Genomic DNA, 57,671 nt, shown 5'->3' with positions numbered 1-57,671 from the left:
CTCTTTGCTTTTGTCCACCTGATATTTCTGTAGACTTATTATGAAGTTTATCTCCTAACCCTACTTTTTCTAAAGCTTTTATAGCTCTTTCTCTTCTGACTTTAGGTGAAACTCCTGCATAAATCATAGGAAGCTCAACATTTTCTAATACTGTCATTCTAGGAAGTAAATTAAATGCTTGAAATACAAAGCCAATTTCTTTATTTCTTATAAATGCTAACTCATCATCTTTAAGCATAGAAATGTTTTTACCATTTAAGTAATACTCACCTTCACTCATTTTATCAAGGCATCCTAATATATTCATAAGGGTTGATTTACCTGAACCTGATGCTCCCATTATAGATGTAAACTCTCCCTTTGTAATTTTTAAATCTACTCCTTTTAATGCTTTAAAGGTTACTGATCCAGTCTCATATATCTTTACTATATTTTTAATTTCAACAACATTTACATCACTCAATTTAATATCCTCCTACTTTACTACAGTTCCGTCTTTAATTGTATCTGTAGGATTAAGGATTACCTTAGCACCAGTTGTTACTCCCTCTACTTGAACTTCAGTATCAGACTGAATTCCCTTAGTAACTTCCTTCTCTACCGCCTTATTATCTTCAACTATATAAATAACACTCTTTCCTGTTTTATCTGTTTTAAGACTTTCTGTTGGTACCTTAATTACATCTTTTGCTTCATTTAATAATATATCTACATCTGCTTCAAATCCTATTTTAAGTTCTGGATTTACATCCGTTATATTAATATCAACACTAAGATTAGCCTCTCCACTTGTAGAAGTTTTTGCAACTTCAGCTGTAGGAGATATATAAGAAACCTTACCCTTATACTCTTTTCCATTATTTTTAATTACTGCATCTTGACCAATAGTTACTTTAGCTGCATCATATCTACTTAGAGATAAAGTAACTTTTAAATTTGCTACATTCTGAACTGTTACAGCCGCTTGTTGTATATTTCCTATAGCTCCTTCTGCCACATTTACTACTGTTACTACTCCATCTATATCAGCTGTTATACTACTTACTCCTTTAGATAAATTGCTGTTTGCATTATCTAAAGTTAGTTTAGCAGAGCTTATACTATTATCTGCTTGTTGAAGCTTTGTATCTGATATTGGTGCTAATGCTGCTTTTTTCTGTTCTTGAGTAGCCTTATCTTGATTTAAAATTTGTAATGAATCTATTTCAAATGGATCATCCTTAATTTTTTCTATTTTAGCATTTATCTCTTTAATATTTTTATCATATTCAGCTATCTTATTTTTAATATCATTATTTTGATTTACTAAATCCTGCTTTTGAAGTAAAGCATTATTATATTGTATTTCTGCTTGTTTTACTTGAGTATTTAAATCTTGTTGATCATAAGTTACTAATACATCACCTTTTTTAACTGTATCTCCAACTTTAACATTTACTTTTGTTACTTTTGCTTGTGCACCATAATAATCTTTAACTTCTTGCGATTTAACTAAAGCTGTACTAGATAAATATACCTGCAAGTCTCCTTGCATAACTTCTGATGTTTTAACTGTACTTCCTTGATTTCTAGCTCTATTTATTCTATTTAAACCAAATACTCCTCCAACAACTACTACAGCTATGATTATTGCTATTACTTTCTTTTTCATTTATGTAACCCCCATAGTTTTACTTTATGTAATTATCTTATATAGTAAGTATAAACTAATATTAAATAAGTTATTATCTATGTATAAAATAAGTATTAAATTTTTCTAAAGTTAATTTTTTACATTTAAATAAGATGTATAAATTATAACAATTCATACATCTTATTTACTACAAAATTAAATTCTCTACAACAATATTTTTTTCTTTTTTTATGTCTATAAACTTATCTTCACATAATAAAAGAGGTTCGGAGATATTGTTTATATCAATTTGAATTATTTTACCTACATTGCCATCACTCAATAAAACATTTTCTCCCATATAGTAATTAATTATATGTTTTAAAAAAATATCACAATACTCATAGTTTAACTTTCTTAAGCCCTCTTCTTTTATTATTTCTAAAGCCTCTAATGCACCCTTTTTCTTCTTATAACCTCTATTAGAATTAACAACATCAAATACATCAGCTATAGCTATTATTTTTGAAAAAATATGTATTTTATCACCTTTAATTCCTAATGGATATCCTGATCCATCTTCTCTTTCATGATGCATTAATACACCATAACTTACAGAACTATCAAGAAAAGAAATTTCCTTTATATGATTATATGTTATTGTAGGATGTTTTTCTATTTCTTTAATCTCATCTTTTCTTAATTTGTCTTTTTTATTTAATATTTGGGGATTTATTTGAGTTTTTCCAAAGTCATGTAATATAGCTGAATAGGTTAATAGATTTATTTTTATTTCATCTAATCCAATCCATTTACCCAAAACAGCGCTTAATGCCGCAACATTTACGCTATGTCTATATATTGCATCATCTCCGCTTCCTTTTATTACAATATTTTTAATTACTGAGCTTGTTGATTTTAATTCTTCTTGAATTTTTTTAGCAAACTTTCTAACTTCTTCAATTCCATTGCTTTGTATGCTATATATACCTTCAAATATGTCTTTCATATTATCAGTTAACTTTTGAAAGCTTTCTTCAATTTCTTCTATAGATTTTTCTTTTTCCAAAAACATATTTTCATATAGCTGTGATTTATCATCGTAAATTTCTATTTTATCTAAAATATATTGATTTTTTAGTTTATGTATAATATTTTCTGTAAGATATGTATCTTGAACTAATAACACTCTTCCATTAACCTCTATGTCTTTTGATAACACCATTCCATCCTTCAAGTCTTCAATATATGTAAGCTTTACTCTTTTTTCCAAAACCTCTCCCCCTTATTATCCCAATATAAATTCCTATATCTTCTATATCGTTCCAAATATAATTATCTAAATGATTATGTGAATAAATAAAAAACATCTAATACTTTCCCATTAGATGTTTTTTTATTATTATTTAATTATTCTCTCATAAACTTTATCTTTTTTCCTATAGCTATACTTTTACTATTTTGCCCATGCCCTAGCTCATTTGTTTTTATTATTGGTAGATCTAAATCCCCTAAAATATCTAACAAAATCTCCTCAGTTTTTGGTGTATAATTTTTCTCCTCCATCTCGCTAAAGCTACCTAATATTATTCCCTTTACATTTTTAAAAACATCTAGCTGTTCATATTGAGTTAAGTAGGTTGTTATTTTAGAGACATCCCCACCTAGGCTCTCTAAAAATAAAATCTTATCTTTAAAGTCTCCCATATATTTTGTTCCTGCTAGCTTCAAAAAACATCGGATATTCCCCCCAACTATTTCTCCACTCATCTTTTTCCCTCTAATCCATTTATAATTAAAGTTCAATAAATCAGTACTTCCTTCAAAAAAGAAACTTTTAAATAGCTTTAATTGTTCTTCTTTGTACTCTCCAACAAGGTTTCTAAGTTGATAATAATACGTATCTATTCCACTTAAATCATGGAGTGGATTTAATAAAACTGATAAATCGCTATACCCAAAGAATGGTTTCTTATTACTCCCTATCTCATTAAAATCTAAGTATTTTAAAACCCCATTGGCTAAATCTCCTCCAGATATATCAAATATGGCTTTAACTGACTTATCTTTAAAAAGCTTCATAAGTCCTTCAGCCTTCTCTTTTGGAGTTCCATTATAAACATCCTTACTTCTGTAAATTTCATTTCCATAAACAAACTTCAGCCCTAAACTTACTAAAATTTCTTCTAGTTGCTTTATTTTCTTGTTACTTTCAATAGGCAGCCCATTTGAACAGGCTATTAACCCAATAGTATCTCCAACTTCAATCATATTTCTCATATAAATCAACGTCTCCCTTTTTTACTTTTTATAATTGTATCAATTAATATAAAAAGCATTCAACCCTTAATTGAATGCTTTTATTTACATGTTAGTATTTATCTTTTTAAGTACACTTTCTAACTCCCTAACATGCTCTTCTTCTTGGCTTATTATTACCGTCAACAACTTATAATTATTAGTTTCCATATCATTAGGTTCACTAACAAATAGTCCTCTTATCCTTTTAACTAAAGCCAAATAATCTTTTTCAAAACCTATAGCCAAATCCAATAAATCTTTAACTTCATGTATTTCTTTACTCATACTCAAATGCATAAATTCATATACTAATTTACTTGCTTTATCGTATATATCAAATTCAACGTCTATATCCTCACAGTTCAGTATATTATCTCTAAAGTCTTCATAAATCTTTACATGTTTTCTTTCTTGGTTAGCTAATGCCTTAGCTAAAATTTTTATATTCTCTTGACCTTCAAGTCCTTCTGATTTTTTTATATAAAGCTTTGCACCAAGCTCCTCTATCTTAATTATTTTATCTATCAAGTCTGTCAGCTTATACATTAATCTTCATCTCCCTAATAAATTTACCCTGTATAATCTTACACCTCAATTTAGTATATTACAATATATTAAATTCTATCTGATTAAACATAAAAAAGCCTATGTGTATTAATAAACACATAAACTTTTTAATCTACCTCTTCTACTATTTAACTAATACTAAATAATCCTGAAAAGCCAGCTATTAGAATCATTATTCCAAATACCATTCTATATATAACAAATACCTTCATAGGCTTTTTCTTTAAGTACTCTATAAACTTTTTTATTACAATTAATGCAACTATAAACGATACTAGAAAGCCTACTACTAATGACATTATTTCAATTGAAGTCAATGTAGAAACTCCTCCAATTTTGATAAATTTTAAAAGACTCATTCCCATCATTACTGGTATAGCCAAGAAGAATGAAAACTCCGCTGCTGCTACTGTAGATAATCCAGCTATCCATCCACCTATTATTGTAGAGGCAGATCTAGACATCCCTGGTATTATAGCTAAACATTGAAATAAACCTATAATTATTGCTTGTTTAGGGTTAATATTTATTTCTTTAGCACCTGAAACATTTCTAAATCTATTTTCAGCGTAAAGCATCCATACAGCACCTAAAACTAAAGTAATAGCAACAGATACGGTATTAAATAAATACTTATCTGCTAAATCGTCTAAAGTTAATTGAACTACAGCACCTGGAATACATGCTATAACTATCATAAACCAAAACTTAAAACCAGACTTTTCATAACCAACTTTTCCTGGGAAAAAGTTTAGTAGAGTTTCTTTTATTTTTCTCCAATATAAAACTACAACTGCAAGTATTGCTCCTAACTGTATAACATATGCATACATATTTACATAGGTTTCATTATCACCTTTAAACCCTAATAGATTCTGAAATATTATTATGTGACCTGTTGAAGATATAGGAAGAAACTCTGTTATCCCTTCAACCACACCTATTATAGCTGATTTTATTAAAAAAATTAAATTATCCATTACTTATCCTTTCCAAACTTTTATTTGTTTAATATACATGGTTTTGGCAAATTTATAATATGCTAGTTGAATAAGGGCGAAAATTAATGTTGTAACTACAAAATATGCTGATAGGTTATCATTTAATAAATTGCTTAATGCTTTTATAGCAAAAAATGTATGAGAAATAGAAACTATAAAAGGAATAAAAAATATTATAAAAATCTGGCCCTCTACTGTCTTCTCTATTTCTTCATTTGTTATTCCTATTTTCTTTAATGCTATAAATTCATATCTATCCTTTTGAACTTCATTGAATATTTTAAAATATAATATACTATTAGTTGAGATAAAAAATATTATAGATATAAAGCTTCCTATGAAGAGAAGCAAGGACATAGTTTTAATAAGGGGCGAATATCTTTGTATCCTCTCAATAAAAGACTTTCCTATATCATTATTAAATAAATTTCCAACCTCACTCATCGAGTTCAAATCATTATTAAAGTTTTTGAAATTGTATCCATAATATATAATCTTATTATTTTCACTAGTGTAACTTAGTATTTTGTTATACAATCCATCTTCTAAAACAGCTGTATTAGCATTGGTATTCTCATAGTCATCATTTATTACTCCACCACTAATCTCATTTTTTATATTCAATTCCACAATTGATTTATCTACACCTAAATCTATCCTATCTTTCTCATCTATAAAATACTGACTTCCAATCCCCCCCATAACATTATAAGTACGTATTATAACCTCATCATCCTTTAAGTTTACTGTTTCTCTTCCCTGCTTTAAAGCCAATTTATTATAATCATAATTAGACATTACGTAAAAGTCCTTTTTGTTATTAATCGTATTAAGATTACCCTTTTTAGGCTCTCCTGCATCTAAGTTCTCAGCTTTTATTAATGTTATATTTATTTTATCTTCTATATCATATCCATTTGAAACTAATATTTCAGACACTAATTTCTCATTATTTTCTCCAGTTCTCTCAATAAAGTCAAAATCCTGTGGGAAATTAAGTTTTATACTGTTTAATACATTCTTTTGTACTGAATAGACACTTATTATAGCCGTTAAACTAATAGCACTAAATATTGAAACAATAAAGAGAATTATACTATTATCTTTTATTTTGTAAATTAACTGAGATACAGTTATTAAGTTTATTCCTTTGTAATACTTTTTTTTATTTTTCTTTAATCTATCTGTTAACAATATACTTAACTGAGAGTACAATAAATAAGTTCCTAATATAGTTATAACTAAAATAGGTATCATTGTAACTTCTATTGCTCTTCCTGAAAATAAAGCTAATCCATAACCTAATACTAAAAGGAATAAACATAATACAGCTTTTCCTGTAGAAAATTTTGTTTCATATCTAGCCTCTTGTTCTTCCTTTAAAAGCTCAATAACACTCCTCTTTTTTATTCTGTAACTGCATATATAATTTATTAGCTGAGATAAAATTACAAATCCCACTAAAGTTAATAAAGTTACTCTTTTAGATATATGAAATTTTATTACTTCGTCTAAATCTAAAATCACAGTTATAATTAAAAAAAATAATCTTGAGAATATTACTCCTACTATAATTCCAGTAATTATAGAAACAAGTGAAAACAACAGATTTTCTATAGATATGTATAAAGTTATATTAAAATTAGTAAATCCAAGAGTTTTCAAAAGTGCAAATTCTCTTTTACGTTTTTTTAGGAAATTAGAAATAGAATAACTAGAGAAAATTAAGGTAAACACTACTATAGTAATTTCACAAAAATAGATTATGATTTTTATAACTCTATCCATATTATTTAGTTCTTGAATATTCCCTACCTCTAAGTTATAGAGAAAGTTTCCAAACATAAAAAATATCATTATTATAATTACATTACTTAAATAGTACATAATGTATTTGCTTAAATTTTCTCTCATATTCTTGTATACAACATCACTTAAGGTCATTATAGCTCCTCCTTATATCTCCCAAGAGTGAAAGTGAGTCTATAATTTCCTTAAAAAAAGTTTCTCTACTATTTCGCTTAACTATATCAAGAAAAAACCTTCCATCCTTTATCATGATAACTTTATTACAAAAGCTTGCTACAAAAGGATCATGAGTAACCATTAAGACAGTAGCTTTTTTGTCTTTATTCAATTTACTTAACCCATCCATTATGTCATAAGCTGATTTAGAATCTAAACTTCCTGTAGGTTCGTCTGCAAAAATAATAGAAGGATTATTGATTAAGGCTCTAGCACAAGCTACCTTCTGCCTCTGACCACCGGAAATCTCGTAAACTCTTTTACCTAATATACTTCTTATATCCAAAAATTCAGTTATACTTCTAAGTCTTTGTTCTATTTCTAAAATTTCAACCTTCTCCAAAGCTAATGGTAAAAGTATATTCTCTTCAATAGACAGCGACTCTAAAAGATTAAAATCTTGAAATATAAATCCTATCTCTCTACGTCTAAATAAAGATATCGCCTTGTCATTTAAGGTGGAAGGGTTAATATTACTAATACGTATTTCTCCTGAGGATGGATAATCTAATGTGGCTAGGATATTAAGAAGTGTTGTTTTTCCACTTCCTGAAGGTCCCATAACCCCTATAAACTCTCCATCTTCTACAGTCATACTAAAATTATTTAAGGCTTTAACTTTCATGCCTCCTTTTTTAGGCGCATATATTTTAGTTATGTTTTTTGCTTCTAGTATACTCATTACCCTTCCCCCAAATTAAGTATCTCTACTCATGTATTTAATAACTGTAAATCCCACAATAAATGTGATTATACAATATATTATATCAAATCCTTCTGGTATTCCTGAAAATACTTCTAATAAAGACCCAATTACAAAACCTAATATAAGTAAATAAGTTTTACTCGGATACTTCTGAAGCAAGTTTTCTATAAGCTTTGTAGTAGATAACGTCCCTATCACAGCTCCTATTACTATTGGAAGTAAATAAGCAAGGTTAAAAGTATTTATAGCTTCTAAAGTAATACTATATAGTCCTAAAGTTAAAAGCATAAATGAAGTGCTTATTCCTGGAAGAATAAGAGCTACAGCTATTATAAAACCAGCTATTACAAGAAATATTGTACTCTTAACACCAGTATCCGTAGCTAAAGTAAGTACTGCACTTGGCTGTAAAGTCATTATAAATACAATTATAAAACCTATAACTAAAAACATTAAGTCTGATTTTTTTCTTTCAGGACTCAATGATTTTTTATATAAAACAGGAATCCCCCCGCATATTATACCTAAAAACAGATAAATCATTGGATTCTCATACTTAACTAGTGCCTGTTCTATAATTTTACTAAATGCACCCATACCCACAACAGCACCTATTCCAATTTGAATTAGAAATAAACTATTCTTTTTCCAATCTTTAAAAAAAGAACTAATAGAATGAATTAAATCATCATACACACCTAATATTATTGCCATAGTTCCTCCACTAACTCCTGGAACTAAGGTTGCCAAACCTATAACTACACCTTTTATAACAGTAACTATATTACCCATTCTATCCTCCTAAATTAAAAAGTATATTTATATTGTAAAAAAAATAGAGAAACCTACATATCGATTTCTCTTTCAACTTAACTTACATTTCTTTCAATTTTGTAAGACTACATATTAAATATACTCTTTTCTTTATTAAATGCTACATAAAACTTGCTTCCTACTCCCTCTTCAGACTCAACCCAAATTCTATGCCCAAGCTCATCACACACTTTTTTAGATAGATATAATCCCATCCCTGTTGATTCATTTATTTTTCTTCCATTTTTACCTGTAAAAAAAGCTCTAAAAACCCTTCCCACATCCTCTTTAGCTATACCTATTCCATTATCTTCAATAACCAATATATTTTCTTTATCTTCCTCTTTTATAATAAAGCTTATACCTTTTTTTTCACTATCCTTTGAATATTTTACACCATTAATAAGCAATTGATTTATCACAAAATATAAAGATTTTCTATCACTTCTTACTATTAAATTTTCTTTTCCTTTAATCTTTGGATAAACTCTATTTTTTATAATAAGCTTCTTATTATCATTTATAACTTCTCTAAGTAACTCATTAAGGTGTATATTTTCTACTACAAAATCTAAATTAAACTTATTCAATCTAGCATTATAAAGAACCATCTCTAATCCATGGTATAACTTATCATTTTCTTCCCCTATACTTTCAAAGGCTTCATTCCCATCATTATTAACAGCTTCTTGCACAAGAAGATTAATAACAGATACCGGCGTTTTCATCTGATGTACCCATTGATTTATAAATTCCAAATACTCGTTATGTATATCTTCATATCTAGTTATTTCCTGTTTGTAATTTCTATATAGCTTTGTTAGAATAACTTGAAAAATTTCCTGTTCTCTTGTTACTCCTTGTACATCGTAGAGTAAATCATCTAAATCTATATCAGAATTTACTAAGGTACTTAATTGTTTATAGAAATCTCTATTTTTTCTATAATCATAGACTAAAAAAACACTAAGCAAAATAACTGATATCAATAAAGAATATACTATATTCTCAAAAAATACTTCTTTTAAAGATATTAATAAAGTGAGATGCATGGTCAATATAACCAATAAAATAGCTACAAAATAAATAACTATGTATCCTATCCTATCTTTAAGGTATTGAAAAAAATTTATTTCCTTATTCATAGATTAATTATCTCCAATTATTTATAAGTTTATATCCTTGTCCTCGTTTGGTTTCAATAGAATCTTTAATACCTATATCTTCAAGTTTTTTTCTTAACCTAGTTATATTAACTGAAAGAGTATTATCATCTACAAAATCGATATCACTCCATAAAGCTTCAAGCAGCATATCTCTATTTACAATCTTATTTATGTTCTTTACAAGAGTAAATAAGAGCACAAACTCATTTTTACTTAAGTCAATCTTTTTATCTCTAAATTCTATAATATTTTTATCAGTATAAATAAATAATCCTTCTACCTCAAAGACCTCTTGGGATACTCCCTCTGAATAACTCCCATAAACTCTTCTTATTACCCCTTTTATCTTTGCAAGCAATACCTCATATGAGAAAGGTTTAGTTATATAATCATCTCCACCATTTTCTATAGCTCTAACTTGATCTATATCTGAATCTCTTGCAGATATAAATACAATAGGAACATTTGACACAGTTCTTATATCCCTACACCAATAAAACCCGTCATAAAAAGGAAGATTAATATCCATAAGTACTAAACTTGGATTGTTTTTTATAAACTCACTTTTTATATTAGAAAAATCCTCAACCTCTTGAATATTATATCCATATCTTTCAAGATGATTTTTAATAAGTTCCCGTAACTTTTTATCATCTTCTATAAGCATAATACTGTACATAAAATCTCACCTACCCTATAAATTATTTCTCAAATAGTATCCTATAAGGTTTTGCATGCTCCTCAGCTAAATCTTCGACTAGTTCATTGAAGTGTTTACTGTTTATATTTATTTTAACATTATTATCTTTAACTATCTCAGTTATATCCAATAAATTATATATCGTTCCAAAGGTAGCTAAATTTATTTTATATCCATCTTTAAAATAAACTTTGTAATACAAACTTCCACCAGATTTATGTTCTTTAACATAGATAGAAACCTCTTCAATATCTTTATAGCTGTAGGTTTTATCCTTAAAATTTAATAAATTATGCTTCTCTATCCTATCTTCAAATACTACATAATAATTATTTATTCCATATAAATATGCCACTAATAAGACTGTAGACAAACCAGCAAAAACTAAATTATACTGTAATTTTTTACTTCTATTCTTTTTATATACACCACTATAAACAGGCGTATACTCTAAAGGTTCATATGCATCATTTCTAAATTTAAAATATATATACAATAATATAACTAAAAGTATAGGTATAACCATAAGCATAATATAATTCAATACAGAAGTATCAAGCAACATATATCCCTTAGAATTTCTACTAATTACCTTAAAGGTTAAAATTCCCATTCCTCCCATATAAGCCAAAACAATGATGACGGTTATAATTATTATTCCTATCCTTTTAAAGAATCCTCCTATAGAATCTACCCCTCTAAATAAATCATTATACAAAATAAAGTTCCCCCAACCTACTATTAAAGCCCTCTATCTAAGAGGGCTTATGATGATTATATTATAATTTGCTATTTTTTTCAAATAAATAGCCTTGTTACATATTGCTATTAGATCTTAAATCAGAAACTATCTTCAATATGGATTCTAATGCATTTTCCATTGGTACATTTATAGAAAAGCTCTTATCTCTGGCAACAACTTCTACGATATTTTGTTTTAAATTTCTTGGACTAACAACTACTCTTACTGGTACGCCTAACAGGTCAGCATCTGAAAACATAACTCCTGTGCTTACAGAACGATCATCATAAATAACCTCTATCCCCTTTTGTTGCAATTTTTTATATAAATTATCTGCACATTCCTTTATTTCAGTATTATCAGATCGTACCGCACATAAATGAACATGCCATGGAGCAATTGATATTGGCCACCTTGGACCAAATTCATCATGATGAGCCTCACAAACTGCCGCTGCAAGTCTACCTACGCCAATACCATAACAACCCATTATAGGATTTTGTGAATTACCATCTTGATCAAGGTAAGTCATGTTCATAGATTTAGTATATTTATCGCCAAGTTGAAAAATATTGCCTACTTCTACCCCACGTGAAATTGTAATAGCTGGGTTTCCGCAATTAGGACATATACCACCTTCAATAACTTTCCCAAAGTCATGATACTCAACATCTCCAATATCACGACTAATATCTAATCCAGTATAGTGATACTCCTCCTTGTTAGCACCACAAGAAAGATTGTTAGTGTTTTCAAGTGAAGAGTCAAAAAGCAGGATAAAATCACCTTCTAAATTATATGGTCCTATATATCCTGGAGTAAGTCCACTATCTTCAGTAATTATTGCTGGATGAATTTCTTCCCCTAAATAATTCGATAATTTAGTTTCATTTACCTCTATATCTCCACGTATAAATAACACAACATACTTATCGTCCGAATTTCTTTGATATACAACAGCTTTACAAGAAAGGCTTTCTTTACTATTTAAAAACTTACAAACTTCTTCAATGGTATGAATATTTGGTGTATGAACAAGTGTCAGTTTTTCTGAAACTTCATCTTTATTATTATAAACTATACTTTTAGCAGCTTCTATATTTGCACGATAATCACATTCTTTACATATAGCTATTGAATCCTCTCCAATAGGAGTTAAAAGCATAAATTCATGTGATATACTTCCCCCCATCATACCAGAATCAGAGGCTACTGATATTACTTCTGGTATCCCTGCTCTTTTATAAATTCTTTCGTAAGCTTTATAACAACTAGAATAGTATTCTTCCAAATCCTCTTTACTTGTATGGAAAGAATATGCATCCTTCATAGTGAATTCACGAACACGAATTAATCCTGCTCTAGGACGAGCCTCATCTCTAAATTTAGTTTGTATTTGATAAATCATAAATGGGTATTTTAAATAACTCTTCCCATATTCACGTACAAGTTGAACAGCCGCCTCCTCATGTGTCATACCAAGAACCAGAGGGCTTTTATTTCTATCACTAAATCTAACAAGTTCGTTACCTATACTTTCATATCTCCCAGATTCTTCCCATAAGCTTGCAGGCATAACTACTGGAAACTGTACTTCCTGTCCTTCAATCCCATCCATTTCTTCACGCATAATCTGCTCTATTTTTCTTGTGATTCTTTTCAGTGGAGTATATGAAGAATAGATTCCATTGGAAACACTTTTTATATATCCTCCTCTAACCATTAATGCATGACTATCAACTACGCAATCAGATGGTCTTTCTTTAAAACGATCACCAATTAATTTTTCAAGTTTCATATTAATACCTCCCTTTTTATTTAAAGAACAAAAAAGCCCTAGATTGAAAAATCAATCTAGGGCGAACTATAACCAAGTCCACGGTACCACCTAAATACGGAATAAATCCGTTCTCATTAAGTACAAGATAATTATCTGATACTTTATCTCTGTTACGGGAGAACCCGGTGGAACTTACTGAAAAAAGATATCTTTTTCCGTTCAGCACACAGCTCAAAGATTGGTTGGGTATCTGTTCATTAAAGGCTCGCACCAATGCCTTCTCTCTGATAAATCCAAGATACTTACTATTTCTCATCATGGCCTTTTGTATTCACCTTAATCTTACTATAGATTCAAAGCGTAGTCAATTAACCTGTTTAGATAGGTATTATTATTTTATCCTACAAGAACAGCAACTCTTCTAAAGAAAGACTTTTCTAAATATCTCTCCCATTAATAATTACCTAATTAAATAAGTATCTAATTAAGTAATTAGGTACTTAGATACTTAGATATGGGTATACGGTGATACTTAAATGCATAGATAATTAAGTAATTAAGTAATTACCTAATTATCTATGCATTTAAAATAGTTAAAATAGTTAAAATAGTTAAAATAAATCCAATAAAGCCCCTAAAGAGGCTTTATTAGATTTATTTATCAGTACTAAAAGTTATTTTAATGGCTTTCTTAGGGCAAGAGTCTACACATTCCCCACATAATATACACTCTAGGTTGTGCATTTTTTCTTTCTTAACCATTGAGTTTACATCTAAACTCATAGGGCATTTTTTGTTGCAAATACTACAGCTTATGCATTTATCCTTTTCTCCTTCTAAATGAAGTGATGGATATTTAAAGATATTCTTTATCTTAGTTCCTATAATCATAAATGGAGCCATCCAGCAAACATAGTGACAAAAACTGCGTCTACCTAAAGTTAATGCTAATATAGTAACTAATGCTATTACACCATAATATACTACATAAGCTTGTATACTTATTGTTGATATGCCATACTGAGTTTGATAAAAGAAGTCAGTTCTTTTTATTCCCCCAGCTAAGAAAAACATGCTAATTATCGAAGCTATCCAAGGAACCCAGATAAAGAACTTTATCCAATTCAATACACCTCCCTTTGCCTTTTTATCTACTACCATTGAACAACATTCTTGAAGACCGCCAGCTGGACAAAGCCATCCGCAGAAACCTCTTCCAAATAATAATGAGAATATAAACATTAGTATAAACACTACAGCACTTCCTGTAATTATTCCTTCTGAAGCTCCCATAACAATTAGATAAGGTGAAAAATAATACAGAGTTATAGGGAATAATAAAAAGGACATTAATATCATTGTTTTTCTTATTTTTTGCCTTTTCACCATCACTTCCTCCTACTATCTAACTTTAAGTTAATATTTTTAATATATATCTTCATTTGAATATAACAAAAAATCCATATTATAAAATACATTCCTATGAAAATTATAGAAGTGGATATAATACTATTAATATCATCAACAAACCACCTAGCTTTAATTGCACAAGGGAAATAAACAATAGCAACTCCCATACAGTGAATTATAGTTGCTGTTAACATACTTAATCTATTTGATTGAAATAACATGTTAAGAGCGCCAAAAGCAAATCCAACTATGGCTGAGGAAATATACTGTGTGATTAAAAAATCACTAGTAAAAGTGGCTGTTTCTCCATTTAACAACATCATAATAACTCCGATGGTATGAATAATAAAAATTCCTATGACACTTCCCTGAATTCCTCTTGCTAACATTTCTTTTAGATTTTTTAAACTCATATAAATCTCTCCTCCCTATAGTCCTAAATATTCTTTGATTTTTTTTACGTATCTTCGAGATGAATACTCCACATCACCGTTCATAAATCTTATACATAAGGTTCCATTGAAAGACATCTCTAAATTTTTTATCTTATCTATATTTGCTATTACTGAATTAGATATTCTTATAAAGTTTGTTCCTTCTAATTGTTCTTCAAGTTCATATAACTTGGATTTTATCTGCAGTGAATATTTCTCAATCTTTGCTAATACTTTTTGGTTCTCAGCGTAAAAATAATAAACTTCATTAGGATTCACTAAATATATCTTTTCATCTTTAATTCCTTTAAAAACTTTACCTTGGGTTTTATTTATCTTATTAATAATTTCTTTGATCTCTTCAGTGACTTCACTTGTAAAAATCACTATTTTACTTTCCTTAAGATCTGGTTCTATTTTAATTTCTAACTTTAAACTCATAATTTACGCCCCTTTCTCTCCTTCTATGGTAAGTATAAAATATATTTTTTACTTTAACTACAATTAATATATAGATGGTAGAAAATCATATATACATGGCATCAATTAAGTGCAAAGATCAGATAAAATTAAAAGAAGTCACTACAAAACCAAATTAACTTTAGCTTTGTGGTAACTTCTTTTTTATTAATCAAAATATACATTTGAAAATTCTACATTAACAGTCCTAACTAAACCATCATCCATTAAATTACCTTTAAGGATATCTTCTTCCTCTACTATTTCTATAGGTAGTATAACTTTAAACGCACTTCCTTGACCAATCTTACTTTCTAATTTTATCTCTCCACTTAGTGCATTCACTAGAAGATTAACTATATATAGACCTATTCCTGTACCTTCTGATTCTCTTGTAAGGCTATTATTAACTTGTCCAAATCTTTCAAAAATCACTTTTTGTTTATCTTCTGGTATCCCAGGGCCCTCATCCTTCACAGTAATAGATACTAGTCCATCATTTTCTTCTATGTCCACATATATATTCCCTTTAATAGGTGAAAACTTTATAGCATTAGATAATAAATTTAGTAATATTCTTTCGTATTTTTCATCATCTATTCCTAGATATATTTCCTTTGAAGATGAGCTACACTCTATGTTCACATTCTTCTCATTTGCATATACTAAAATAGATTTTATAATTAGCTTAGTCATCCTTACAATGTCCATATTTTTTTTATTTACTTTTAGATATCCAGCATCTGCTCTTGTTATATCAAGTAAGTTATTAACCAATCTCACTTGTTGTAGTGAGCTTTGATATATCTTTTTGATATACTTCTTTGCAATATCACTTAACTCATTTTTACAGATTAATTCTATAGCTTGTACAGCTGACATTGTAACTGTAAGAGGAGTTTTAAACTCATGTGATATAAAGGAAAAGAACTTTTCTTGATTACTTAAAGTCCTCTCTAATTCATCATTTTCCTCTAATACTATATGGGATTGTTCCTCAATCAACATCTCAGTTAAGTATCTTTCAGTTATTTCTTCTGTCATCTCTGCTACATATTTCATTTCTCCATCTTCATGTATAGGTATAAGCGTTCCCTTCCAAAAAGTTCTTCCTCTTTTGAAATTGTCATATGCATATTCATCTACATGGACTATTTTCTTTTGGGATAATACTTCTCTCCATAGTTGCTCTGAAGGGCTTCCTTTCCATCCAGTTACAAACTCATGTATTTTTCTTCCATATGTATTTTCTCTTATATCAAAAGGGGTATCAAAAAAATCTAGATAAGTTTGATTAGCTTTAAGTAATCTAATATCTGGAACTGAAAAAATAGCCATACCTAGTCTGTTTTCATTATATAATTCCTCAAAAAATAAAAACTTATCTTTTAATTTAGTTCCTTTATTTACTTTAAACATAATCAAGTTATCTTCTAATTCTATATTAACTTCTATTGCTTCATAATCTTTTGTAAATATAAAGTAATTTTTTTCTTTCTCTATTTCTTTTATATCAAAAGTAGCTTTTAAAAGGCTCAAAACTTCTGATATATGTTTATTAACTATATCTTCTCTTAAGTATTGAATTAAATCTAAAAACTCATTAGTTACTTTAATTACTATGTAATCTCTTAAGTGCAACATATAATAAACTTCTTCTCTCATGTCTTCCCCTTTTTATCTATCTACTCTTACTAATTAATACTACCACAATATTCATTTATTATCTATATATGGTATCGCCTAAATAAAATAAAAGACTTACCTTTTACTTAGATAAGTCTTAATAAATTCTATTGATTAGATTTTCTTTTATTAAACATTAGAAGTGCTTGAAAAATCATCATCCAGGTAATAGTATTGCTCACTACTTCTAATCTATAAAATATAAGTGCTATTATTATAAATACTGAACTTAATATAATTCCAATATTCCTATTTTTAATTAATAAATCTTCTCTAGTTATTGGCATAGCTGAATTCACTATAGGTGCTTGATTCCATATACAATATAAAGATACTATCCCTAATATTAGTTTGCCCAAGAGATTAATATCTACATTGTAACTTAGGTAGATTACGCTTCCTATTATAAATACAGTGCTAAAAAAACATTTTATCTGGCTATCTTCATGATATCCGCCTATAAATGGTTTTGTAGTTATCATGGTTATTATAGCAACTAAGGCATATATAGGTTTACCTATTAACCAGAATATAGCAAAGGTTCCAATGGTTTTTAAGGCTTCAAAAACAAAAACTTTTAAAGCATATTCTACCTGTTGCTCTTGATCTTTAGTATAATTATTTACTTTAGATATGTACTGTGCAGTAATAGATATAAGCTTCCTCATATATCATTACCTCCCAAAATATTTACTAAATCCTTATTATACTACCTTATTTGGAATCAAAAAGCTAAAGGTTGTCCACTCTTTATCGCTTTGAATAGATATTTCCCCATTACAACTATTAATTATATCCTTTACTATGCTAAGACCATATCCCCTATCACCATTTTGGTTATCTTTTGTGGTAAATCCAGAGTTAAACATTTTTTCTTTTATTTCATCTGGTATTTTAGGTCCATTATTGGATATAGCTATACTAACTCCATTATGCCCATTATAACTTTTTAGTTTTATTATAGGATTATCTATGTCCTTAAGTATATCCATAGAATTTTTAACAATATTAGATAAAAGTTTTAATAAATCATTATCTGATATTGATATATTTTCATATTCTGCACTATCAAAAGCTATAACATTTATACCAGCAGATGAAGCTGGATGTAATACTGAAGCAACTAATGGTGTTGTTTGTCCACTCACACTTACTGCATCATTTAAATTTTGATATCTCTCTACAATGCTTTTTAATAAAAGTCCTACTCTATCATATTTACCTAATTGATATAGTCCATAAAGACCACTTATCTCACTACCATAATCATGTTTTATTTTTTTAAGTTCTATTATTTTTTCATTTAATGCCTTATTAAGCATCTCAACTTCTTTTGATTTATCATTTATTTTAGCAAAATATATTATTGTAAATATTAAACTTATAAATGCAAATAAGTACATAATAGCTTTTATCATTAAACCTACTGGTTCATTAGTCCAATCCATGCGAACAATATCTAGAAAAACTATAAAATAATCAATAATAAATACAAAACCAAGTAAATTCCTAGTGTTCTTTAGAGCTATAATTGCATTAAAAACATACTTTTTTACTTTATATATAATGAAAAATATTATCCAAACAGGAATATATATGTATAAAACTAATTGGAGTTGCTCAGAAAATCCAAAATCCAAATTAATAAGTATACTCTTATAAATTGTAAATACAAAATATGACGACATTGCTATTATGGCATAAGCAACACCAAAACCTAAAAAAGTGTCTATTAGAGACTTTCTAAAAAATACTCCAATTATTATTATTGCACCTGCTACCATTAACAAATTTGAAATGGATATATTGCTCCCAGCATGAGTAAGAATAAAAATCTCTGTAAATACAAGTGCTATAGCAACATAAGACTTTTTCTTTGAAATCTTATTATAACTATAGGCTATATTATTTGTTATCCAAATAAATAATATGGCTTGAAAAACTGTGGTTATTGTATCAAATACATTAGCTAACATTTATTATCTCCTTTTATTTAGGGGGATTTTTAAATCTGGAGGTGGGACACACCTCCAATTTGGGACATGAAAGGTTATCTTTGGTTTTTCATTGACTCAGGCATTTCTTCTACTGCTGTACCACTCATAGATACCGGACCTACAATAGTAATTATTGCAGCTAAGCTTAAACAAACTGTTCCAAGGAATTGAAATAATTTTTTCATAAAAAACACCTCTCCCTATTAATTTATTAATTGGTTGTCCAACTTTTATTATACATGGATTATTCATTTTTTTAAATACATTTAACTCAAAAAACGACAAATTATGATATATTTTTCCTGTATTTATATCATATTATATAAAAAATACAGGAAAACGCTTGTCGAAATAAGAAACTCAGAAGCTAAATATAATATAACTTCTGAGCTCTATAATTACAATGAGTATATTGTTGGTAAAAATAAACCTAATTTATCTTAAATTTTATCTTCTCTTCTTCCTTTAAAACTTCATTCATACTTCCAGTTCTATACCCAGCTATATCTAATGTGGTATATATAAAACCTATTTCTTTAAACTTAGACGATATCTTGTCCATAAATTCTATATTAAAGAACTTTTCTCTCTCTTCTGGTGCAACTTCAATCCTGGCTATTTCCCCATGATGTCTTACTCTAACCTGTCTTATTCCCATATCAAGTAGAAATTGTTCCGCTTGATCTATCATTTTTAGTTTAGGTAAGGTTATCTTATTTCCGTAGGGAAATCTTGATGATAAACAAGCAAAAGCAGGCTTGTTCCAAGTTGCAAGTCCATATTCTTTTGATAAATCTCTAATATCTTTTTTGGTTAATCCAGCTTCTTTTAATGGACTAGCTACTAATAATTCTTTTGCTGCCAACATTCCTGGTCTATAATCCCCATTATCATCTAAATTAGAGCCATCAAAAACATATTCAACCCCATTTTCTAAAGCGACCTCTTTAACTTTGGTAAAAAGCTCTTTTTTACAGTAATAACATCTATTTTTAGGATTACTCGCAAATCCCTCTATATCAAGCTCCTCTGAAGAAATAATTATATGTTTAACCCCAAAATCTTTTGCATACTTAATCGCCTCATTAAGTTCTCTTTCTGGATATGTTGATGATGTAGCTGTAACTGCTATAAGCTTATCCCCTAAAACTTCTTTAGCCACCCTTATAAGAAATGTGCTATCAACTCCACCTGAAAAAGCTACTGCTGCACTTCCTTTTTTCCTAATTATATCTTTAAGTAATTCTAATTTCTCATCTAGCAACATATTATCCTCCTAATCATCTCTAAAGTTTGTTAATTATACTGGCATTATACGCGGCTCCAAATCCATTATCTATATTTACAACACTAACCCCACTTGCACAACTATTAAGCATTGATAAAAGTGCAGCTACTCCTCCAAAGTTAGCTCCATATCCAACACTTGTTGGTACGGCTATAACTGGTTTATCTACAAGTCCACCAATAACACTAGCTAATGCGCCCTCCATACCAGCAACTACTATAACTACCTTTGCCCCCTTAATTATATCTAGTTTAGCAAAAAGTCTATGAATACCAGCTACTCCTACATCAGTAATTTTCTCCACTCTGTTCCCAAATAATTTAGCTGTTTCTACAGCCTCTTCCACCACATATAAATCCGAAGTTCCTGCTGAAACAATTGCAATATAACTTTCTGTAACTTCTTCTTTTCTCAATTCTACAGTTATAGTTTTTCCTATACTATTATACCTAGCTTCAGGGCATATTTCTTTTACAGCCATATACATTTCTTCTGTAGCTCTAGTTCCCAATATATTTGTGTTCTTTGTAAGCATAAACTTAACTATATCTCTAACTTGCTCTACAGTTTTTCCTTGGCAATAAATTACCTCCGGATATCCAACCCTGAGTTCTCTATGATTATCAATTAAAGCAAAATCCAAATCCTTAAAAGGTAAGTCCTCTAACTTTTCTAAAGCCTCATCTACTTCTATTTCGTTGTTTTTCACTAGTTTAAGAAGGTGTTTTATATCTTCTTTATTCATACTTTTTAGCTCCTATAAATTTCTTCATATACCTGTTTAAGGGGTATACTGTTTTCTTTAGCAATAATCTTACACTCTTCATATTCAGGTTTAGATTTTATTAATTCACCTTTATAATAGGAATTTTTAAGTGTAACTTCTCCATAAACTGTTTTTTTCTTAGAAAAATCTCTATCTAGCATTATTTTTTCAACTTTATATTTTCTTACCCCTATTGAGGTGGTTTCTTTAAAAATTGTCTTTAAAATTTCTTCTTCTTTATCAGCACTTACAAGTACGCTTAACTTTATAGCAGGTCTTCCTTTTTTCATTATGATAGCTGTCTTATAAACATCTAAAGCCCCATTTGAAAAAAGTTTTTCTTCAATATATTCATAGAACTCTGGATTCATATCATCTATATTGGTCTCAATAATATATTGCTCTTCTATTTTTTCTGACTCTTGTATTGTCCCTAAATAAACTCTTAATACATTAGGTATTTCTAGTTCTCTATGACCTAATCCATAGGCAACTTTATCTATTTGAAAATCTATTTTGTCTGTATATTCTTGAACATTTGCAGCTAATATAGCAGCTCCTGTAGGAGTTGTTGTTTCAAATTCTACTACTCCAGTTTTTACTGGTATACCTTTTAATATCTCAACAGTAGCTGGTGCCGGTACTGGTATTATCCCATGAGCACATTTAACAAATCCTCCACCTAACTGAATACTTGATGCAACAATCTTATCTACCTTTAAATAATCTAATGTTATAGCCGAAGCTACTATATCTATAATGGAATCTACAGCTCCAACTTCATGAAAATGAACTTCATATAAATCTTTTCCATGAACCTTCGCCTCTGCCTCTGCTACCTTCATGAAAGTTTTAACGCTTAACTTCTTTACATTATCACTTAAGTCACTTGAGTTGATTATCTCTTCTATTTCCTTTAACCCTCTATGATGATGCTCCATACTATGTTCATTGTCCTCATGGTGGTGATGTGTATGAGGATGTTCATGTTGATGATTATGAGAATGCTCAACAATATTTTCATCACTAAGATTATCGTAGTGGTGATTATAATGATGGTCATGTTCATTTTTCAATATAACATCAACTCTTGTACCTGTTATTCCTTTTTTTATAGTTTTTTGTATCTTTATTTCGTACTCAGAATCTATTTTAAGTTTTGATATTTCTTTTAGTAAGTATTCCTGCGGTACACCTAAGTCTAGCATAGCTGCAATGTGCATATCTCCACTTATTCCACAAAAACAGTCATAATATAATACTTTCATAATTTCCTCTCCAATGCTACTTATATAATGTTATGCTCTTCTAGAAATTGCTTATCTTTTATAATATTCTCATACCTATCATCCCTTATAATGTTATGATTCTCTGAAAACACTATTCCTCGTTTAAATATTCCCTCTACATATTCAAAGTCATGAGTTGCACATATTATTGTCTTGCCACTTTTATTTAACATTATCAATAATTCTTTTAAAAACTTTTTACCTTTAGGGTCTATTCCATTCATAGGTTCGTCCAATACTAAAACTTCTGGATTCAAGGCTAAAACACTAGCTATAGCAACCCTTTTTTTCTCTCCTCCACTTAAGTTATAAGGATGCTCATGTTTAACTTTTTCTATATTAAGCATCTTTAAACACCCATTAACTCTCTTTTCTATATCCTCATTACTCAACCCCATTTGAATAGGACCAAAAGCGATTTCTTCAAATACTGTAGAACAAAAAAGTTGGGTATCAGAATTTTGAAAAACAAAACCAATCTTTTTATGAAAGGACTTTGAAAATTTATTATCTTTAATTCTTTCTTCACTAATCTCAGTTTCATCAAAAAAGTATTTTCCTTGGCTAGGAAAAATAATTCCGTTTAACAATTTTAGAAGAGTAGACTTTCCACTTCCATTGGGTCCTATAATAGCAATAGATTCTCCTTCTTCTATGTTTATGTCAATCTTATTTAGAGCCACTTTATTTTTATATTTAAACGAAACATCTTCGAGCCTTATCATAAACTACTCTCCTTAGTTTTAAACGAATTTAATTATAAATAAAATAAATAAACCTAAATTTATAATTACATATATATAATCATATTTCTTAAATGTTAAATTTTTAGATATACTATATTCTCCTACAAAACCTCTACACTCCATTGCACTAGACATCTCTTCACTCATTTTATAGGATTTTAAAAAAACATTTCCCACTATACTTGAAATAAATTTATTTTTATCTTTTGAGCTTCCTACTGATCTAAGTTTTAACGCAAATAAAAGATCAATAGAATATTCGGCTAATAGTACAATATATTTTATCGTTATATCCATAATCCAAATAAATATATCCGGTATAAACATTAGTTTTAAAGCTTTATTAATATCACTCCATCTGGTTGTATGAGATAAAATACTCATCAATACTACAGTACTAAATAGCTTTAGTGTTATCAATAAACTATTATATATATTCCCCATTAAAATAGCTGGTATTAAAGCTATGAAAGTTATAATAGGAAAAATTAAGCTCATTTTGATTATCCTTATCCTATCTCTTTTATTCATCATAAAAAGGCTAGATAATAAATATATATCAAAAATACCTACATATATAAAACTTCTGGTTATTGCTATAACTATTAAGCTTAAGATACTAATAACCACTTTTAATAATGGATTTATGTGATAAATTATTCCCTCTTTAATCTTATTCTCTCTAATAATAGAAACTGTTTTTACCATAGAAAAAATACTTTTCTCGATGTACGAGTTTTTTTCACCTTTAGGTATATAGCTATCTTTTTCTAAAAGCCACTCATCAATCATTTTGCACCTTTTGACTGTTTTTATATGATACTTTTCCCCAAAGCTTTATTATTAAAAATATTACAGCTATTCCTAATAAAGCTGAAAGAATATATGCAAAATATTCTTTTAAACCTTCTAATCCATAATCAGGCATTGGTGCCGAGAAATTAAAACCATTTTTCATTCCATTAGGAATAAAACCTACAAGTTCTTGAACTTCTTCTGCTCCCCATTCCCCCCAAGCTGTACCAGTTGCCAAAAGTCCTAATGGTGTTGCTAAAGCCAATATTCCTATTAAAAAATATAGTGGTTTTATTTTATTATTAGATTGCTTGTATATTATTTCTGGTGTTAATTTCTTTACATAGCTATACACGCCAGTAGTTATAATTCCTTCTAAAACTCCTGCTACTAATAAATGAGGTATCATCATAGCTGGGATTGCTATAGCTAATCCATAGGGACTATATATAGGTAATCCAGCTCCATCTTTAAAAAGTATTGGTTGAATACCAAATTCAATAGCTGTAAATAAAGCAGCTATATTTAAAGATACATATCCTGCTATAAAAGCTCCTATATATTCTCCTTTTTTATTTTTAATAAAGCTTTTTATAAAATTGAACACATAGTGAGCAGCAAAGGGCATAATAAATGCCATATTAAAGCAGTTAACTGCTAAAGCTAAAACCCCACCATCTCCAAAAAACAAGGCTTGTACGGTCAATGCTATAGTAACTGAAATAACCGCGCAATAAGGGCCTAATAAAATTGCTGCTAGGGCTGCTCCAACAGCATGTCCAGTAGTTCCTCCTGGAAGTGGAATGTTAAACATCATAACTAAAAAAGAAAAAGCAGCACACACTCCAAGCAAAGGCATTTTTTGTCTAGTTACTTCCTGTTTTATTTTTATAATAGCTCTCCTCCATACAGGTACCATTGCTACTCCAAAGGTAGCACAAGTAGAAGGACTTAGATAATTATCTGGTATATGCATTTTAACCCCTCCAAATTCTTTAAACACAAATATTGTCATAAAATCTTTTCTGATTTCATGACAATACCTTATTATTTAAACAAATAATTCTGTAACATTTTTTAACTCTTCACGAATTTTAATAGCTTGTGGACAATGAGTTTCACATTTACCACATTCAACACATTTTGACGCTCTTTCCTCTTCTCTTACAGAACTATATCTTGCTTTAAGTTCTTTTTCTGTATCAGGTGTTGCAAATAAACTAAATTCATTATAATAAGTGAAGTTTTTAGGAATATTTACTCCTGCTGGGCAAGGCATGCAATATTCGCAAGCTGTACAGTTAACTTTTATCCTTTGTTTAAATACAGTTTTAACTTTATCCATTATTTCTAATTCTTTATCTGTTAATGAATTTGGCTCAGCTTGGCTAGCAACTCTTAAGTTTTCTGTAACATTATCCATAGTATTCATTCCACTTAAAACAACCGATACTTCTGGATGATTCCATACCCATCTTAGTGCCCACTCAGCTGGAGTTCTTTTTACATCTGCTTCATCAAATGTATTCATAACAGCTTCTGGCAGATTTTTAACTATTTTTCCACCTCTAAGAGGTTCCATAATAGCAACACCTAAACCTCTATTGGCAGCATATTCTAGCCCTTCTTTTCCTGCTTGATAATCCTCATCTAAGTAATTAAATTGTATTTGGCAAAATGACCAGTCATAATAATCCACGATTCCCTTAAATACTTCTAACTTATCATGGAAAGAGAATCCAGCATATCTTATTCTTCCATCTTTTATAGCTGAATCTAAAAATTCATCTATACCTAATTCTTTTAAGTTTTCCCATGTTGCTGCACTAAGTGCATGCACTAAATAAAAGTCTATTCTATCTGTTTGCAAACGCTCTAATTGTTCGTTAAGGTATTTGTCCATGTCTTCTCTAGTTTTTATTAACCAACTAGGAAGTTTTGTTGCTATATTAACTTTATCTCTATAACCATCTTTTAATGCTCTTGCAACAAAAGGCTCACTTTCTCCTCCTCTTCCCATTCCTGTACCGTGGTAAGGGTACGCAGTATCAACATAATTAAGTCCCTCGTCAATTGCATGACGAAGCATCTTTATAGCCTTTTCATCATCTATTTTTGTTGTATCTCCATTTATGATTGGTAATCTCATACATCCAAATCCTAATGCCGAAACCTTCTCGTTAGTTTTTCCATAAGTTCTATATAACATAGTAATTCCTCCTCTTAAACTTCTATTTATCTATCCATAAGGATTTTGGGCTTAATCCTTATATGTTTTATTTATATGCTTTAGTCATAATTTCTATGGTTTCTTCTAAAGATAATTTATATGGATCTAATCTAAAAAGTCCTCCCATAGTTTCTCTTGCATTATTAGCTAGTGCTGGTATCTCTTCCTTTGTTATTCCATAGTCAGACATCTTTAGATTATCAACTCCACACTCTTTTTGTAACTTTAATAAGGCATCTACAAACATCATAGGACGTTCTTCTTTAGGTACTGAATGGAAATCAACCCCCATAGCTTTAGCCATAGATACGAATCTTTCAGGAGCCTTATCTGCAAAAAATTTATAATATTCTTCTGAAAGCATAATTAACCCAGCTCCATGAGGAAGCTCTGGATGATGTGCACTTAGCGCATGTTCCATTGAATGTTCTGATGTACAGCTAGATGTAGACTCAACTAATCCTGAAAGAGTGTTAGCTAAAGCCACTTGTGTACGAGCCTCAAGATTATCACCTTCATTAACGCATATAGGAAGATATTTTGCTATTAACTTTATACTTTTTAAAGCATAGGCATCACTTATAGGTGTTGAAATATTTGCTATATATCCTTCTGTTGCATGAAACAATGCATCAAACCCTTGATAGGCTGTTAAATTTTTAGGAACTGTTAGCATAAGTTCTGGATCAACTACTGATAAGGTTGGAAATGTATCTTCATTACCGAAACCTATTTTTTCATTTGTTTCTTCTTTTGTTATAACAGTCCATGGATCAGCTTCTGTTCCTGTCCCTGCTGTAGTTGTTATTGCAACTATAGGAAGTGCACCATTTTTAACTTGAAGCCCTTTCCCAGTTCCACCAGATATATAATCCCAATAGTCACCTGGATTTTTTGCCATAACTGCAATACTTTTTGAGGAGTCAATACTACTGCCCCCTCCAAGTCCTATTACAAAATCACAATTCTCTTTTTTTGCAATATCTGCACCTTCCATTACATGAGCTTTAATAGGATTAGGTAAAATCTTATCAAATAAAACGTATTCAATCCCTCTACTAGATAAGATCTTCTTTAACCTATCTAAATATCCGTATTTCTTTACTGATTTTCCTGCTGTAGTTACAATTAATGCTTTTGTTCCAGGAAGTTTTTCCCTTGATAATTCATCTAACTTTCCAGGCCCAAATAAAATTTTTGTAGGTATATGATAATTAAAGTCCATAAATCCACCTCCAAATAAATATTTTATTTATTTCATTAAATACAGTATAGACATATAGTTGAGGTTAAACAAGAATGTACTTTATTGATAGATAGTATCCTTTATGATACCTATATTATGTTAAATTTAGTTTTTATAGTATAATAACATTATACATTATCATTAAATCTTTAGGAGGTGCTTATGCCCAACAATCTAAATAAAACTAAAAATGCTACCTGTGAATTTGAAGTAGCTTTTGAGGTTATAGGTGGTAAATGGAAACCCCTAATCTTATGGTTTTTATCTAAATCCGGAACTTTAAGATTTACTCAAATTCAACATTTTATTCCTGATATTACACATAAAATATTAACTAAACAATTAAGAGAATTAGAGGAAAATCACTTAATCGTGAGAAAGATTTATCCTGAAGTTCCTCCAAAGGTTGAGTACTCCATAACGAATAGTGGCAAAGAGGTTATCCCTATTCTTGGAATGATGTGTGATTGGGCCTATAAAAATGATTATTTCGATTATGATATCAAATATAATATTTGTGATGAGGACTGCTCTAATTCTTAAATTAATTTTGTAATTATATATTATTTAATGATAGGCAAAATGGGCCATAGCAAAACTAGCATATTTAGTTTTGCTATGGCCCAAATTCATCTTCATAAAGTGAAACCAAGCTAAATCATACTAGTGTTCCACTGTTCCTATGTTTCTATGTTTTTATGCAACGCTGTTCCTATGTTAAAACACTCCGCTGTTTCACTGTTTATAAGTAGCGCTGTTTCTATGATTTTTTAATTAAATAAAAAGAGACTTTTACACTAGTTATTAAGTGCAAAGTCTCAATTATCTTTTATTATATAAATCTTAAGCTATCTTTCCTACTATTTTGAATCATTAATTACCTGACTTCCTTCTATATCTATATTTATGTCTAAATTAAAATCTACTTTATCCATTATGTTTTCAATATTAAGCCCATGATATTCAACTTCTAGCTCTCTTTGTATATTTAATATATCTATACTTTCTTCTTTACATTTTCTTAATAGATTTTCGCATCTATCCTTTACAGTTTTTTCTGCTGATTCTTTTACTTGTTTTCTAATATTATCATCTGTTAAAGTTATACTCTTTTGAGCTTCCTCTAAGGATGACTTAACATTAATTTTAAAATCACACTTTATTCTATCTCCATTATACTTAAGGGATTTCTTTGTGGAGCCTTTTAGTATATCTAATGATATAACCTTACCTTCATTCATAGGATTTATAGTTGTTATATCTCCAAGTTTAATATCATTCATAAGAATTTTATATGCCTCTACTTCATCTTTTTCGATTTTTCCTATCATTTTATCATCACTTATAATAGCTGCACCACTAAATTCAAGTCGATCTCTTTTACTTTCCTCACTTGTTTTTATAATAGGCATTATATTGATCCGGCTTCCCATTAGCCTATTATTTGAATATTCATCAAGTCTAAGCCTTGCAATATTTAATAACTTTCCTTGATATATCATACTATTATCAAGAAATAATCCTATAAAATTTTCATCTCTTATTTGAATATTGACTAAGTCTTCTGGATTCCCACAATATATAAACATAAACTCTCTTAATGTTGGTCTTTGATTTCTTAATGATGAATCTACCAAAACATCCATCCCAGCTCTCGCAGCTCTCTCAGTATATATTAGAACCCTATTAACATCGTAAGCTACAGGAGAACCTGTAAGTGTGTTTATATCATAAAAAGCATCTAAAAGGGTTTCTCCTCTTCCTTTAATTATAACTCTATCTTCTCTTCCCATTTTTTCTTCTCCATACCTATGGGTTTTAAAAAACTCTCCATATAAAATTATATCTCCAGAAGTATCCACATCTAATATAGCCGCTAATGAAAATAATAATTTATTCATGTCTCTATAATTAAAACATCCTACATTTAAAGTTGTAGCTATTACCATAAAAATGCATATTAACTTCTTCATATTCTAATCCTCCTCAGAGAATATATTAGATGATATTTTATCTAAATCTCCTCTAAATATAACATCTTTATATTTAAAGCTTTTTAATGTTCCTAACGGATACAGGTATGGATATCCACAACTAGTTAAGCTAGCTAAATGAGATACAAATAATACAAAGCTTATATAAAATCCTGGTAACCCCAAAGAGGCTGAAAATATTATTATTAAAATATTCCAAGTAAATATCGCTACGTAAACCTTAGGAACCAAATATGATGCTATAGAAGTAATCGCTACAACAACAACTGTAACTTGTGATGCTAATCCAGAATTCACTGCTGCATCTCCTAATATAAGTGCTCCTACTATACTTAATGTGGGCCCTATTGGTTGAGGAAGTCTGACACCGGCCTCTCTTATAATTTGAAAGAATATAATCATATATAGTAGTTCTACCACTGTTGGGACTGGTACTCCAGCTCTAAATACAGCCATTCTAAGTAAAAATGTTGAGGGTACAAGTTTAAAGTGATAGGTAACTAAAGCTATATATATTCCTGGAAGTAAAGTAGATATCCCAAATGAAAACCACCTTAAAAATCTCGCCATATTCGCCATAAATTTATTTAATGTATAGTCATCAGTGGTTTGGAAGTTTTCAATAAAAAAATAAGGTGCGGTTATTGCAAAACTACCACCATCTGCCATTACTAAAACTCTTCCTTCTGATATCTTTGATGCTGCAACATCTGGCTTCTCAGTGTAGCCAATAGTATCAAAAGGAGTTCCTTTATTCCTTAGTCCTTCTTCTATAGACGAAATATCAAAAATAAACTCATCTTTAAAATTTCTGCTTATATCATTTATTTTGTCTCTTACTGTCTTTATAAGTTCTTCTGGCGTTTTATCTTCCATATAAAAAATTGCAACAGTAGTTTTTGATTCCTTTCCAAGAATAACACTTTCTATTTTCAAGTTAGCGCTTTTAATCCTTCTTCTTATAGCTGATATATTATCTTGGATATTCTCTGAAAAACCTTCTCTTGGTCCTTTTATTACTGTTTCTGTAATGGGAATATCAATAGATCTTTTAGGAAAACCTTTAACCTCACAGCATAAACATCTATTAATATCATCAAAAATTATTACAGCATTAGCAGTTAAAATACTAGTTATAATCTCTTCTTTACCTTTTGCCTCTGCTATTGAATTAGATACTATAACTCTTCCCTTTATGTCATCTACATTGTCGTAATCTTCTCCTCTTGTCATAATTGGTGCAATTATATATTCACTTATAAACTTGGAATCACATAAGCTTTCTATATAAACAATGTAAATATTATTATCATGCCACTTAATCTCTCTATATTTTACATCAAAGGTATTGTTCAAGCGTTCTCTTACATATTCAATATATGAAACTCCCATATTTCATCACCTTTTAAACTTTTCTATTTAATATGTAATAATATTCCCTATTTCGAAGATAATAAGTATATGTAATTATTTCTAGGTTAACCATAATTTTAGGAGGATGCTCTTTTATGGATAAATTTTCGCCAAAACATTTTATTTTCTTAATACTAGGAGTATCAATAGTCTCTTTAAAAACTTATCCTACAACCTTTATACGCGATGGATTAAGGGATACATGGATAGGGGTAATAATATCATCTATTATAATTTTTATAGTTTATATATACATAATCACGATATGGAAAAAGAAATCAGACTATAATTTAATTAAGATATATAGAGAAGCTATAGGTAATAACCTAGGTAATATAGTAATTGTTTTATTTATGTTTACACTTTTTTTTACATTGATTGAAAGTTCTTCTATTGAAGCAGACTCAATGCACCAAAACATGCTCCTTGAGACTCCAAATTGGTACTTATTATTGTTTTTTGTTGTTCCAGCCATATACACAATAAAAAAGGATTTAGTTTCTATTGTCACAATATCTATAATAGGAATTATGCTTATAATTATTGCTGGAATAAATCTTTCTATATTAACAACAAAATATAAAGATGTAAAGCTTCTATTTCCTATATTTGAACATGGTCTTACCCCTGGTTTTTTTATTTCTATTCTTAAATCCTTAGGGTTATATGGTTCGATCTGCATAACCCTTCCATATTTTAATAAAATAAGTGATAAAAAAGGCAGAATGACTAGATATGTTGTAGTAGCTTTACTATTTGTTATACAAATGGAGATTATAGCTATTTCAGGTATATTAATGACCTTTACTCCCGATTTAGCAATTACTATGAACTATCCTAAACTTCTACAAACTCAACAGGTGAGTTATCTGCAATTTTTAGAATTTGGAGAACTTTATGTAATGCTCCAGATAGTTGGTGGATGGCTTCTTAAATATATCATCACCTTTTATTCATTAATACTGCTTTTAAGAAACTTTAATATAAGGGAAAAATACGTATCATATTCTATCTACGCTATTAGTTTCCTAGTGTTTATATGTGCTTATATTTCTTCTAAAAATTCTTTCATACTTTTTAAACTTCTTAATTATTATGAATTTGTAGCACTTATAAACTTTGTTATTATTCCTTTAATTGTATTTATGCGTTTTAATAGCAAACTCAAAGTTCAAAAGAGCTCTTGATATAATTCACTAAAGCCTTTAAACTTAACTAGACCCATAAAATATAAAGGGAGAATGAATTATGAATTTTAAAGACTTAGGAATTAATGATGATATTATAAAGGTATTAAGAAAAAATGGTATTACAGAACCTACAGAAATTCAAAAAAGCAGCATAGCTTATATAAAGCAAGGTAGGGACGTAATAGGTGAAGCTCAAACTGGCACTGGAAAAACTCTCGCTTTTTTACTGCCTATATTAGAGAATATATCCCCTGAATTACAGTCAACTCAAGCTTTAATACTTACTCCTACTAGAGAATTAGCTATACAAATAGCTGAAGAAGTTAATAAGCTAAAAGATGTTAAAAATATAAATGTTTTATCTGCCTATGGCGGTAAAGACATTGGATCTCAACTAAAAAAATTAAAAAAGAATATTCATTTAATTATAGCAACTCCTGGTAGGCTCCTTGATCATATTGAGAGAAAAAGTATTGATCTTAGTAAACTTAAGACTTTTATCTTAGATGAAGCAGATCAAATGCTTTTAATGGGATTTAAGAATGAAGTTGAAACTATAATTAAAGAAACTCCTAAAAAACGTCAAACTATCTGCTTCTCTGCAACTATAAACTCTGATGTTAAAAAACTGGCATATAGATATATGATTGACCCATTAATGATTTCAGTACAGAAAAAAGAGGTTACTCTAGATTCTATTAAGCAGTTTGTTGTTAAAACCGTAGATAGAAGAAAAAAAGATGCTCTATGCAAAGTTCTTGATGAAGATAATCCGTTTATGGCTATAATCTTTTGCAGAACCAAAAGAAGAGTTGATGAACTTGAACTGGCTCTACACCAACGTGGATATAATTGCGTAAAATTACATAGTGATATATTACAATCAAAACGTGAGAGAATCATGAAATCTTTTAGAAATGCTGATATTCAATACCTAATTGCTACTGATGTAGCTGCTAGAGGTTTAGATATAAGTGGAGTTTCCCACATATATAATTATGATATTCCTGAAACTCCAGAGAGCTATATACATAGAATAGGAAGAACTGGAAGAGCTGGCGAAAGCGGTTATACCTGTTTATTTATTGATCCAAAGGATAACAGAGCCTTAGAAGAAATTGAAAAAGCCATAAAATCTAAGATCCCTGAGAGAGAAGTTAATATATAGAAAAAACAGGACTGTAGTACTAAATAATTAGCCCTACAGTCCCATAAATATGCCTTATTTTAACTTTCCACCCTCAACAACAAGCTCATCTGGACTAACTGAATCACCATAAACTGGTTTTAAAGTTTCTTCATATGCCTTGTGTATAAAGTTTTCTTTTCCTATAGTTTCAAGTTCTGAGTTTATCCAATTTAATAACTCTGTATCACCTTTTTTAACAGCTGGAGCAATTGAATCTATCCCACCTAAAGATGGAACTCCCACTGAGAATCCTAGATTTGATTTTGCCCAAGCAAGCACTTCTGTATTATCATGTGCTAAACCTGCTCCACGTTTATCTTTCATTGCTTCAAAAGTTTCAGTGTTTTGGTCAAACTTTAATAATTCTATTTCTGGATGATTTTTTGTGAAGTAATCTTCTGCTGTAGTTCCTTTGTTAACAATAAGCTTTTTGCCTTTTAATTGGTCAACAGATGTTATAGGTGCATCATCTGGAGATACAATTCCTAGAGAAACCTTCATATAAGGATTAGCAAAATCTACTTTTTGTTTTCTTTCATCTGTAACTGTGAAGTTAGCCATTATTATATCTACCTTATTTGACTCTAAGTATGCAACTCTGTTAGCTGCTTCAACTAAAACAAATTCTACTTTAGACTCATCTCCTAAAAGATCTTTTGCAAATCTTTTAGCTATTACTACGTCGAATCCTTGGTTTTTACCATTAGAATCTACATAACCAAATGGTGGCTTATCACTAAATACACCTATTCTTATTTTTCCGTTTGCTTTTATCTGTTCTATAGAAGATTTATTTGAATCAGTTGTTGGCGCTGATTTGCTGCAACCTGCAAAAGCCCCCAATAAAACAGTTCCAGTAATTATAGCTGCTAAAATCTTTTTAATACTTTTCATTATTCTTCATCCCCTCTTTTATTTAATATTGAAATATATTTAGAAAGCGCTTTGCGCGTTCAGTCTTTGGATTTGTGAAAAACTCTTCTGGAGTAGTTTCTTCACGAATGTTTCCTTCATCAATAAATACAATCTTATCAGCAACAGCTTTAGCAAATCCCATTTCATGAGTTACTATAACCATGGTCATACCTTGTTTTGCAAGCCCTAACATAACATCTAAAACTTCTCTAACCATTTCTGGATCTAAAGATGCTGTTACCTCATCAAAAAGCATTATTTCCGGATTCATACATAAGGCTCTTACAATAGCTATTCTTTGCTTTTGTCCACCTGAAAGCTGTCTTGGATAGGAATTCATTCTATCAGCTAAACCAACTCTCTCTAATAACTGCTTAGCTTGCTCTAAAACCTCGTTTTTATCTCTTTTTTGTACCTTTGTAGGTCCTAGTAATATGTTTTCTATAACTGTCATATTAGGAAATAGTTCGTAATTTTGAAATACCATACCTATCTTTTGACGAACTTCTCCCCAATTAACATTTTTATCTATAAGGTTATTACCATCTAACCTTATTTCCCCGCCTTGTATTTCCTCAAGACCGTTAATACATCTTAATAGTGTACTTTTTCCACATCCTGATGGTCCTAAAATAACCACTACTTCACCTTTTGTTATCTCAAGATCAATATCCTTCAATATTTGTTTCCCATCATATCCTTTATTTAATTTACTTATTTCTAGTAATATCTCTTTACTATCTTTAACCACTTTAATTCCCCCTAGTTATTCCACTTAGCTTCTAACTTTTTAGATAATATGGATAATGGGTAACATATTATAAAATATAATATGAATATAAATCCATAAACCCAAAAGGATGCTGTTGGAACTTTGAACCTTGAAACTTCTATAACCTGTTGTCCTATTTTTACTACTTCAATAACACCTATAAGTACTACTAAAGAAGTAGTTTTAACCATTCTTGTAGCTAAATTTATAGCACCTGGAAGCATTCTTCTTACAGCTTGAGGTATAAGAACATATCTATATAACATAAAGAAGTTAAGCCCTAATGCCTTAGCTGATTCTGTCTGATGTTTAGGTAGAGATTCTAAAGCACCTCTAACTATATCACCCATCTCTGCTGCTCCCCATAAGCTAAAAACAATTATTGAAATAAGTTCACCCTCTAAATGTATATTTAATACGCTTGTTACTCCAAAATAAAATATAAATAACCAAACAAGGATTGGAATTACCCTAAAAAGTTCTAAATAAAACCTGCAAATAACTCTAACAACCTTAGATTTTGAAGTCATAACTAATCCATAAATTATTCCTAATACAGAACCTATAACTATTGATATAAATGCAATTCTTGCTGTAACTAATAATCCACCAAGTAATCTTGTAAAGTTCATTCCATCAAAAATAACACTAAGACCCGAATTCAGCATATCTTACCTTCCTTTCTAGCCATGTTAAAAATAAAGATAATGGTAAGAGTATTATTAGGTAAGATACTACTAACATTAGTAGTGATTCTACAGTTTGATAATACATTCCGATTAAATCTTTAGTAACGTTCATTAGATCAACTATAGCTATAGCTCCTAAAATAGATGTTTCCTTAAGTAAAAATATACAATTTGCTCCTATAGCTGGTATGCTTACAGAAAAAGCTTGAGGAAGTATAACATATCTTGCAAGTTGAAACTTAGAAAGTCCTATACTCATACCCGATTCAAGTTGCGTTTTACTTACTGCTTCTATTCCACCTCTAAAAGCTTCCGCCATATAACTTCCCCCTAAGAAAGAAAGTCCTATTATTCCACAGGTATTTTCAGTTAAAACTAATCCCAATTTTGTTAATCCGTAATATAAGAAAAATAATTGGATTAACAACGGTGTATTACGTGAAAGCTCTATATATGCTTTTACTACTATATTTAAACCCTTAACCTTGTAATAATTTATAGCGCTACATATTATCCCAATGATAAATGAGCCTAATATTCCCCAAAAAGCAAGCTTTAAAGTCAATATCGCTGCTTGTTGGTATAATGGTATTTTTTCAACAATAAAATTCCAGTTAATAACCATGAATTTACCACCTTTTCACAGTCTAGTATTAATTAATAATTCCTATAGACTTAATATGATATATAGTTATATTATTCACAACTTATTCAATTGTCAATAAACACTAATTATTACTATAATCTATTTATTTAAACTTTATTGAATATATATTAACATTTTATCTTATTTGGTAGTATTTTATTGATTTTTATCCACTTTTTATATTAATTAAGCAATTCAGTTCTTGTCCAACTAAATATTTTTATTATTCAGTAGCATAAAAAGGTGGCTACGCCACTTCGCTAGGGAACCCTATGTTTCCCTTCGACGACACTGCGTGTCTGAGCACCCTCCTTAAGAGGCGGGGAGCACAACCTCCCCTGCACCCCTTGCATTTTTTATTGCATAGGAAGAATACACTTTCCTATACAATAAAAAATAGAGCATAAAAATATGCTCTACCTAACTAATTATTTACATTTTCATAATTTTTTCTTTTTACTGAATACATTTCCCTATCTGCATTCTTTAATAAATCATCTACGCTTGTACCATCATCAGGGAAAACACTTATCCCCATACTAGCCCTTATATTTAGTTTATTACCGTTTATCTTCATTGGAATTTGTAGTCTTCCATTTATTTTATATATATACTTTTCTGCATCCATATAATTTTCTATATTAAATAATATTATTGCAAACTCATCTCCACCTAACCTAGCAACAATTCCTTCACCTTTAATGCAATCTTTAATTCTGTTTCCAACTTCACACAAAACAAAATCCCCAGCACCATGTCCAAAAGTATCATTAATATATTTAAATTCATCTAAATCACAAAATATAAGTGCTAGTTTTTTTGGATCATTAACTTGAAGTCTTAGCTCTTCCTCTAGGGTTTCAACAAAATACTTTCTATTTACTAATCCTGTTAGTGCGTCATGGTACGCTAGGTAAGTTATATACTCTTCTGCTTTTTTTCTTTCCGTAATATCATGGATAATTGCAAAAACCATAATCTTATCTCCACCCTTAATTGGAGAAGGGTGAACCTCTACATTTCTCATTTCTCCGTTAGATAGTCTATGTGTTGTCTCAATTACAGTTACACTTTTGTCTAATATATTTTTAAGATTATTACCTATATCTGAGTTACCTAAATTCTCAGCTCCATTTAGATCAGTAATTTTCATTTTTTCAAAATCTTCCTGATCATATCCATAAAACTTTTGAGCTGAAGCATTAGCGGAAAAAATATTTAAATTTTCAGGGTCTATTAAAAGCATTATAGCTGAGTGTTCACTAAACATTACACGAAATTTTTCTTCACTTACTCTTAGTTTTTCTTCTATTTCCTCATGTACATGTAACTCATATTCAAGCTTTTTAGTAAGGGTTATATCATGTCCAATAATAACAGTACTTATTACTTTCTTACTTTTTTCATCAATTATTTTTTTACAAGAAACATCCATAGGAATTTGTTTTCCTAATGCTGTTATGCAATTAAGCTCCTGATATATATGTTTGTCATAGGGTGACTCTAGAACTATCTTTTTAACTGTTTCCTTTTCGCTAAATAAATCTTCTATTCTCATATTCAAAATTTCACGTTCAGAATAGCCAAGTAAACTAACAGTTCTTTTATTTATTTCTATTATTTCACCTGTAGGAGATACAAGAAAAAATAAATCCATCATTTCAGCTAAGATTTCATCAAACAAAATATCTGAAGGTATTTTTAAAAGATTGTATTTAATTATTGCATAATAAATGCCTAAAACCATTATTAAAGCATAAAATTGTCCCATAGCTGGCAGTATTCCAGCCTCTGACAAAAAATTAATTCCAAAAGATGCTGCACTACTAGATACTACAATAACAGCTTGTCTCTTTTTATTAAGTTCCAATTGTCTTTTGCCCCATATAGCTATCACAATTAGTGAAAGAGATTGATAGGAAATATTATAAATAGTATTAACTAGCGAAAAAATAACATAAATAGAGTCAGTTGAACTTATACCTTCCCAATGTAAAAATACTCTAACGTATATTAAGAAAATAGATGGTACATATAAAAGTACTTGTAGAAGTTTATTCTTAAAAAGCTTATTATTAGTAAATCTTAATGCAATATGAAGAACAAATGTTGTAAAAGTGCACCACCCTATAGCAGCTAGCTTCATTAGCGGTTCTGATGCAAAAAAGGTTGGAATATTTCCTAAAAAATATCCTAGGGACCATATAGATAAACTTAAGCATAACAATAAAAACAGCTTAGTTTCTGCTGAACTAGTGCTTGACTTAAAGGTATGCACGCCTATAAATACATATATTATGAAAGTTAATAATGATAACGCAGCCACAAGATCCATTGACAATCCTCCCCAGTAAGTATACGAAATCCTATTATATAACACCTTTTATTCTTATTCCCTAAATTATACCATTGGGTATATATTTTTTCTATATACCTTTTTATTTTAATATAATTTTTTTTAAATATACATTATTAATTAAAATTAACACTTCAACGTTCATAAAAACCTCACTTCCATTATATTTATTATAGAAAAAATAAAATACTGTTAAAACAAAATTTTAACAGTATTTTACTACTTATGTTAACAGATTTGATTTAATGAACTTTTTAAATCCTCTTCTGCTGTGCTTATTGGTTTTATATTAAATGTATCAACTAAGTATTGTAGAACATTAGGAGATAAAAATGCAGGTAAACTTGGTCCAAGGTACATTCCCTTTATACCTAAAGATAATAATGCTAAAAGATCAGCAACAGCCTTTTGTTCATACCAAGAAAGTACAATAGTTAAAGGTAGTGAGTTTACATCTGTATCAAAAGCATCTGCTAAAGCTGTAGCTATTCTAACAGCCGAATATGCATCATTACATTGACCTACATCTAGTAGTCTTGGAAGTCCTGAAACTGTACCAAAATCTAATTTATTAAATCTATATTTGCCACAAGCTAAAGTAAGAATTATGCAATCATTTGGTACCATTTTAGCAAAATCAGTATAGTAGTTTCTTCCTGGTCTTGCTCCATCGCATCCACCAATCAAGAAGAAATGTCTTATATTTCCCGCCTTAACTTCTTCAACTATCTTCTCTGCATGAGATAAAGTTGCATGATGACCAAAGCCTACTAATATTTCTTTCCTCTCTTCATCTTCCTTAAATCCACCTAACTCTAAGCTCTTTTCTATTATTTCACTAAAATCTTTTGTTTCATCTTCATTAGTCGGAATAAATTTTATACCATCCCATCCAACTACATTTGTTGTAAATATTCTATCCTTATAAGTTTCTCTTGGTCTCATTAAACAGTTAGTAGTCATCAAAATACATCCTGGTATATTATCAAACTCTTTTTGTTGGTTCTGCCATGCGCTACCAAAATTACCTACTAAGTGTTTATATTTCTTTAATGAAGGATATCCATGAGCTGGAATCATTTCCCCATGGGTGTATATATTTATTCCTTTTCCTTCTGTTTGTTCTAATAACATATCTAAATCTTTTAAATCATGTCCTGAAACAATAATAAACGGTCCTTTAACCCTATTTACATTTACCTTATGTGGTGATGGATTCTTATAAGTAGTAGTATTAGCTTCATCTAAAGTTCTCATTACTTCTACACTTATCTCTCCAGTTCTCATAGCCATTCTAATCAAATCTTCAAGACTTAAATTATCATTTGTCGTTGCCTCTAATCCCTTAAAATAAAACTCATCAACCTGATCACTGTGATAACCTAAATATCTTGCTTGATGACCATAGGCACTTACGCCTTTTAATCCATATAATATAGTGGATCTTAACGATCTTATATCTGCATCAAGACTTTGATCATACATAATGCCTGCCTTAACAGAATCCTTAAGCATCTCTTCTTTTGTTTCACTTAGATTATAAGTACATTGATCGGGATATTCTCCTTCTGGAGCTTCATCTCTAAGTCTTTCCTTTATACTTTGTGATTCTTGTAACAGTTTTACATGAACTTCTGCATCAAAATTAACATTAGTTAAAGTAGTAAATAATCCATTCTCAACAAAAGAAACTATACTCTTATCTATCTTTTTTTCTTGCTCCATGATTTTCTTAGCATAACAAGATATTCCCTTTAACTGATAGATAAGTAGATCTTGAAGATTAGCTATCTCTGGAGTTTTACCACAAACCCCTGACTTAGTACAGCCTTTACCACCCATAGTTTGCTCACACTGATAACAAAACATTGCATTCTCCATAAAAATCCTCCTAAACACAATTAATTAAAATCACTACTATTATTTCCATCTATTGGGGAAATATGCACACCTCTAATCTGTAGAAGCGTTCCTCAGCTTCATTAGATTCATTAAAATATTATGCACCTTGTTACTGTAGAGGCTTCTCCTCAAGCCTCATTAAATTCATTGATTGACAATTATGTTTATTAAGAAGTTAAGCTCTTCTGACCTGTAGAAGGTGTTCCTCAGCCTTCATAAGATTCCTTCAATTATTATGTTTAATAAAAAGTTAAAAAGTTAAACATTTAAACATTTAAAAAGAAAAAAAGTTAATCGTTTTTATAAAAAAACAAGGCACCACTTGCGCCTTGTAGAATTCATTTTTAATTAATACTGTTATTTAGGTAGTCCTCTAACAGGTTTACTCATATCTTTATCTTCATCTGCATTTACAGGGTTTGCTGCTGATTTATTATTTTTATTTCTATAATAAGATTTTTCACCTGTTTTATTATTTTTACCAAGTTTTTGAGTCATTAAAATCACCTCCTTATCTATCTTTTGAAAAGCTTATGAAACTATCCCTGTTAAGTTTTGCTATAGATAATATTTTTATGGTATACAATTTAAATTTAAGAAAAAAATAAAAAAAATATAGATTTTTTAACAATACTTTGTTAAAATATTATTTATAGAGAATGATTATTTGTAAATAAAATATATTTATTATTTTGGAGGTAATTTTATATGAAGGTAGCAGTTATAGGTTGTACTCATGCAGGTACAGCTGCAATAGTAAATACAGCAAAAAAACATCCTGATGCAGAAATAACAGTATACGAAAGAAATGACAACATCTCTTTCTTATCTTGTGGAATAGCATTATATGTAGGTGGAGTGGTTAAAGATCCTCAAGGATTATTTTATAGTTCACCAGAGGATTTAGCTGAACTTGGAGTTAAAACTAAGATGTCTCATGATGTTTTAGATATTGATGTAGATAATAAAATCTTAAAAGTTAAGGATTTAACTTCTGGAGAAGAGTTTGAGGATAATTTTGATAAGTTAATAATTACTACGGGGTCATGGCCAATAGTACCTAATATTGAAGGAATAGATTTAGACAATATACTTCTTTCAAAAAATTATGCTCATTCAAACACAATTATAGAAAAAGCTAAATCAGCTAATAGAATAGTTGTTGTAGGAGCTGGTTATATAGGTGTAGAGCTTGTAGAAGCTTTCGAAATGAACGGTAAAGAAGTTACTTTAATAGATGGTATGGATAGAGTTTTAAGCAAATATCTTGATAAAGAATTTACAGATACTGCTGAAGATGAATTTATAAACCATGGAATTAAACTAGCTTTAGGAGAAACTGTAAGTAAATTTGAAGGAAAAGATGGTAAAGTAACTAAAGTTATAACTAATAAAGGTGAATATGAAGCTGATCTTGTAATTCTATGTATTGGATTTAGACCAAGTACAGCTCTATTTAAAGATAAGTTAGATATGCTTCCAAACGGAGCAATAATAGTGGATGAATATATGAGAACAAGTAAAGAAGGTATCTTTGCTGCTGGAGACTGCGCTTCAATAATATATAATCCAACAGGCAAAAGAGAATACATTCCACTTGCTACAAATGCAGTTAGAATGGGTACTTTAATAGGTAGAAATTTAGTAGAACCTACTACTAAATATATGGGTACTCAAGGAACCTCAGGAATAAAAATCTATGACTATAACATAGCTTCAACTGGTCTTACAGAAGCTTCAGCTAAAGCTGCTGGACTAAAAGTAAAAACAGTATCAGCTACAGATAACTATAGACCTGAGTTTATGCCGACATTTGACTCAGCAACTGTTAAGGTTGTTTATGACGAGGAATCAGAAGTAATACTTGGTGCTCAAATAATATCTAAAACAGATTTGACTCAATTAATGAATACAATGTCTGTTGTTATTCAAAACAAAATGACTATAGATGAGTTAGCATTTGTTGATTTCTTCTTCCAACCACACTTTAACAAACCTTGGAGCTTATTAAATATAGTTGCTTTAAGTGCAAAATAGATAAAGAATAAATTGCCACATTAACTTTACTTAGTTGATGTGGCAGTTATTTAATATATCTTACTTTTTTTATTCCGAATCATATCCAACAACAGTCCATATTCCAGTTGAGTCCTTCTTTACTAGCCTCTTTAGATATACTTTTTTAATTTTCGTCTTATTTGAATTTACTTCAACTATAGTTTCCTTTTCGCTGCTTTGGATAATCTTTAATTCTTTATCTTTGATTGGGTAATCTCCTGTAATACCTTCTGGTGAAACTTGCAAACTTACAAAAACTTGAGCTACAAAAACAGGATCAAGTTTCCATGGCGAATGACCTTCTTCAACGCTCTTTTGAGCTTCTTTTTCAATCTCTAGATTAATAGGAATCTTTATCTGTGGTTCAATTCTATCATCTTTGTAATTTGTTGAATCACTATATGTTGTGATTTCACCTGCTATAGCTTCACTATTTATATTAAATAATACACCAAAAGCTACCACACAAATTAACCAATTTCTTTTTAACAACTTTATAACCATACTTGTATCCTCCATAGATAAATCTATTTTTATAGCTATGTCTTTAAAATAGTATTCTCTATGATATAAAAGCTTATGCTGATTACTAAAGCAAAAAAGCTATTATATTAATTTTTAATTAATATAATAGCTTAACTTGTCATTAGATATTCATAACCAATACCCACATCTGAATTATTTAGTTTTATATCTATTTTTAGCTTTATTCTTCAACTTCACACCAATAGTCGAATTTATGAATAATGTAATCATAGATTCTTTTGTTGCCTTATCATCAACGAAAATATTATGTCTTTTACATAACTTACTTAAATCTGATTTAGTAAGTTCGCTATTTTTCATATATGAAGTAGCACTTTTTACGCTATCCATAACCATTATACGTTTATATATTTCATCAGTGTTCATGAGTATACCTCTATTTATTTTATTTGTTCTTCTTTACTTGAATTAGTATATCATTTAACCTTATTATTTTTCAACATCATATTTATTACTATAAGCACTTAGACTTTCAATAAATACCTTTGAAATCATTGATAGGGATATGTCTTTAGATATTAGATATGAAAAATGTCTTTTAAAACTATTATCTACTTCTATTATTGATACTTCTTTATTTTTATATGCTTCTTTTGCCACATAGTTAGAAATAAGAGTTACACCTAACCCATTTTTCACAGCTTCCTTTATTGCATAATTACTTCCAAGTACCATAATGTTTCTTGGAACTATCTCATTAGTTGTTAGAAATATATCTAAATATTCTCTAGTTCCTGAGCCAAATTCTCTACTTATCCATCTTAAGTTTTGAAGTTTGTCATATGTAAATTCATCTTTTGTTAGAGGATGATCGTAAGGCACCATTAAAACCATGTTATCCTCTAAAAAATATTCTTGCTTAAAATCATGTGAAGAAACAATTCCCTCAATAAGTCCAAAATCTAACTTTAGATTTCTAACGCCCTCACATATACTTGCAGTATTTTCAATTATAACTTCTATCTCAATATCTGGATAATCCATTGAAAACTGTTTTAAAAAATTAGGAAGAAAATACTCACCTATCGTAAGACTTGATCCTATCTTTATGTGCCCCTTTAGTGAACTAGATATATTTTTAAGTTCATTGGTTGTATTTTCAACTAATCTAAATATCTCTTTTGCTCTTCTATAAAGCAACCTTCCACTTTCAGTTATTATAATATTTTTCTGCCTTGAGGATCTAGTAATGAGTGTTGTATTAAAATATTTTTCTAGATTTTTTATATGCAAACTTACACTTGGCTGAGATAACTTTATCATTTCTCCCGCCTTAGTGAAGTTCTCTTGCTCAACCACAACCATAAAAGTTTTTAGTTCTTCTAACATCCTAACCCCTACACCCTTTCATAATATTAAATTCCTTTTAAGTAATTGCATTATAGCATTTTCTCCAAATATAAACTATAAAAAAGCTATCGCTAACAATTTTAATCTATTAGTGCGATAGCTTTTTTAAAATATATGTTTTTATCTTACAAAACTAGTAAATATCTTTCCTTCTTTTTCTGGTTCTTGAACATTATCTTTACCATTCTCAACTAACTTCATTAACCAAGCCATATTCTTACCTAATGTTCTCATTATTTGAGTTCCTTCTCCATCTTCAACTACATCTCCTGGTTTGGTTCCATGAATTACATTCCAATAGCTTGAAGTAGGTACCAGCATTTCTGAATAGTTTATAAAGTTGTTTAATTGTTGGAAAGTTGGAAGTCCTCCTGAACGTCTAACTGCAACCACCGCTGCACCAACTTTATGTCTAAATAAATTTCCATTACTGCTTGCAACATAGAAAGCTCTATCTAAAAATGATTTCATGGTTCCAGCTATTCCTGAATAATGTACTGGTGAGCCAAGTAATATACCATCAGCTTCTTTCATTTTTTGAACCCAGACATTTAAAAAATCCCCTTGCAAAACACATTTTTCATCCTTATTTCTTCCACAACCACCACAAGCCATACATCCTCTTATAACTTGATTTCCAACGTGGACAATCTCAACTTCTATACCTTCTTTTTCTAATTCATCAGCAACTAATTTAAGTGCTTGATAAGTGTTTCCTTCTTTTTTTGGGCTTCCATTAAAAGCAACAACTTTCATTAAAACTCCTCCTAATAACTTAATATATTTTTTAGTTTACTCCAATATAAATTTATGGACAAGTACGCACTTTTAGGTAAGTTATTAAAAAAAATTAACTATTTTTCCCTGATTTAATACTTTATATCTTAAAACTTATCTGATACAATAGTATTAACTTTATTTAGAGGTATATATCCAAAATACCTACTATACATATATGAAATATATGAAAGAAAAAGAGGGGGCTAAAAAAATGAGTGAAAGAAAATTAAGTTTTGAAACCTTACAGGTTCATGCAGGACAAGTTCCTGATCCTACTACTGGAGCTAGGGCTGTTCCAATTTATCAAACAACTTCTTATGTATTTAATAACGCAGACCATGCTGCTAATCTATTTCAATTAAAGGAATCAGGAAATGTTTATACAAGAATAATGAATCCTACAACTGATGTATTTGAAAAAAGAGTTGCGGAACTTGAAGGTGGGGTTGCTGGGCTTGCAACTGCTTCTGGTCAATCTGCCATTCTTTATTCTATTCTAAATGTTGCAAATGCTGGAGATGAAATAGTTGCCGCTGCTACTTTATATGGTGGAACCTATGAATTATTTTCAGTTACTTTAAAGAAACTAGGCATAAATGTTGTATTTGTAAATCCTGATGATCCAGAAAACTTTAGAAAAGCTATTACAGATAAAACTAAAGCTCTTTATGGCGAAACTATAGGTAATCCTAAAATCAATGTTTTAGATATCGAAGCAGTAGCTAATATAGCACATGAAAACAATATTCCACTTATAATAGACAACACTTTTGGAACTCCATATTTAGTTAGACCTATAGAATATGGTGCTGACGTAGTAGTTCATTCGGCTACGAAATTTATAGGGGGGCATGGAACTACTCTTGGAGGAATTATTGTTGATGGAGGAAACTTTGACTGGGCGGCTAGCGGCAAATTCCCTGACTTTACAACTCCAGATAAAAGCTATAACAATCTAGTTTATGCGTCTTTAGGTGCACCTGCTTTTGCTTTAAAGGCAAGAGTTCAATTATTAAGAAATACAGGGGCTACACTTAGTCCACAAAGTGCATTTTATTTACTTCAAGGACTAGAAACTTTATCTTTAAGAGTTGAAAGACATGTATCTAATACAAGAAAAATAGTTGAGTACTTAGGTAATCATCCTAAAGTTTCTTGGATTAATTATCCTGAACTTGAATCTAGTCCATATAAAGCACTTGCAGATAAATACCTACCAAAAGGGTCTGGTTCAATATTCACTTTTGGAATTCACGGTGGTCTTGAAGCTGGAAAGAAATTTATTAATAGCTTAGAATTATTCTCTTTACTTGCAAATGTTGCAGATGCTAAGTCATTAGTAATTCATCCATCAAGCACAACTCATTCAGAACTTACTGAAGAAGAGCAAATAGCTGCTGGAGTTACTCCAGATCTTATAAGGCTTTCAATCGGTATCGAAGGTATTGATGACTTAATTTACGATTTAGAGCAAGCTCTTTCAAAAATATAGGTAAAAAAGCAAGAAGTTTATCTTTATAAATAGAAAACTTCTTGCTTTGTTTTTTATAATTCTTTTTTACATTTATTATTCATTAGGTTCTTCAATTTCATCCTCTTTTATATCTGTTTTTCTACCAAAAGGATTATGATGATTTTCCTCATTGCAATTATGATTAAAGCCTCTTCTTCTATCACAATGCTCTAAAAATCCTCTTCTACCCATATGAGGGTGATTATGATGGTGCATTTCATGTTCAATGTCATCAGCATCACCAAGCTCTTTTTCTAGTTCCACAATTATTCGTCCTAAATAGTCTTTAAGATTATTTTGCTCTGACTCATTTAAACATTTAAATAAATCTTTAGTATTATCCTCTTGTTCTTTTTCATTGGTTGCCGCTTTTCCTTCTTCTGTTAAACGAATAATCATTGCACGACGATCTTCTTCTGAAGGTGTTCTAGTTATATATCCGTTTCTCTCTAATTTTGCTAAAAGCTCCCCTAATGACTGTGATCTTATGTCTAAAATATTAGCTAATTCCTTCTGAGTAATTTCTGGTTTTAATTTTAATAAGGCTAACACTCTTCCTTGCCCTCTGTGAATATCCGCCATAGGTCCATGATTTTTGTGATTTTTGAAATGATGTTTATGCATTAACCACTGAAGTCTAGCTAACTGTTTAATTAAATCATTATTACTTTTTTCCATGCTTTTATCTCCTTTAACAAACATACTAAGGTACCTTCTTTTATTTTATTATAAAGGTACCTTAGTATATTGTCAATGCTCCTATTAAATTAAAGTTAAAAAGTCCACTGCACTTCTGCAATGGACTTTTTAACTATTTCATTATCTTACATATATTATTTGTAAACTCTACAGGATCATTTATAGATAATCCTTCTATAAGTAAAGCTTGATTATATAATAAATCTGTAAATAAACTTAATTTATCTTTATCATTTTCAAATGCTTGCTTTAAAGAATTAAATACATCATGATGTACATTAATTTCTAAAACTTTGTCTGCCTTAACATTTTCATTATTAGGCATAGAGTTTAATATTTTTTCCATTTCAATTGAAAGCTCACCATCATTTGATAAACATACTGGATGATTTTTTAGCCTTTTTGAAGCTCTAACATCTTTAACTTTACCAGCTAAAGCAGTTTTCATATATTCAAATAAATCATTATTATCCTTTTCTTCTGCTTCATTAGCTTCTTTATTTTCTTCTGATTCTATTCCTAAATCTCCACTTGATATAGATTTAAATTCTTTTTCCTTATAGTTCATAAGCATTCTTATAGCAAATTCGTCTATATCATCTGTGAAATATAATACTTCATAATCCTTATCTAATAGAAGTTCTATTTGTGGAAGTTTTTCTATTCTTTCTTTTGATTCTCCAGCAGCATAATAAATATATTTTTGATCCTCTTTCATTCTACCTACATACTCAGCTAAAGTTACCATCTTTTTCTCTTTTGAAGAATAGAACATTAGTAAATCTTGTAGAACATCTTTATTACTTCCAAAATCGCTGTAAACTCCAAACTTTAATTGTCTTCCAAAAGATTCATAGAACTTATCATAATCTTCTCTTTTATTTTTTAATAAGCTTTCTAACTCACCTTTTATCTTAGACTTAATATTTTTAGCTATTAGTTTAAGCTGTCTATCATGTTGTAAAATTTCTCTTGATATATTAAGAGATAAATCTTCTGAGTCTACTATACCTTTCACAAAGCTAAAATAGTCAGGTAAAAGATCAGCACATTTATTCATTATCATTACACCATTTGAATATAATTCTAAACCTTTTTCATATTCTTTTGTGTAAAAATCAAATGGTGTTTTTTCAGGAATATATAATATAGCATTATAGCTTATAGCTCCATCAACGCTAGTGTGTATATATTTTAAAGGTTTATCAAAACCATAATGTTTTTCTGAATAGAAATTATCATAATCTTCTTTAGTAAGTTCATTTTTATTTTTTCTCCATATAGGAACCATACTATTTATAGTTTGTTCTTCTATATATTCATCAAACTCATTTTCTATACCCTCTTTTGGTTTTCTACCTGTTATATCCATCTTAATAGGGTATCTAATGAAGTCAGAGTATTTTTTGATTATTGATTTTAATTTATACGCCTCTAAATATTCATCAAAGTTTTCATCTTCTGAGTTTTCTTTAATCTTAAGAGTAATTTCTGTACCATAAGAATCTTTTTCAGCAGGTTCAATAGTATATCCATCTACCCCTTTTGACTCCCATTTATAAGCTTCATCACTACCAAAGGCTTTACTTATAACAGTAACTTCATCAGCTACTAAAAATGCTGAATAAAATCCAACACCAAACTGACCTATAATATCATATCCATCTTTAAGCTCATTTTCTTTTTTAAAATTTAGGGAACCACTTTTAGCTATAACTCCAAGGTTATCATCAAGCTCTTCCTTTGTCATTCCTATACCTGTATCAGTAAGTGTGATTGTTCTGCTTTCTTTATCAGCAGTTACCTTGATAAAGTAATTATCCTTATCAAAGGTTATGGAGTCATCTGTTAGTGCCTTATAATAAATTTTATCAATGGCGTCACTAGCATTAGAAATAAGCTCCCTTAAAAATATCTCCCTATGAGTATAAATAGAGTTAATCATAAGGTCCAAAAGTCTTTTGGATTCTGCTTTAAATTGTTTTGTTTCCAACGCAAATCTCTCCTCTCGCTATAAAACTACGCTTCATACGCGTAGTTAGTTGAATTTTGTTAGCACTCTATATACTAGAGTGCTAATCCCTACTTTTTATATACCACTTTTTGAATTTTATGTCAAGAGTTCGCTTATATACTTAATTATTATTGGAAATAAAGCTATTACACTTATTACTCTAACAAGCTGTAAAACTGCTACCTTAGGGGTATCCGCTCCAAGTTCATCAGCTATTAGTGTCATATCTGACATTCCACCTGGTGCACTAGAAAATAATGCTGTTGTTATTTCTAAATTACTATTTCTACTTATTAAAAATCCTAAAGCTAAGTTTGTAACTATTATTCCCACAAGTATCATAAGCGCTGGAAATAGAATGTCCCCTATACCTATTAAGTCATTAAAGGTCATCCTTTCCCCTATTAATGCTCCTGCACACATTTGAGTTATTCTCCTAAGCGTAAGGGGCATATATCCTCTGCTTGAAAGTATATTAAAAACTCCCACTGATATCATAGAAAAAGTCATAGCTCCAGCAGGAATTTTTAGAAGATAACCTATTGTTCCAAAAATTCCTCCTACAGCTAATGTCATAAATAGATTCTGTATATTACTATTGTTCATATTTTCTTCTTTTTCAACTTTAGTTTTATCTTTTACTATACATACTCCGAGTTTATTACATATCAACTTTAACAAGGATGGCAATATAAGCATTACCCCCATAAGCCTAACTAATTGTAATATTGCAACCTTGGATGTATCAGCTCCTAAATCACTACTTATAATCGACATATCTACAATTCCACCTGGAGCACAAGCAAAAAGAGATGTAACTAAATCAATTCCAGTAAGTTTATGCATTAAATATCCCATAATGAGATTTATTGATATCATACCTAAAGTTATTATTACCGCAGGCTTTATTATTGATTTTAGACTTATAATATCTTTATAAGTTATTCCAGCTCCAACAAAAGCTCCTGCTGCTATCTGTGTAACTATTTTCGCATTTACTGGGAAATAAGCCTTTCCTAAAACTATATTAAAAATTGCTACTGAAATCATAGCTCCTATCATTGCTCCAGCTGGAACTTTTAATTTTAGTGCTATTGTTCCTCCTACTATTGCTACTAATAGTGTTAATAATAAATTCTGCAAATCTATATCCCCCTTGTAAATTTTATGGAACTAACCTCCTTATCATAATACCTATCCTATTACTGTACGTCAAATTGACAAACAAAAATTCCCCTCTAGATTTTACCCTAAAGGAGAATTATCTCTTAAGCTGCTTTTAAATTTTCATTACTTTTTTTCTCTTTTTGTGAAATATTAATAATAGCTCTTATAACTAGACCTCCACATAAAAATGCTAACATAAATATTAGTAGTATAAATACATCCTTATTAAACACTACAGAATTTATTCCACTAGTTACCATTCTTAGTATAGATACAGCATAAGTCATAGGTATATATTCGTTTATTATTTTAAAGAAAGTTGGTGCTGTTTCTATTGGGAAAGTTCCTCCTGATGAAGCTAACTGCAATAGGAATATAATAAACATTATTGGTGTTGCCACAATTCCTATAGCATGTGAAGCTCCATACATCACACTAAAGTATACAACAGATATAAACATATTTGTTATGAAGAAAGTTGTCATGGATACTGTGTGTATATTTAATCCATTAGTAAGCACTACGCTTACTAATAAAGCTTGAACAACAGCTATTACTGTACCTAATACAAACTTTCCTAAAAAGCTGTTAAAGAACTTTCCTTTTATTAAATCAAATTTCTTAACAAGTGATAATAAAAGGTTAATAAACATTGCTCCTAACCATAAAGATAATGATACAAAATAAGGAGCTAATCCTTCACCATAATATTCTACGTTATTTATAGTATTTTCATTTAATACTACTGGCTCCTTTACAAAGTCGGCCATATTATCTGATGTAAATTTTAAATTATTAGTCATATCTGTGTATCCACTATTTAGACCATTTTTTAATTCTTTACTTCCTTCATTTGCATCATTTAAACCAGAGTTTAAAGTATTTGCACCATTACTTAGTTGTGATAATCCACTACTTAATTCTCCTGTTTTATCAGCAGCAGTATTTAATCCCTGTAGTATTTGTCCACTTCCATCTTTTAATGAACTTGTCCCGGCAATTAATTGATCTACGCCTACTGCTGCCTGTATTTGACTTGCTTCAATACCTTTTACAAGTTCAGAAGTACCATCAGCCACTTGTTTTGCTCCACCTTTAAGTGTACCTAGTCCATCCACTAAAGGCTGTAGTGAATTAGCTGATTGACTCAATGGATATGCTATATTACTACTTATATCCTTACTTTTAACACCATCTAAAATAGCCTGAGCCTTCATAAGAGTTGCAACATCTAAATTTCCGGTTGTCTTATAAGTTTCTAAAACTGATGCTATTAAAGCATCTGAAGTATTTATATAACTCGATACATCCTTAATTCCAGCAGCTGCACTATTTAAGTTTTGAGATAGCTTAATATTTGCATCACTAGCTTTACCATAAATAGCATTAGCTCCATCAGAAACTCCCTTTGCTCCAACTACAAGTTGATCTACTTTATCATTTTTTTGAGTTAATCCTTCTTTAAGCTGGTTTAAACCAATACTTAAAGAGTTTATTCCATTATAAACCTGGCTTTCACCCTTTGCAGCATCTTTTAGTCCCTTTTGTAGTTCTCCTGATCCGTTGGATGCTTTAATTAGTCCATTTGATAAATCCTTACTTCCATCGTAAAGTTGTTGAGTTCCATCTTGAAGTTTATTAGCCCCATCACTAGCATCTCCTAATGACTTTTTAATATCATACAAATTATCAACAAGTGCTTTTGAAGTTTCCTCTTGTATATTTTCTGCTATTTCTGATTTTATACTTGTTGCTACTTTTTCAGATATTTGTGAGAATATATAGTTTCGCCCTTTGTTAGCTTCATAAATTATCTCAGGTTTATTAAAAACACCATCTTTTGAGTCTGCAATCTTTTGGGAAAAATCCTCTGGTATGACTATCATTGCATAATATTTATTCCCCTCAACCCCAGCCTTTGCATCATCATAATTTACAAAATTCCACTGAACCTTTTTATTATCTTTTAGGTTGTCTTGTAAGTCTTGTCCTATATTATACTTCTTATTATCTTTTACTATAGGCTTATCCATACTTACAAACGCTACAGGCACATTATCTAATTTACCATAGACATCCCAAAATGCGCTTAAATAAATAGAGGAATATAGCATAGGTATAAGTGTTACAGCAATTACAGATATAATTAAAATTCCTATAACAGATTTTTTAGCATTAAATTTATTAGTTTTATTCATGTTCCTTCCTCCTTTTATTCATAAACCGACTGGTCAGTTTCAATTAAACAACTTTTGAAGAAACCTGTCAACATTAGTAATCATTTTCAATTATGAACTAATGTTTAAATTTTTATTACCTTTTAAGACATAGATTTACATAGGTGTATAAAAAAATAAAACCCTTGAAATTCAAGGGTTTAGTTTATTAATTTAAAGTCCTTTTTAAGAACTCTCTAGTACGTTCTTGTTTTGGATTATTAAATATTTCTTCTGGTAGACCTTCTTCTGCTATAACGCCTTTATCCATAAACACTACACGATCAGATACCTCTTTAGCAAATCCCATTTCATGAGTTACTACCATCATAGTAAGTCCTGATTCTGCAAGTTCTTTCATAACCTTTAGAACTTCGCCTACCATTTCTGGATCAAGAGCTGATGTTGGTTCATCAAACAGTATAACATCTGGCTCCATAGAAAGAGCTCTAGCAATAGCAACTCTCTGTTTTTGTCCACCAGATAATTGTCTTGGTTTTGCATTTATAAAACGTTCCATACCTACAACTTGTAAATACTTCATGGCAACTTTCTCAGCCTCTTCTTTACTTCTTTTTAAAACCTTCATTTGTCCTACAGTACAGTTACTTAGAACATCATGATTGTTAAATAGATTAAACTGTTGAAATACCATACCTAGCTTTGTACGATATGCACGTGTATCATGTTCATCATGTAAAATATCTTTTCCTTTATATATTATCTCACCACCACTTGGTTTCTCCAAAAGGTTAACGCAGCGAAGAAGAGTAGACTTACCTGAACCCGATGATCCTATGATACAAACAACTTCTCCTTTATTTACTGAAAAATCAATATCTTTTAAAACTTCATGAGTTCCAAAGGATTTATTTAAATGTTTAATATCAATTATTTTTTCCATACTTATCTCCTTTGTCCTTAAATCCTTAACCTAATTATTTTGGTTTCTGCGTAACATATCTTCTGGTGTTTCAACTTGCATTTGGTTTGCATACATAATATAGTTGTCCGGACCATCTATTTTTCTCTCGATAAATCTTAGTATTCTTGTTACTGCAAAGGTCATTATAAAATACATAACACTAGCAATAAAAAACGTTGCAAAAAACTTATAATTAATTCCTGCTACAGATTTTGCTTGGAAAAATAACTCTGTTACAGATATTACACTAAGAACAGATGTATCCTTTATATTTATAACAAACTCATTACCTGTAGCTGGTAATATATTTCTAATAACCTGTGGTAATACTACGTTAAGCATAGTTTGAACATGGCTCATACCTATAGCATGTGCTGCTTCAAACTGTCCCTTATCAATAGAAACTATTCCTCCACGGACAATTTCTGACATGTACGCTCCTGTATTTATAGATACTATAAATATACCTGCATATATTCTATTCATATCTATCCCAAAAGCTAAAGCTGATCCATAATAAATTACCATAGCTTGTACTATCATAGGGGTTCCACGGAATACTTCTATGTAAATAGATAAGATAGCATTAATAATTTTTAGAACTGCCTTTTTTATACCTCTTTCAGGTACAGGAATAGTTCTAACCATTCCTACTAACAATCCTATAATAGATCCTAAGATTGTACCAATAATAGAAATTAATAAAGTCATACCAGCTCCACGTAAAAACATAGGCCAGTTATTTGAAAAGATTTTTACAATATCCTCAAAAGTCATTTTTTCACTCCTTTAATTTATCTGACGTCTAGCCACTGTAATACCTCTGGTGGGAGATAACATTGGCACGACTCTAGATAGGTTCAACTAAAATTCAGCTGGGGATAAAACCCCATCTGAATCAAGTTTCACTTGACAAAACCGAATGTTATTTAAATACACTCGGCTTTATACATACCTTGCTATTATTCAGCAGCAGGTTGGTTTTTTATAGCATTATCCATTATAGTCTTACGATCTGATTCAGAAATTTTTGATAATGTAGAATTAATCTTAGCTGTTAAATCACTGCCTTTTTTCACTCCTACTGCTATTGCAACATCTTCTTCAGATGCCTTAAATCCATCCTTAAGCTCTATCATCTTAAAATTATTGCTATTAGATTCAGCACTAATTCCTTCTGGACGTTCTGAAACATATGCATCAATTACACCTGACTCAAGAGCAACTCTCATAGCCGAGAAATTATCCATAGCTGTTTGTTTTTGAACTCCAGCTATTTGATCTATAACAGAATAGTGAAAAGTATTTAATTGTGCAGTTACTTTAGCTCCACTAAAATCTTTTAACGAAGTAGCTCCATTATATTTTCCACCTTTCTTAACTACCATAACTAACTCTGATTTATAGTAATTATCTGAAAAGTCTATTGTTTCTTTACGTTCTGCTGTTGGAGACATACCTGCTATAACTGCATCTATCTTTCCAGATTCTAGTGCTGGTATTAATCCATCCCATTCTGTTTTAACTATAACTAACTTTTTACCTAAATCTTCAGCAATCTTTTTAGCTATTTCTACATCATAGCCTCCTGCATATTCTGCAGCCCCATCAATTTTAACTCCACCATTAGAATCATCCTTTTGAGTCCAGTTAAAAGGAGCGTACCCAGCTTCCATTCCAACTTTAAAAGTATCTTCAGTTTTTGATGTATCAGAAGCCTTTGAGCCACATCCTGTAAGTAAAAGTGTTGCTGATAAAACAGCTGTTACTATTAATGATAATTTTTTCATTTTTTGTTCCCCCTCATATTTTTAGCTTATATTATCTTTTTAAGTTATAAAAAAAGATCTGAGCTGAACTCAGATCGCAATAAACATAGTTGCTACTAGTTTCCCTCCACTTTTCCCTAAATGAGATAGCACAACTCAATAAACTGGGTGGCTTATTGAGACAGTCCTGCAGCTCTTAACTACAGACCCAGCAAATAATAATGAGATTATTATTTACTTCGGCGATATTTCCTTCTCTATAGCATCATTGCTTCTCAAACTCTTCTAAAGACTAATAAATATCGCGCCTCTACCCCACCATTAAAAGTGAGGTTTATTAAATTACATTATAAATGTACAATAATATATTATATATGTCAACAAAAGTGTTATATTTTTTTAATTTTTTAGTGGAAATTCTAAAACGATTTTACATTATAAGAAAAGTATAGCTGAAAAAATATAAATTTTATCTCTAAATGATTTTTTTATTCTTATAAATATATAACCCTACTAATCAATGCCATTAATTTAGTAGGGTAAATTTATAAACTATAATATTCTATATTTCTTTATCTCTGATCACTTATTACAGCGGAACTGTTATAGGTTGATAATGCTGAAGTAGGATCATATGGTGCACCAGTAGGAGTCCCAACTAGCAATGCAATATCAACGGCATTCTGTGGAATTCCCCATGAGTTTCCTGAGAAAACAAATATTGCACTATCTACAACAAATCCTCTAGTATTATAAGTCACATTATCTACAATATATCCTGTAGAATTTGGATTTAAATATGCTGGTTGTCTCATAAAGTAGAATATATTATTTTGAACTATCAGGTTAACTACATTTCCCTGGGTTAAAAATCCACGATTTACTACCCAACCTGTAGATGGTCCTGCCTGAGGTGGTCCATATATATAGTTATTTGTTAGCTTGTGATTAGTTCCTGCAAATTGTATAAACTCAACTGCATACGCCAAATCACTTGTAATAGTAAATCCATCTATTGTAACTCCGCTTCCAGTAACAAGAAAAGGAATCACAGCTGCTTGTAATAAAACTATTGTATTAGGATATCCTTGTAATGTTACTCCTGCTTTATTAACTGTAATTGTTGCAGTAACTGAATAAGTTCCTCCTAGAACATGAACTATACCTGTAGGTGATACTGCTGTAACACCTTGTTGAATAGTTCCAAATGGGCTTGCCTGAGTTCCATCTCCACCAACCGCACCAGCTTGAACATATACTTCAAACGGATTTGGTTGAACAGTTCCAGTTGCTCCAGTTGCTCCTGTTGCTCCTGTTGCTCCAGTTGCTCCAGTTGCTCCAGTTGCTCCTGTTGCTCCTGTTGTTCCTGTTGCTCCAGTTGCTCCAGTTGCTCCTGTTGCTCCGGTTGCTCCTGTTGCTCCGGTTGCTCCGGTTGCTCCGGTATCCCCAGTTGCTCCTCCAGCAGGCCCTGTTTCACCTATAGCTCCAGTTGGCCCCGTTGATCCTGTTACTCCGGTTTCACCTATAGCTCCAGTTGGACCTGTTGCTCCGGTTGCTCCAGTTTCACCTGTTACTCCTCCAGGTTCGCCTGTTGCTCCTGTCACTCCGGTTGCTCCGGTTGCCCCGGTTTCTCCAGTTGCTCCTGTTACGCCTGTTGCTCCAGTTGCTCCGGTTACTCCTGTTTCACCTGTTACTCCGGTTGCTCCTGTTTCACCTGTTGCTCCAGTTATTCCTGTTACCCCAGTTATTCCAGTTGTTCCAGTTATTCCAGTTGTTCCTGTTACTCCTGTTACTCCTGTTACTCCTGTT

At 30.1% G+C, this 57,671-nt stretch carries 54 protein-coding genes, 1 riboswitch and 1 other annotated feature (1 of these 56 running past the window's edge); of the genes, 5 read left to right on the top strand and 49 right to left on the bottom strand.

From position 1 onward, the window contains the following. The 28 genes from BUA92_RS10895 to BUA92_RS10765 all read right to left on the bottom strand — a co-directional run. On the bottom strand, window positions 1–463 hold the 5' portion of the coding sequence (locus BUA92_RS10895) for an ABC transporter ATP-binding protein (RefSeq protein WP_021803377.1). It extends 245 nt beyond the left edge of the window; the window shows 463 of its 708 coding nt (coding positions 1–463); the start codon lies at window positions 461–463; its stop codon lies beyond the left edge, outside the window. A gap of 12 nt (window positions 464–475) precedes the next feature. Further along, a complete protein-coding gene (locus BUA92_RS10890; RefSeq protein WP_073019441.1) occupies window positions 476–1,651 on the bottom strand; it encodes an efflux RND transporter periplasmic adaptor subunit in 1,176 nt (391 codons plus the stop codon). 169 nt (window positions 1,652–1,820) lie between these two features. Beyond that, window positions 1,821–2,885, bottom strand: a complete 1,065-nt coding sequence (locus tag BUA92_RS10885) for an HD-GYP domain-containing protein (protein ID WP_073019438.1) — start codon at window positions 2,883–2,885, stop codon at window positions 1,821–1,823. Window positions 2,886–3,022: 137 nt separating this feature from the next. After that, complete coding sequence (locus BUA92_RS10880; protein WP_242950135.1) at window positions 3,023–3,892, bottom strand: S66 family peptidase; 870 nt, start codon at window positions 3,890–3,892, stop codon at window positions 3,023–3,025. Window positions 3,893–3,976: 84 nt separating this feature from the next. Next, window positions 3,977–4,459 (bottom strand): ferritin family protein, encoded by a 483-nt coding sequence (locus BUA92_RS10875; RefSeq protein WP_073019436.1) that lies wholly within the window; start codon window positions 4,457–4,459, stop codon window positions 3,977–3,979. 149 nt (window positions 4,460–4,608) lie between these two features. Beyond that, entirely contained in the window at window positions 4,609–5,460 is an 852-nt protein-coding gene (locus BUA92_RS10870; RefSeq protein ID WP_073019434.1) for an undecaprenyl-diphosphate phosphatase, read from the bottom strand. Between the two features lie 3 nt (window positions 5,461–5,463). Then, a complete protein-coding gene (locus tag BUA92_RS10865) occupies window positions 5,464–7,425 on the bottom strand; it encodes an FtsX-like permease family protein (RefSeq protein ID WP_073019433.1) in 1,962 nt (653 codons plus the stop codon). Continuing rightward, a complete protein-coding gene (locus tag BUA92_RS10860; protein WP_073019432.1) occupies window positions 7,412–8,188 on the bottom strand; it encodes an ABC transporter ATP-binding protein in 777 nt (258 codons plus the stop codon). Before BUA92_RS10860 ends, BUA92_RS10865 begins: the two co-directional genes overlap by 14 nt. A 15-nt stretch (window positions 8,189–8,203) precedes the next feature. Next, on the bottom strand, window positions 8,204–9,004 hold the full coding sequence (locus BUA92_RS10855; protein ID WP_073019431.1) for a DUF368 domain-containing protein: 801 nt from the start codon (window positions 9,002–9,004) through the stop codon (window positions 8,204–8,206). A gap of 107 nt (window positions 9,005–9,111) precedes the next feature. Continuing rightward, window positions 9,112–10,158 carry a sensor histidine kinase gene (locus tag BUA92_RS10850; protein ID WP_073019492.1) on the bottom strand — a complete coding sequence of 349 codons (1,047 nt, stop codon included), beginning with the start codon at window positions 10,156–10,158 and terminating at the stop codon, window positions 9,112–9,114. 19 nt (window positions 10,159–10,177) lie between these two features. Beyond that, entirely contained in the window at window positions 10,178–10,870 is a 693-nt protein-coding gene (locus BUA92_RS10845) for a response regulator transcription factor (protein ID WP_073019430.1), read from the bottom strand. A 22-nt stretch (window positions 10,871–10,892) separates the two neighbouring features. Beyond that, a complete protein-coding gene (locus BUA92_RS10840; RefSeq protein WP_073019429.1) occupies window positions 10,893–11,609 on the bottom strand; it encodes a hypothetical protein in 717 nt (238 codons plus the stop codon). A gap of 97 nt (window positions 11,610–11,706) precedes the next feature. Continuing rightward, entirely contained in the window at window positions 11,707–13,431 is a 1,725-nt protein-coding gene (locus BUA92_RS10835; protein WP_073019428.1) for a proline--tRNA ligase, read from the bottom strand. A gap of 54 nt (window positions 13,432–13,485) precedes the next feature. Continuing rightward, window positions 13,486–13,741, bottom strand: a binding site (T-box leader). Between the two features lie 326 nt (window positions 13,742–14,067). Next, window positions 14,068–14,802 (bottom strand): 4Fe-4S binding protein, encoded by a 735-nt coding sequence (locus BUA92_RS10830; protein ID WP_073019427.1) that lies wholly within the window; start codon window positions 14,800–14,802, stop codon window positions 14,068–14,070. Continuing rightward, window positions 14,802–15,236 carry a DUF3021 domain-containing protein gene (locus BUA92_RS10825; protein WP_021803390.1) on the bottom strand — a complete coding sequence of 145 codons (435 nt, stop codon included), beginning with the start codon at window positions 15,234–15,236 and terminating at the stop codon, window positions 14,802–14,804. Before BUA92_RS10825 ends, BUA92_RS10830 begins: the two co-directional genes overlap by 1 nt. A 15-nt stretch (window positions 15,237–15,251) precedes the next feature. Then, a complete protein-coding gene (locus tag BUA92_RS10820; protein WP_073019426.1) occupies window positions 15,252–15,698 on the bottom strand; it encodes a LytTR family DNA-binding domain-containing protein in 447 nt (148 codons plus the stop codon). 186 nt (window positions 15,699–15,884) lie between these two features. After that, on the bottom strand, window positions 15,885–17,381 hold the full coding sequence (locus BUA92_RS10815; RefSeq protein ID WP_073019424.1) for a sensor histidine kinase: 1,497 nt from the start codon (window positions 17,379–17,381) through the stop codon (window positions 15,885–15,887). A gap of 128 nt (window positions 17,382–17,509) precedes the next feature. Then, window positions 17,510–18,070: an accessory gene regulator ArgB-like protein gene (locus BUA92_RS10810; RefSeq protein ID WP_073019422.1), complete on the bottom strand. Its 561-nt coding sequence runs from the start codon at window positions 18,068–18,070 to the stop codon at window positions 17,510–17,512. Window positions 18,071–18,106: 36 nt separating this feature from the next. After that, window positions 18,107–19,378, bottom strand: a complete 1,272-nt coding sequence (locus BUA92_RS10805) for a sensor histidine kinase (RefSeq protein ID WP_073019419.1) — start codon at window positions 19,376–19,378, stop codon at window positions 18,107–18,109. Between the two features lie 74 nt (window positions 19,379–19,452). Next, window positions 19,453–19,584, bottom strand: a complete 132-nt coding sequence (locus tag BUA92_RS23740) for a hypothetical protein (RefSeq protein ID WP_278335134.1) — start codon at window positions 19,582–19,584, stop codon at window positions 19,453–19,455. 245 nt (window positions 19,585–19,829) lie between these two features. Continuing rightward, a complete protein-coding gene (gene larE / locus BUA92_RS10800; protein ID WP_073019417.1) occupies window positions 19,830–20,666 on the bottom strand; it encodes an ATP-dependent sacrificial sulfur transferase LarE in 837 nt (278 codons plus the stop codon). Between the two features lie 19 nt (window positions 20,667–20,685). Continuing rightward, entirely contained in the window at window positions 20,686–21,432 is a 747-nt protein-coding gene (larB, locus tag BUA92_RS10795; RefSeq protein WP_021803396.1) for a nickel pincer cofactor biosynthesis protein LarB, read from the bottom strand. 5 nt (window positions 21,433–21,437) lie between these two features. After that, entirely contained in the window at window positions 21,438–22,721 is a 1,284-nt protein-coding gene (larC, locus tag BUA92_RS10790) for a nickel pincer cofactor biosynthesis protein LarC (protein ID WP_073019415.1), read from the bottom strand. A 20-nt stretch (window positions 22,722–22,741) separates the two neighbouring features. After that, complete coding sequence (locus BUA92_RS10785; protein ID WP_073019412.1) at window positions 22,742–23,467, bottom strand: energy-coupling factor ABC transporter ATP-binding protein; 726 nt, start codon at window positions 23,465–23,467, stop codon at window positions 22,742–22,744. Window positions 23,468–23,485: 18 nt separating this feature from the next. After that, window positions 23,486–24,280, bottom strand: coding sequence for an energy-coupling factor transporter transmembrane component T family protein (locus BUA92_RS10780; RefSeq protein WP_073019410.1), 795 nt, complete (start codon window positions 24,278–24,280; stop codon window positions 23,486–23,488). After that, on the bottom strand, window positions 24,273–25,259 hold the full coding sequence (cbiM, locus tag BUA92_RS10775) for a cobalt transporter CbiM (RefSeq protein WP_073019407.1): 987 nt from the start codon (window positions 25,257–25,259) through the stop codon (window positions 24,273–24,275). The genes BUA92_RS10780 and cbiM overlap by 8 nt, the downstream gene beginning before the upstream one ends. Window positions 25,260–25,334: 75 nt before the next feature. After that, window positions 25,335–26,492 carry an aldo/keto reductase gene (locus BUA92_RS10770; RefSeq protein ID WP_073019405.1) on the bottom strand — a complete coding sequence of 386 codons (1,158 nt, stop codon included), beginning with the start codon at window positions 26,490–26,492 and terminating at the stop codon, window positions 25,335–25,337. Between the two features lie 67 nt (window positions 26,493–26,559). Beyond that, window positions 26,560–27,738, bottom strand: a complete 1,179-nt coding sequence (locus tag BUA92_RS10765; protein WP_073019403.1) for an iron-containing alcohol dehydrogenase — start codon at window positions 27,736–27,738, stop codon at window positions 26,560–26,562. A 183-nt stretch (window positions 27,739–27,921) separates the two neighbouring features. Between BUA92_RS10765 and BUA92_RS10760 the strand changes: the two genes are divergently transcribed. Beyond that, on the top strand, window positions 27,922–28,302 hold the full coding sequence (locus tag BUA92_RS10760) for a winged helix-turn-helix transcriptional regulator (protein ID WP_021803402.1): 381 nt from the start codon (window positions 27,922–27,924) through the stop codon (window positions 28,300–28,302). 317 nt (window positions 28,303–28,619) lie between these two features. Here BUA92_RS10760 and BUA92_RS10755 read toward each other — a convergent pair whose 3' ends face one another. Next, window positions 28,620–29,732, bottom strand: coding sequence for a Ger(x)C family spore germination protein (locus BUA92_RS10755; protein ID WP_073019400.1), 1,113 nt, complete (start codon window positions 29,730–29,732; stop codon window positions 28,620–28,622). Between the two features lie 3 nt (window positions 29,733–29,735). Then, the gene (locus BUA92_RS10750; protein WP_073019395.1) at window positions 29,736–31,145 is read right to left on the bottom strand and encodes a spore germination protein; all 1,410 of its coding nucleotides are present in this window, start codon (window positions 31,143–31,145) and stop codon (window positions 29,736–29,738) included. 116 nt (window positions 31,146–31,261) lie between these two features. Here BUA92_RS10750 and BUA92_RS10745 point away from each other — a divergent pair, with 116 nt between their 5' ends. Then, entirely contained in the window at window positions 31,262–32,353 is a 1,092-nt protein-coding gene (locus BUA92_RS10745) for an endospore germination permease (protein WP_073019394.1), read from the top strand. Window positions 32,354–32,414: 61 nt separating this feature from the next. Further along, window positions 32,415–33,524, top strand: a complete 1,110-nt coding sequence (locus BUA92_RS10740; protein ID WP_021803405.1) for a DEAD/DEAH box helicase — start codon at window positions 32,415–32,417, stop codon at window positions 33,522–33,524. A 54-nt stretch (window positions 33,525–33,578) separates the two neighbouring features. Here the strand turns inward: BUA92_RS10740 and BUA92_RS10735 are convergent, their stop codons facing one another. The 7 genes from BUA92_RS10735 to BUA92_RS23280 form a co-directional block, all read right to left on the bottom strand. Beyond that, window positions 33,579–34,439: a cysteine ABC transporter substrate-binding protein gene (locus BUA92_RS10735; protein WP_073019393.1), complete on the bottom strand. Its 861-nt coding sequence runs from the start codon at window positions 34,437–34,439 to the stop codon at window positions 33,579–33,581. Between the two features lie 22 nt (window positions 34,440–34,461). After that, window positions 34,462–35,211 carry an amino acid ABC transporter ATP-binding protein gene (locus BUA92_RS10730; protein WP_021803407.1) on the bottom strand — a complete coding sequence of 250 codons (750 nt, stop codon included), beginning with the start codon at window positions 35,209–35,211 and terminating at the stop codon, window positions 34,462–34,464. Between the two features lie 11 nt (window positions 35,212–35,222). Beyond that, window positions 35,223–35,900: an amino acid ABC transporter permease gene (locus BUA92_RS10725; RefSeq protein ID WP_073019392.1), complete on the bottom strand. Its 678-nt coding sequence runs from the start codon at window positions 35,898–35,900 to the stop codon at window positions 35,223–35,225. After that, entirely contained in the window at window positions 35,881–36,546 is a 666-nt protein-coding gene (locus BUA92_RS10720) for an amino acid ABC transporter permease (protein ID WP_073019391.1), read from the bottom strand. The genes BUA92_RS10725 and BUA92_RS10720 overlap by 20 nt, the downstream gene beginning before the upstream one ends. A gap of 445 nt (window positions 36,547–36,991) precedes the next feature. Beyond that, on the bottom strand, window positions 36,992–38,902 hold the full coding sequence (locus BUA92_RS10715; RefSeq protein ID WP_073019390.1) for a diguanylate cyclase domain-containing protein: 1,911 nt from the start codon (window positions 38,900–38,902) through the stop codon (window positions 36,992–36,994). A gap of 249 nt (window positions 38,903–39,151) precedes the next feature. Next, window positions 39,152–40,804: a hydroxylamine reductase gene (hcp, locus tag BUA92_RS10710; RefSeq protein ID WP_073019389.1), complete on the bottom strand. Its 1,653-nt coding sequence runs from the start codon at window positions 40,802–40,804 to the stop codon at window positions 39,152–39,154. Between the two features lie 378 nt (window positions 40,805–41,182). Then, a complete protein-coding gene (locus BUA92_RS23280; RefSeq protein ID WP_175550890.1) occupies window positions 41,183–41,323 on the bottom strand; it encodes a hypothetical protein in 141 nt (46 codons plus the stop codon). Window positions 41,324–41,533: 210 nt separating this feature from the next. Here BUA92_RS23280 and BUA92_RS10705 point away from each other — a divergent pair, with 210 nt between their 5' ends. After that, window positions 41,534–42,862, top strand: a complete 1,329-nt coding sequence (locus BUA92_RS10705) for an FAD-dependent oxidoreductase (protein ID WP_073019388.1) — start codon at window positions 41,534–41,536, stop codon at window positions 42,860–42,862. Window positions 42,863–42,931: 69 nt separating this feature from the next. On the opposite strand, the gene BUA92_RS10700 is transcribed toward BUA92_RS10705, so the two are convergent. From BUA92_RS10700 to BUA92_RS10685, 4 genes are all read right to left on the bottom strand, one after another. Further along, complete coding sequence (locus BUA92_RS10700) at window positions 42,932–43,387, bottom strand: hypothetical protein (protein ID WP_073019387.1); 456 nt, start codon at window positions 43,385–43,387, stop codon at window positions 42,932–42,934. Window positions 43,388–43,561: 174 nt separating this feature from the next. Further along, window positions 43,562–43,795, bottom strand: coding sequence for a hypothetical protein (locus tag BUA92_RS10695; RefSeq protein ID WP_073019385.1), 234 nt, complete (start codon window positions 43,793–43,795; stop codon window positions 43,562–43,564). Between the two features lie 63 nt (window positions 43,796–43,858). Beyond that, window positions 43,859–44,758 carry a LysR family transcriptional regulator gene (locus BUA92_RS10690; RefSeq protein ID WP_073019383.1) on the bottom strand — a complete coding sequence of 300 codons (900 nt, stop codon included), beginning with the start codon at window positions 44,756–44,758 and terminating at the stop codon, window positions 43,859–43,861. Between the two features lie 141 nt (window positions 44,759–44,899). Then, entirely contained in the window at window positions 44,900–45,535 is a 636-nt protein-coding gene (locus BUA92_RS10685; protein WP_073019381.1) for a flavodoxin family protein, read from the bottom strand. Between the two features lie 235 nt (window positions 45,536–45,770). Here BUA92_RS10685 and BUA92_RS10680 point away from each other — a divergent pair, with 235 nt between their 5' ends. Next, a complete protein-coding gene (locus tag BUA92_RS10680; protein ID WP_073019378.1) occupies window positions 45,771–47,051 on the top strand; it encodes an O-acetylhomoserine aminocarboxypropyltransferase/cysteine synthase family protein in 1,281 nt (426 codons plus the stop codon). A gap of 75 nt (window positions 47,052–47,126) precedes the next feature. Here BUA92_RS10680 and BUA92_RS10675 read toward each other — a convergent pair whose 3' ends face one another. From BUA92_RS10675 to BUA92_RS10640, 8 genes are all read right to left on the bottom strand, one after another. Further along, window positions 47,127–47,750, bottom strand: a complete 624-nt coding sequence (locus BUA92_RS10675; protein WP_083553489.1) for a MarR family winged helix-turn-helix transcriptional regulator — start codon at window positions 47,748–47,750, stop codon at window positions 47,127–47,129. A gap of 133 nt (window positions 47,751–47,883) precedes the next feature. Beyond that, complete coding sequence (htpG, locus tag BUA92_RS10670) at window positions 47,884–49,764, bottom strand: molecular chaperone HtpG (protein WP_073019374.1); 1,881 nt, start codon at window positions 49,762–49,764, stop codon at window positions 47,884–47,886. A gap of 117 nt (window positions 49,765–49,881) precedes the next feature. After that, window positions 49,882–50,928, bottom strand: a complete 1,047-nt coding sequence (locus BUA92_RS10665) for an AbrB family transcriptional regulator (RefSeq protein ID WP_083553487.1) — start codon at window positions 50,926–50,928, stop codon at window positions 49,882–49,884. 125 nt (window positions 50,929–51,053) lie between these two features. Beyond that, window positions 51,054–53,150: a YhgE/Pip domain-containing protein gene (locus BUA92_RS10660; RefSeq protein WP_073019370.1), complete on the bottom strand. Its 2,097-nt coding sequence runs from the start codon at window positions 53,148–53,150 to the stop codon at window positions 51,054–51,056. A gap of 187 nt (window positions 53,151–53,337) precedes the next feature. Then, on the bottom strand, window positions 53,338–54,072 hold the full coding sequence (locus BUA92_RS10655) for an amino acid ABC transporter ATP-binding protein (RefSeq protein ID WP_021803422.1): 735 nt from the start codon (window positions 54,070–54,072) through the stop codon (window positions 53,338–53,340). A gap of 30 nt (window positions 54,073–54,102) precedes the next feature. Next, window positions 54,103–54,870 (bottom strand): amino acid ABC transporter permease, encoded by a 768-nt coding sequence (locus tag BUA92_RS10650; protein ID WP_021803423.1) that lies wholly within the window; start codon window positions 54,868–54,870, stop codon window positions 54,103–54,105. A 185-nt stretch (window positions 54,871–55,055) separates the two neighbouring features. Then, entirely contained in the window at window positions 55,056–55,883 is an 828-nt protein-coding gene (locus tag BUA92_RS10645; RefSeq protein WP_073019368.1) for a transporter substrate-binding domain-containing protein, read from the bottom strand. Window positions 55,884–56,001: 118 nt separating this feature from the next. Beyond that, window positions 56,002–56,183: riboswitch (Lysine riboswitch) on the bottom strand. Window positions 56,184–56,434: 251 nt separating this feature from the next. Then, the coding region (locus tag BUA92_RS10640; RefSeq protein WP_073019490.1) for a collagen-like domain-containing protein at window positions 56,435–57,671 on the bottom strand (1,237 nt) is incomplete at its 5' end.

Source organism: Clostridium intestinale DSM 6191 (assembly GCF_900130055.1).
Taxonomy (GTDB): Bacteria; Bacillota; Clostridia; order Clostridiales; family Clostridiaceae; genus Clostridium_T; species Clostridium_T intestinale.
Note: the sequence above shows the minus strand (reverse complement) of the source record. Positions and strands in the feature narration are given on the sequence as shown.

Bases quoted from the DNA above. Each gene is read 5' to 3' on its own strand.
- BUA92_RS10860 (WP_073019432.1), bottom strand. From the start codon at position 8,188: ATGAGTATACTAGAAGCAAAAAACATAACTAAAATATATGCGCCTAAA.
- BUA92_RS10755 (WP_073019400.1), bottom strand. From the start codon at position 29,732: ATGAAGAAGTTAATATGCATTTTTATGGTAATAGCTACAACTTTAAAT.
- BUA92_RS10890 (WP_073019441.1), bottom strand. From the start codon at position 1,651: ATGAAAAAGAAAGTAATAGCAATAATCATAGCTGTAGTAGTTGTTGGA.
- BUA92_RS10735 (WP_073019393.1), bottom strand. From the start codon at position 34,439: ATGAAAAGTATTAAAAAGATTTTAGCAGCTATAATTACTGGAACTGTT.
- BUA92_RS10870 (WP_073019434.1), bottom strand. From the start codon at position 5,460: ATGGATAATTTAATTTTTTTAATAAAATCAGCTATAATAGGTGTGGTT.
- BUA92_RS10700 (WP_073019387.1), bottom strand. From the start codon at position 43,387: ATGGTTATAAAGTTGTTAAAAAGAAATTGGTTAATTTGTGTGGTAGCT.
- cbiM (WP_073019407.1), bottom strand. From the start codon at position 25,259: ATGCATATACCAGATAATTATCTAAGTCCTTCTACTTGTGCTACCTTT.
- BUA92_RS10785 (WP_073019412.1), bottom strand. From the start codon at position 23,467: ATGATAAGGCTCGAAGATGTTTCGTTTAAATATAAAAATAAAGTGGCT.
- BUA92_RS10765 (WP_073019403.1), bottom strand. From the start codon at position 27,738: ATGGACTTTAATTATCATATACCTACAAAAATTTTATTTGGGCCTGGA.
- BUA92_RS10825 (WP_021803390.1), bottom strand. From the start codon at position 15,236: ATGAGTTTAAAAAATCTAAAAGAAATGTTAGCAAGAGGAATTCAGGGA.
- BUA92_RS10820 (WP_073019426.1), bottom strand. From the start codon at position 15,698: ATGAGTTTAAAGTTAGAAATTAAAATAGAACCAGATCTTAAGGAAAGT.
- BUA92_RS23280 (WP_175550890.1), bottom strand. From the start codon at position 41,323: ATGACTCAAAAACTTGGTAAAAATAATAAAACAGGTGAAAAATCTTAT.
- BUA92_RS10745 (WP_073019394.1), top strand. From the start codon at position 31,262: ATGGATAAATTTTCGCCAAAACATTTTATTTTCTTAATACTAGGAGTA.
- larC (WP_073019415.1), bottom strand. From the start codon at position 22,721: ATGAAAGTATTATATTATGACTGTTTTTGTGGAATAAGTGGAGATATG.
- BUA92_RS10655 (WP_021803422.1), bottom strand. From the start codon at position 54,072: ATGGAAAAAATAATTGATATTAAACATTTAAATAAATCCTTTGGAACT.
- BUA92_RS10880 (WP_242950135.1), bottom strand. From the start codon at position 3,892: ATGAGAAATATGATTGAAGTTGGAGATACTATTGGGTTAATAGCCTGT.
- BUA92_RS10865 (WP_073019433.1), bottom strand. From the start codon at position 7,425: ATGACCTTAAGTGATGTTGTATACAAGAATATGAGAGAAAATTTAAGC.
- BUA92_RS10685 (WP_073019381.1), bottom strand. From the start codon at position 45,535: ATGAAAGTTGTTGCTTTTAATGGAAGCCCAAAAAAAGAAGGAAACACT.
- BUA92_RS10715 (WP_073019390.1), bottom strand. From the start codon at position 38,902: ATGGATCTTGTGGCTGCGTTATCATTATTAACTTTCATAATATATGTA.
- BUA92_RS10720 (WP_073019391.1), bottom strand. From the start codon at position 36,546: ATGGTTATTAACTGGAATTTTATTGTTGAAAAAATACCATTATACCAA.
- BUA92_RS10780 (WP_073019410.1), bottom strand. From the start codon at position 24,280: ATGATTGATGAGTGGCTTTTAGAAAAAGATAGCTATATACCTAAAGGT.
- BUA92_RS10690 (WP_073019383.1), bottom strand. From the start codon at position 44,758: ATGTTAGAAGAACTAAAAACTTTTATGGTTGTGGTTGAGCAAGAGAAC.
- BUA92_RS10830 (WP_073019427.1), bottom strand. From the start codon at position 14,802: ATGGTGAAAAGGCAAAAAATAAGAAAAACAATGATATTAATGTCCTTT.
- BUA92_RS10835 (WP_073019428.1), bottom strand. From the start codon at position 13,431: ATGAAACTTGAAAAATTAATTGGTGATCGTTTTAAAGAAAGACCATCT.
- BUA92_RS10695 (WP_073019385.1), bottom strand. From the start codon at position 43,795: ATGAACACTGATGAAATATATAAACGTATAATGGTTATGGATAGCGTA.
- larE (WP_073019417.1), bottom strand. From the start codon at position 20,666: ATGTTGCTAGATGAGAAATTAGAATTACTTAAAGATATAATTAGGAAA.
- BUA92_RS23740 (WP_278335134.1), bottom strand. From the start codon at position 19,584: ATGAAAAAATTATTTCAATTCCTTGGAACAGTTTGTTTAAGCTTAGCT.
- BUA92_RS10740 (WP_021803405.1), top strand. From the start codon at position 32,415: ATGAATTTTAAAGACTTAGGAATTAATGATGATATTATAAAGGTATTA.
- BUA92_RS10660 (WP_073019370.1), bottom strand. From the start codon at position 53,150: ATGAATAAAACTAATAAATTTAATGCTAAAAAATCTGTTATAGGAATT.
- BUA92_RS10875 (WP_073019436.1), bottom strand. From the start codon at position 4,459: ATGTATAAGCTGACAGACTTGATAGATAAAATAATTAAGATAGAGGAG.
- BUA92_RS10810 (WP_073019422.1), bottom strand. From the start codon at position 18,070: ATGAGGAAGCTTATATCTATTACTGCACAGTACATATCTAAAGTAAAT.
- BUA92_RS10770 (WP_073019405.1), bottom strand. From the start codon at position 26,492: ATGTTATATAGAACTTATGGAAAAACTAACGAGAAGGTTTCGGCATTA.
- BUA92_RS10750 (WP_073019395.1), bottom strand. From the start codon at position 31,145: ATGGGAGTTTCATATATTGAATATGTAAGAGAACGCTTGAACAATACC.
- BUA92_RS10725 (WP_073019392.1), bottom strand. From the start codon at position 35,900: ATGCTGAATTCGGGTCTTAGTGTTATTTTTGATGGAATGAACTTTACA.
- BUA92_RS10645 (WP_073019368.1), bottom strand. From the start codon at position 55,883: ATGAAAAAATTATCATTAATAGTAACAGCTGTTTTATCAGCAACACTT.
- BUA92_RS10680 (WP_073019378.1), top strand. From the start codon at position 45,771: ATGAGTGAAAGAAAATTAAGTTTTGAAACCTTACAGGTTCATGCAGGA.
- hcp (WP_073019389.1), bottom strand. From the start codon at position 40,804: ATGGAGAATGCAATGTTTTGTTATCAGTGTGAGCAAACTATGGGTGGT.
- BUA92_RS10815 (WP_073019424.1), bottom strand. From the start codon at position 17,381: ATGAGAGAAGAAGTTTATTATATGTTGCACTTAAGAGATTACATAGTA.
- BUA92_RS10760 (WP_021803402.1), top strand. From the start codon at position 27,922: ATGCCCAACAATCTAAATAAAACTAAAAATGCTACCTGTGAATTTGAA.
- BUA92_RS10805 (WP_073019419.1), bottom strand. From the start codon at position 19,378: ATGTTAGCTAATGTATTTGATACAATAACCACAGTTTTTCAAGCCATA.
- BUA92_RS10650 (WP_021803423.1), bottom strand. From the start codon at position 54,870: ATGACTTTTGAGGATATTGTAAAAATCTTTTCAAATAACTGGCCTATG.
- BUA92_RS10705 (WP_073019388.1), top strand. From the start codon at position 41,534: ATGAAGGTAGCAGTTATAGGTTGTACTCATGCAGGTACAGCTGCAATA.
- BUA92_RS10675 (WP_083553489.1), bottom strand. From the start codon at position 47,750: ATGGAAAAAAGTAATAATGATTTAATTAAACAGTTAGCTAGACTTCAG.
- larB (WP_021803396.1), bottom strand. From the start codon at position 21,432: ATGAATAAAGAAGATATAAAACACCTTCTTAAACTAGTGAAAAACAAC.
- BUA92_RS10855 (WP_073019431.1), bottom strand. From the start codon at position 9,004: ATGGGTAATATAGTTACTGTTATAAAAGGTGTAGTTATAGGTTTGGCA.
- BUA92_RS10845 (WP_073019430.1), bottom strand. From the start codon at position 10,870: ATGTACAGTATTATGCTTATAGAAGATGATAAAAAGTTACGGGAACTT.